Origin of the sequence: Collinsella sp. TM10-22, assembly GCF_003466125.1 — a bacterium.
GTDB lineage: Bacteria > Actinomycetota > Coriobacteriia > Coriobacteriales > Coriobacteriaceae > Collinsella.
On record NZ_QSOC01000001.1, the window covers coordinates 226975 to 284645 of the forward strand.

Sequence of the window (57671 nt, forward strand, 5' to 3'; positions counted from 1 at the left end):
CTTGATGGAGCCGTCCTCGGCGCGCTCGTATACGGGCGGCTCGTTCCAGTCCTCGACCATGCGGCGCTGAATGCCGCGACGCGGCTTTTCGACCTCGGCCAGCGTGCGCTCGCGCCAGTGCTCGTCGCGGGCATAGCGATCGGGGAAGATCTGGTAGACCATACCGCGCTCGTACCACTCGGGTCGAACTTCGCGGTGCTTGTAGACGGTGATCTGGAACGACGGCACTTCGGCGTAGTCGTAGGTTACGCCCTCGCCGCCGGTGCGTCCCTGCGGTGCGCCCAAGCGGACCTCGGGCTGGCCCTCGATATTGCATATAAAGCTGTACCAGATAAGACAGGGCTCGGTGCACTCTAGCTCGGCGGTAAAGATGCCGTCGCCCTCGTGCGTCATGGGATACAGAGTTTCCCCGATCTCGTCGACCCAGGTACGCAGGGTAAGCGTTGCCTGGTTGGGGTCGGCATCCTCCAAAATTACCGACAGCGAAACGGAAGTTCCAGTGGTCACAGCGCCAAACGGAGTGCGAAACTGCGGCAGACGGCTGTTGTGTATCAATCTCATAGTACGGTCCAGTTCAATAGAATCACGGCCTGCGGGCCATGGGCTTTACGCACAGGATGTAAGTATATCTGTTGTACACAGGGTGTATAAACAACATCCGTTTACCATCGGCGAACGGTTGTCCTAGAAAATCGTTTTACCACTTTCTACAGAGAAGGGGCGCCCGGTTGGAGCGCCCCTTGCTTAGGGTTTGATGAGGTTTTGGATCGTCTGCGGGCTAGCGGCGCTTGCGGGCAGCCGTGGCCTTGCGGACGGACGTCTTCTTGGACGGGGCCTTTTCCTCTGCCGGAGCGGCGGGGGAGACTGGGGTCTCCTTGGCAGGCTCGGGCTTAGCCTCTGCCTTCGGGGCAGCCTTGGTCTTAGCCTTGACCTCGGCGGCCTTCGGTGCCGGCTCGGGCTTTACCTCGGGCTTGGGCTCCTCTTTGACGGCGGCGGGCTTAGCCTCTGCCTTGGTAGCTGCGGCCTTAGTCGTGGTCTTTTTGGTCGTCGTCGTGCTGCGCTTGCGCGTGGTGGTCTTGGCAGCTGTTGCCTTCTTGGCGGTCGTGGTAGTCTTCTTGGCAGCGGCGGTCGTGCGCTTGCGCGTGGTCGTTGTCTTGGCAGCCGTCGTTTTAGACGCAGCAGCCTTGGTCGTCGTAGCTTTCTTGGCGGTCGTCCTGCGGGTCGTAGTTTTCTTAGCTGCGGGCTTTGCAGCTGGCTTCTCCTCGGCCTTTGCCTCAGGAGCAGCCTCAGCCTTCGCCTCAGGCTCGGCCTTTGCGGGCTCAGCCTCAACCGGCTTGACCTCGGCCTTGGGCTCGGGCTCGGCCACAACCTCGGGCTCAGCCGCAGCCTCCACAACAGCTGCCGGTCTCTCGATCTCCGGATGCATAAAGAAATACAGGTCCAGATACTTGTCGGCCGAGCGCGTCCAGCTAAAGTCCTGGCTCATGGCCTGCGTGATCAGCTGGTTCCAAGCGTCGCGGTTATCCCAGAACAGGCGCGCTGCGCGGAAGACCGCGTCGCCCATCTCATCTCCGTTAAAGTTTCTAAACGAGAAGCCCGTGCCCTCGCCGGTAAACTCGTTGTACGGCCGCACGGTGTCCTTCAGGCCACCGGTCTCGCGCACGATAGGCAGGGTGCCGTAGCGCATGGCGATGATCTGCGACAGACCGCAGGGTTCAAACTTCGAAGGCATCAGGAACATGTCGGCGGCGGCGTACATGCGCTGCGACAGCGCCGGGTCAAACTCGATACGCGCGGCCATGGTGCCGCGGTACTTGTCCTGGAAATAGCGCAGGCCGTCCTCGTAGTCGCGGTCACCAGTGCCCAGCACGGCCACCTGAACGCCGCCGGCCAGAATGCGGTCGAGCGCGTACATGACCAGGTCCATGCCCTTTTGGCGCGTCAGGCGCGTGACCATCACCATGAGCGGGCGGTCGTCGCGCACCTCGAGCCCCAGCTCTTCCTGCAGCTTGGCCTTGCACACGGCCTTGCCGGTGCGGTCCTCCACGGTGTAGTTGGCGGCAATGCGCTTGTCAGTCGCCGGGTCAAAGCCCGCCACATCAATGCCATTCAGGATGCCCTGCAGCGCGTAGGAGCGCTCGCGCAGCACACCGTCCAGGCCCTCGCCAAACTCGGGCGTCTGGATCTCGGCCGCATAGGTGGGGCTCACCGTGGTGATGGCGTCGGCATAGCGCAGCGCGCCCAGCATGTAGTTGACGCTGCAGGCGTCGCAACGCAGCTGCGAGGCGGCGGCGGGAATATGCGCCACACCCAGGATGTCCTCCATCACGGTGTCGCTAAACTGGCCCTGGAACGCCACGTTGTGGATCGAGAACACGGTCTTGACGCGGTCGTACAGCGGCAAGCCCTGGTAGAACTCGCGCAAAAACACGGGCGCCAGTGCCGTCTGCCAGTCGTTGCAGTGCAGGATGTCGCACTCAAAGCCGGCCGGCAGGTGCTGCAGACTCTCGGTGATGGCCTTGGAGAAGAACGCAAAACGCTCGCCGTCGTCAAAGAAGCCGTACGGATAGTCGCGCGCAAAGTAGCGTTCGTTGTCGATGAACATATAGGTGACGCCGTCGTGCTCGAGCTTCTCGAGACCGCAGTACTCGTTGCGCCAGCCCAGGCTCACGTAAAAGTCGGAGAAGTGCTCCATCTGCGCCTTGTATTCGTCCTTGATGGTGGCGTACTTGGGCACCATCACGATAACTTCGGCGCCGGCGCGCACAAGCGCCGCGGGCAGCGAGCCCGCCACGTCACCCAGGCCACCGGTCTTAACAAACGGTGCGCACTCGGCCGAGGCAAACACGATCTGCATCTTTTTGCTGGTTTGTGCCATTTTGTCTCCTATGTTGCAATTCGAGAATAGCCGCCTGGCGCTAACCGGGCGGCTATTCTACATGTTACGAGCGATGTTGCGGTACCAACGTTAACGTACGATGGTGGTGTCGGAAGTTAACGGAGCCTTGCCCAGCACCAGGATGTTCTCGGGTGTGCCGCGAAGCTCGGTGTTGGTGGGAACCACGTTGTTCTTGTCCAGAATGGCATTCTCGACGCGGGCGCCGCTCTTGATGATGCAGCTCTGGTTGATGATCGAGTTGGTGACCGACGCACCTTCCTCGACCACGACGCCGCGCGACAGGATCGAATTGCGCACGGTGCCCTTGATGATGCAGCCGGCCGAGATGATCGAGTTGCACGCGTGACTGCCGGTCGCATAACGCGAAGGCGGCACGTCGTGAGCCTTGGTCAGGATCGGGCGCTCGGGATCGAAGAGCTGATCGGCCACGGTCTGGTCGAGCAGGTCCATGCTGCGGCGATACAGCGACTTCTCGCTAAACACGCCCACGACCTCGCCCTTGTACTCGTAGCTGCACACGTCGATGTTGCCAAAGTCGCCCTGGAGTGCCTCGAGCAGGTCCAGATAGTCGGCGGCCTGGTAGTGGTCGATAATCTCGAGCAGCGTCTCGCGGTTGACGATGCAGCAGTCCATAGACGCGTTGTCGCCGTACACGACGCCGGCGCTCACGCCCGTCAGGCGGCCGTTTTCGTTAATCTCGAGCTTGGTCTCGTCATCAACGTTGCGCGTGGCCTTGCAGTACACAACGGTCATCTGGGCACCGGAGTTCTCGTGCGCCTCGATGATGGTGTTGAGGTCCATGTTAAAGATGATGTTGGTGCCCATCATCACAACATAGGGCTTGTCCGAGCGCTGGAACAGCGTCTTGTTGGAGATGATGTCGCGCAGCAGGAAGCGCATGCCGCCCTTGGTGGTGCCATACGCGTTGCCGGGCACCATGAACAGGCCGCCCTTCTTGCGATCCAGGCCCCAGTCCTTGCCCGAACCCACGTGGTCGATCAGCGAGCGGTAGTTGCCCGGCATGACGACGCCGACGGTCTTAATGCCGGCATTCATCATGTTGGACAGCGGAAAGTCGATCAGGCGGTAGCGGCCCAAAAACGGAACGGACGCGATGGGGCGGTCCTTGAGCAGCACGCTGCCGTAGGTCGAAGAGTAGTTAGCGGTGATATAGCCGATGGCCTTGCGATTGATCATCGGATCATTCCCCCTTCCCGATAACGACGTCATTTCCAACGACGGCCGTATCCTTGGTGGTATCGACAGAGCCGAGCTTCACGCCCTCTTCGACCGTGGAGTTCTCGCCCAAAATAGCGCGGCAGATGTGCGCGCCGCTCTTAACGTGCGCACCCGGCAGCAACACGGAGTCCTCGACCACAGCGCGCTCCTCGATGATGACATCGGTCGAAAGGATCGAGTGGCGAGCGGTGCCGTAGATCTTGCAGCCGTTGGAGACCAGGCAGTCGTCGAGGCGGCCGTCCGGGCCAATGTAGTGCGGCGGACGCGTGGTGATGTTGGACATGATGGGGAAGTTCTTGTCAAACAGATCGAACTCGGGGTTGTTACCCAGCAGGTCCATCGAGGTCTCGTGGAAGCTGGCGATGGTGCCGACGTCCTTCCAAAAACCGTGGAACTCGTAGCTGTACAGGCGCTTGTTCTCGCCGAGCAGTTTGGGGATGATGTCCTTGCCAAAGTCGTGGCTCGAGCGCTGATCCAGAGCGTCCTCCTCGAGCGCCTCGATCAGCACGTCGGCCGAGAAGATGTAGATGCCCATGGACGCGAGGTTCGAATCGGGCTTCTCGGGCTTCTCGGTAAACTTGGTGATGCGGCCGTCCTCGGGGTCGGTGGTCAGGATGCCAAAGCGGCTGGCCTCCTCCCACGGCACGGGCATAACGCTCACCGTGAGGTCGGCATTGTTCTCAATGTGCGTCTTGAGCATCTTGCGGTAGTCCATGCGATACAGGTGATCGCCCGAAAGAATCAGGACGTACTTGGGGTCGTTGGTTTTGATGTAGTCGAGGTTCTGCGTAATGGCGTCGGCCGTGCCCGCATACCAGGCGCCGCCGGTCTGCGTCTCGTACGGCGGCAGGATCGACACGCCACCGTCGCGGCTGTCCAGATCCCACGCCTCGCCAGAGCCCACATAGGCATGCAGCAGGTAGGGGCGATACTGCGTCAGAACGCCCACCGTGTCGATGCCCGAGTTGGAGCAGTTGGACAGAGAGAAGTCGATAATGCGAAACTTACCACCAAAGCTAACCGCCGGCTTGGCGATCTTTTGGGTAAGTGCCCCCAATCGGCTGCCCTGTCCTCCCGCGAGGAGCATCGCGATGCATTCTTTCTTACTCATCGATCTCTCCTTCTGTCATCGATGTTCCTAAACCCATGAGCGACGGGCGCGGCGCTCGGTCGCGCTCGTCGAGTAATGCCGTGCGGCAAAGGGGACTCGCGCGCCTTTACGCGTGCCAGATCTCGTCGCGGTACTCACGAATGGTACGGTCGCTCGAGAACCAGCCGCTCGAGGCGGTGTTGAGCAGGGCCTTGCGGTTCCAGGTCTCCTGGTCACCGTAGCTGCCGGTGAGCTTTTCCCACGCATCCACGTAGCTGCGGAAGTCGGCCATGACCAGGTCGGGATCGTTGTTGTTCATGAGCTCGTTGTAGATGCTCTCGAAGTTGCCCGAAAGACCCGCAAAGGTGTTGTCCTTGAGCTCGTCCATCACGCGGCCCAGACGCTCGCGATCGTTGTTGAGCGTATCCCAAGCAAAGTAGCTGTTCGATGCCCACAGCTGCTCGACCTCGGGGGCGGTCAGGCCAAAGATGGCCTCGTTCTCGCGGCCGGCCAGGTCGGCGATCTCGATGTTGGCGCCGTCGAGGGTGCCCAGCGTAATGGCGCCGTTCATCATGAGCTTCATATTGGACGTGCCCGAGGCCTCCTTGCCGGCCGTGGAGATCTGCTCCGAGATCTCGGCGGCGGGGTAGATGAGCTGGGCGTTGCTCACACGGAAGTTGGGGATAAAGCAGACCTTCATGACCTCGTTGACGCGTGCATCATTGTTGATGACGTCGGCCACGGAGTTAATGAGGCGGATGGTCTCCTTGGCAAAGGTGTAGCTCGAGGCTGCCTTGCCGCTAAAGATGAAGGTCGTCGGCGTCACGTGGAAGTTGGGATCGGCGATGCGACGGTTGTAGATGTCCATCACCTTCATGATGTTCATGAGCTGGCGCTTGTAGGCATGGAAGCGCTTTACCTGGACGTCGAAGACGGTGTTGGGGTCAATGACCAGACCGGTCTCGGCCTTAACGTAGGCGGCCAGACGCTCCTTGTTGGCGCGCTTGGAGGCACCCACGGCCTTCAGGAACTCGGTGTCGTTCTGGAACTCTTTTAGTTTCTCCAGCTCAAAGGCGTCCTTGAGCCAGCCATCGCCAATCGCCTCGGTCACGAGCTTGGCATAGGTGGGGTTGGCCTCGGCAAAGAAGCGACGGTGCGAGATGCCGTTGGTCTTGTTGTTGAACTTCTCGGGCGTCAGGGCATAGAAGTCCTTGAGCACGATGTTCTTGATGATGTCGGAGTGGATCTTGGCCACGCCGTTGACGCTATGGCTGCAGATCACGGACAGGTTGGCCATGCGAATCTCGCCGTCCCACAGAATGGCGGTCTGGCGCAGACGCTCCTGCCAGCCCTCCTGCGTGGTGTCGAACGACTCGTGCCAACGACGGCTGATCTCGTCGATGATCTGGTACACGCGGGGGAGGAGCTTGGAGAACGTGCCGATGGGCCACTTCTCCAGAGCCTCGGGCAGGATGGTGTGGTTGGTGTAGCTCACGACCTGCGTCACGATGTTCCATGCGTCGTCCCACTCGAGCTTCTTCTCGTCGATGAGGATGCGCATGAGCTCGGGGCCGCACATGGCGGGGTGCGTGTCGTTGGTGTGGATGGCCACAAACTGCGGCAACAGCTCCCAGTTCGCGCCGTGCTCCTTCTCAAAGGTGTCGAGCAGGCTGTAGATGCCGGCCGAAACAAACAGGTACTCCTGCTTCAGGCGCAGCAGACGGCCGTGCTCGCCGGCGTCGTTGGGGTAGAGGATAGCGCTGATGGCCTCGGCCTCGGCGCGCTCAGCATCGGCCAGGGCATAGTCGCCACGGTTGAAGGCCTCCAGGTCAAAGTGCTCTTCGACCGGCTCGGCGGCCCAGACGCGCAGCTTGTTGACGGTCTCGCCGGCATAGCCCACAACGGGGATGTCATAGGGAACGGCCAGGATGTCCTGCGTATCCACCGTGCGGTAGAACGTGCGGCCGTCCTCCTCAAAGCCCTCAACGCGGCCACCAAACTTGATGGTCACGGCCTTGTCCTGACGACGGACCTCCCAGGGATAGCCGTGGGTGAGCCACTCGTCAGTGGTCTCGACCTGGCTGCCGTTAACAATCTCCTGCTTAAACAGGCCGTAGCGGTAGCGCATGCCGTTGCCGTAGCCGGCAATGCCCTCGGCTGCCATGGAATCCAGGAAGCACGCGGCCAGACGGCCCAGGCCACCGTTGCCCAGTGCCGGATCGGGCTCCTGGTTCTCGATGACGGACAGGTCAAAGCCCATGTCGTCGAGCGCCTCGGCGACCATGTCGCGCACGCCAAAGTTGAGCAGGTAGTTGTCGAGCAGGCGGCCGATCAAAAACTCGATCGAGAAGTAGTACACACGCTTCTTGCCCTCGGCGGTGACGCGGGCGTCGCTCTTGGTGGCGACAGTGCGCGCCTTCTCGGCCACGAGCTTGGCCAGGGCGTTAAAGCGGTCCAGGTCGCTGGCGGCCTCGACGCTCTTGCCGCTGATGCTCATGACGGCATCGCGATAGAGCTCGGTAAACTCCTGCTTGTTGTCGAAGATCTTATTCATACGTTCCTTTCCCCCGGGGACGGTTCCCCCGGAACGGCTATGACTTACATCCTACGCCCCGACGGGGCGGGTAATTACAGAGGAAACGGCTTTGTTACGCGTCCTTGCCAGATGCCTTAACGGCGCCTGTCTTGGCCTTGGGAGCAGCCTTTTTGGCAGTTGCCTTCTTGGCCGTGGCGGACTTGGTCGAAGCCTTGGCAGCGGGCTTAGCAGCCTTTGCCTTAGCCAGAGCCTTCTTAGCAGCCGCGGCCTTGGGCTTTACCGAGGACGTGCGCTTCTTGGGCGCAGCCTTGGGAGCCTCCACCACCGGCGGCTTGTAGCTGCTGGGGCCGCGGCGCTTAAGCACCACGCCTGCCAGGCCGGGAACCTTAATCTCAATGGAGTCCATCTGCCCATTCCAGGGATAGGGCTCACTCGAGCAGGTGTAGGGCTCCACGCCGGCATAGCCGCTGCCGCCAAACTCGGGACGGTCGGAGTCAAAGATGACCTCCCAGTCACCCTCGCGCGGCACGCCCACGCGGAAGCTCTCGTAGCTCGCCGGGTCAAAGTTGATCAGGATCACCAGGTCGTCATCGATGTCCTCGCCCTGACGCACAAAGCTCACGATGGACTGCTTGGAGTTGTCGGCGTCGATCCAGGTAAAGCCGTCGTCGGTGTAGCCGCGCTCGTACAGAGCGGGCTCGGCGGTGTACAGGTGGTTGAGCGCCTTGATAAACGCCTGATGATGACGGTGGGTCTCATACTCCTCGGTCAAGAACCACTGGATGGACTCGTAGTAGCGCCACTCGATAAACTGGCCGATCTCGTTGCCCATAAAGTTGAGCTTGGCACCGGGGTGCGTCATCTGGTAGAAGGCAAGCGTGCGCAGGCCGGCAAACTGGCGCCACCAGTCGCCCGGCATGCGGCCGATAAGCGAGCTCTTGCCGTGCACGACCTCGTCGTGGCTCAGCGGGCAAATGAAGTTCTCGGTAAAGGCATACATGATGGAGAACGTGAGCAGGCCGTGGTTGCCGGGGCGCCACGGAAAATCGGTCTGCATGTAGTGCAGGGTGTCGTTCATCCAGCCCATGTCCCACTTGTAATGGAAGCCCAGGCCGCCGTCCTGCGGCGGATAGGTTACGAGCGGCCACGCGGTGGACTCCTCGGCCATCATCATCACGTCGGGGTAGTGTGCCTCCACGGCGGAGTTGACCTGACGGATAAACGCGCTGGCGTCCAGGTCCTCCTCGGTACCGTACTTGTTGAACTTCTTTTGGCCGGGATCGTCAATGCCAAAGTTGAGGTACAGCATGCTGGACACGCCGTCCATGCGAATGCCATCCACGTGGAAGTTCTCGACCCAATACAGCACGTTAGAGACCAGGAAGGAGCGGACCTCGCCACGGGCGAAGTCGAACTTATGCGTGCCCCAGTTGGGGTGAATCTCGTGCTCAAACAGCATGTGGCCGTTAAAGGTGGCAAGGCCGTGGGAGTCGGCGCAAAAACCGCCGGGCACCCAGTCCATGATCACGCCAATGCCCGCCTCGTGGCACGCATCTATAAAGTGCATGAGCTGCTGCGGGTTGCCGTAGCGCGACGTGGCGGCGTAGTAACCGGTTGTCTGGTAGCCCCAGGAGCCATCGAAGGGATGCTCCATAAGCGGCATGACCTCGATATGCGTGTAGCCCATGTCGCGCACGTAATCCACGAGCTCCACCGACAGGTCGTCGTAGGTGTAGAACTCACCGCGCTGCGCGGGGAAGGGATCCATGGGACCGGGGTAGTTGCCGTACTCATCGGGCTCGCCCTGCGGCGCGTCACCGTGGCGCTTCCACGAGCCAATATGCACCTCGTAGATGTTCAGCGGCTGCGACATGTGGTTGTGGCCGGCGCGGCGCTTGAGCCACGCGGCGTCGTTCCACTTATAGCCGTCGAGGGCCCACAGCACGCTTGCCGTTCCCGGAGGGCACTCGGCCTTAAAAGCGTACGGATCGGCCTTGTAGAGCTTCTCGCCCTCGTTGGTCTCGATAAGGTATTTATAGAGCTGGCCCTGCTCGGCGCCAGGAATAAAGCCTTCCCAAATGGTGCTCGTATGCACGGGCACCAGCGGGTTGGCTTCCTCATCCCAGTCGTTAAATTCGCCAATGACATGGACTCTCTTTACGTCGGGCGCCCAAACGCAAAAGCGCCAGCCGCGCGTACGGTTCTGCGTGTCGGGGTGCGCGCCCATCTTTTCCCAGCTGCGCTCCCACGTACCGATGCCAAACAGATAGACATCGTCCTTAGAGAGCTCCGGTGCGTGCGGGGCGGCTTTACGGGTAGCGGGCTTTTTGGTTGCTGGCTTTAGCTTTGTATCGCTCACGTTTGATCCCATCATGACGCGGCAGCATGTTGCCTTGGTGACTAGATGCGAAAGGTCCAAGGCTGCACGAATCGAAGGGACGGCGATAGTTCTATGATTCATTCCACCTCGCGTGCTCGGTGGAACTTTCGGCACGAAATACGATAACACCTGTTCGTTACTTTTATGGAGAAAAGTGGATTTGCGGCGATGTTTAATCGGCGAGCGCCATGTTTAGACCACTGACAGAATTGCAGTGGTAAAACTCTTGACAGTTTTACCAATTAGGGTTTCAAGATTGTTAGTTTGACGTTTGGTAAAACGTTTTTAGCAGGTTGTTTACCATTTGACATTGAAAGGTATGTTTATGTCCCTGACCGCCGCTCACAATGTCGCTTTTATTTTCGATTGCGACGGCACACTGGTTAATAGCACCCCCGTTTGGGCCTATGCCCAGCCCGAGTTATTGCACCGCCACGGTGTTGACGTGACGGTCGACGATTTTGCCCAGTTTGAGCATTTGTCGCTCGAGGACGAGTGCCAGGCCTACCACGACACCTGGGGCATTGGAGCGAATGGCGTGGGGCTATATCGCGAGCTGAGCAATATTCTGATTGATGGGTACTCCAAGGTGCCGCCGCGCGACGGCCTGCTTGCATTTTTGGAGCAGGCGAAGGCGGCCGGTATTGCCATGTGTGTTGCCACGTCCACGCCGGCCGAACTGGTGCAGTCTGCGCTCGCTGGTGCTGGGCTCGATGCCTACATGGAGTTTGTGACCACCACGGGTGAGGCGGGACGGTCCAAGCAATTCCCTGACGTATACGAGCTGGCGCTGCGCCGCCTCGAGGAGCGCCATGGGCGCAAGTTTGAGCGCGCATGGGTGTTTGAGGACGCCGTCTTTGGCCTAAAGAGTTCTGGCGCCGCCGGCTTTAAGCGTGTGGGCATCTATGACCCGCATGGCCGTATGGAGCGCGACGAGGTTCGCGACAACTGCGATATCTTTATTGATAGCTATGAGGACCTGGACCTGGCCCGCGTGCTTGCGTTTAAGGGATAGGCGAGGGCTGTGGCTTGCAAGGTATTAGTTGTCTGCGGCTCGCCCGTGGTGGCGAGCGCTGATCTGTTGCGTAGGCTAGCAGGGGAGTGCGACCATGTTGTCGCCGTGGACCGCGGACTCGACGCGCTGCTGAGCGCCGGTCTGGGCTGCGACGTTTATGCGGGGGATGCCGACACGGTAAGCGATGAGGGACGCGCTCTGGTCGATGCAGCCGAGGACTTTGAAGTGGAGCGCCACGACCCCTACAAGGACTATACCGATCTGGCGCTGGCGCTTGATTCCGTCCGCTGTCGCTGGCCGGGTGCCGAGGTGGTTGCGACCTGCGCCACGGGCGGCCGCCCCGACATGGCGCTTTCCGTACTGGGCCTGCTCGCGGGCTACGATGACGGCCCAGTTTGGATTGCCGAGGACAAGGTGGTCGCCCGCATCCTTCGCGCAGGTGAGTCGTGGACCATCGAGGGCTTCGAGGATAAGACGTTCTCTATCATCGCTATAGCCCCTGGGACAGTGGTAAGCGAACACGGCCTAGAGTGGGAACTAGACCACAGCCCCTTGGGTTTGTTGGCCGACACGGGCATTAGTAACATAGTAAGAACCACAGCCACCATAACCGTCCACCAAGGAGCCGCGATCGGATTCCTACTGCGGTAGGGATTTTTGGGACTGGCCATAAAATTGCGCGCTGGCCGATGGCCAGGGTGAAATTTTAGGACCTGTCCCAAAAATCCCGTAAGTCACCCCAACAACCCGAAAAAAAGTCCTTGCATCCCCGCAAACATTCCCCTATAGTACTACCTCGTCACGGGGGCGTAGCTCAGCTGGGAGAGCGCTTGACTGGCAGTCAAGAGGTCAGGGGTTCGATCCCCCTCGTCTCCACCATCGTGAATGTAAAGGCCTTCGGAATTCCGAAGGCCTTTTTTCATGCCAAAATACCTCGCGCCACAAACCCCAACTACGCCAACAAAAAGTTGCACAATTTATTTCCCATGTCTGTACATAGTTTGTTAGCCAAACGCAATTACCAGTGTAGCTCGCTGCTCCAGTTGGGCTTCAGGAACGCTCCCAATTATTGCCAACGCCCCAATAACCTGCACCAACGTGAACAACATCCCAAAACAACCCCCTTAAGCACGCTAAATGAACGATATGTTGTCCACCACAAGCCAAATCAGTTTCGCTACCAGCTTGTGCTAGGATACCTAACGTAACATGAGTTCAACTGTGCTCTCGGCTTCAGTAAGCCACAAAGCGCAGGGTCGATCAGCATCCGGCCGTAACGGCGGTGTTAGAAAAACCACGAGCTCCAATATCGATTGCCATGCACGTTTTGCACTTGCTTTTGCGTCTATTTATAAGTTCGCATTAGAAGGTGCAATAAGTTGTTGCGGCAAACCACAGCAGTCCTTCAGCTGTTTGCGTGCGGTCCAGTTTTGTACCTGCTTGACTGGTTCGCACGCAGCCAGCTGGAGATGCGGTCATTTTGCGATACACGTCCGCGTCTCTAGCAACTGCATATGTACATACCGTTCACGGTGGGGCAGAGCCACGTGCTTGTCTGACTGGGCTCAGGGTTTGAATATGGAGCGCCTTCGCGCACAAGCGCCCTGGCGTAGCCATACCCAAACCCCGTGAGCCACACGTAAGACAGCAAGGGGGTGGTGCTCGTGTGGTATGTGATTCAGGTCATTAACGGTCGCGAAGACGTAATGCGCGAGCGCATTGAGCGCATGGTGCCGGCTGGCGCCATGCAGGAGCTCTTTTATCCCCAATTTCAAACCGAGATCAAAGTACACGGCGAATGGGCCAATACGACCAAGCCGCTCTTTCCCGGTTATCTTATCTGCGATACGGCAGATCCCCGCACCGTGCAACAGTATCTGCTGCGCATGGACGACTTTGCCCGGGTACTTGCCCAGGACGGTCAATTTGTGCCGCTGGCAAAAGAAGAGGTCCAGCTTATTGGCGGCTTTACGCATAGGGGAGACCGCGTAGTGCCCATGAGCGAAGCCTTAAAAGACGGCGACCAGGTCGTAGTGACGGCAGGTCCTCTGCTGGGCCACGAAGGCCTTATCAAAACCATTAATAGACGCAAGAGCACTGCTTATCTGGAGCTCGATCTGTGCGGCCGACGCGTAACCACCCGCGTTGGTCTCGCCGTGCTTTCAAGCGAGCAGCGCGTCATGCGAAACCTTAAAAAAGCGATCGCTTAGCTGCTGGCGACTGCATAACGGAACAGGGAGGACCCTTGGGGGCGGGGACGTAGGTTTGAAGGAATTTGTGACAGATAAAACTGAATATAGCTGTGCCACAACTGTTGGAGCGAAGCCAGTTGCTTTGGAGATTAAGCCGAGCGGTACGTTGGCCTATCGATTTCTAAAACGACTATTCGATTTTGTATTTAGCCTTTGCGTAAGCGCTTTACTCTTTATCCCCATTGCGGTTGTGTGCGCGTTCATCTGTCTTGAGTCTTCTGGCAGTCCTGTTTACGCGCAAGAGCGTGTGGGCAAAGGCGGAAGGACCATTAAGATTCTAAAGCTCCGCAGCATGGTCGCCGACGCCGGCAACGTGCAGAAGTATCTGAGTCCTGAGCAGCTGCATCAGTGGGAAGTCGAGCGTAAGGTCGATGATGACCCTCGTATCACCAAAGTCGGCCAGTTCATTCGCAAGTGCTCGATCGACGAAATGCCGCAGTTTCTTAACGTGTTGAACGGCGACCTTTCCGTCATTGGCCCGCGCCCCATTACGAGAGACGAACTTGATCAGCACTTTTCCGATGAGGAAAAGGCTGAGCTGCTCTCGGTTCAGCCCGGTATCACTGGTTTATGGCAAGCGACTGAACGAAACGAAGCGACTTTTGAGAGTGGCCTTCGTCAACAAATCGAACTCCATTACGTGAAGAATCGCTGTCTGCGTATGGATTGGAAATGCTTTACCGGCACTTTTGGTGCGATGTTTGGTAAGAGGAAAACGGGTAGATAAATGAAGGCTTTGCTTATATCCTTTTCAGAACTCCCCACGCTACAACGTCATTTGTATGTTCTAAGCGCAGGGTTGGCTAAACTTGGTATCGAAACAACCACGCTCGGTTCGAACAATCTTAAGATTGATGCCAAGCTTCAATCAAACAACATTTTGATTCGAACCCCATCGTCTCCTAAGCCCAGTCCCCAGTCTTTGTTTGCGATGAACAGGGAACTAAATAAAATTGCCCAAATGGCCATTGAAATAGAGCCAGACGTTATTCACTTTATAAATAAGCATACGTGGAACTACTTTCTAATTCGGATGCTTAAGAAAAAGTTGCCCCAAACCAAATTGATTCATACATTTCACGATCCAGTTGGACATGAAGGGGATTCCGTTCAGAAGGGTGTCGTTTTATACCACAAACTTGTCGAAAGACTTCTTGACGCGATTGTGGTGCATTCCGATATCGCAAAGGACCAAACACTAAAAGCGCTCAAACCAAAGTGTCCTGTTTTTCAGGTTCCCTTGGGTGAAAAACCTTGGAAACCGTTTAACTCTGTGCCGTTTGGTAGCAAAGAAGTTTTGATTTTCGGACGTCTGAATCCTTACAAGGGACTTAATCATTATCCGAAGATTCTCGACGAGTTATATAACCTTGACCCTGGCATTCACGTGACGATTGCTGGAAAGGCATCTGATGGAATCGAATCGAACCTATTAGCTGAAATCAGCTCTAAGCCTAATTGCACGCTGGTTAACCGTTTTATTGAAGATAACGATATAGACGGCTATTTCGAGCGTGCTGACATAGTGCTTGTGCCCTATACCTCCATCACTCAGTCGGGTGTAATCCTTGATGCCTACAGCAGGTCTCGCCCTGTGGTCGCTTTCGATATTCCCGGCATGGCGCAATATGTACCTGAGCCCGAAAACCTAGTTCGAGCATTCGACTGCGTGGCATTTTCTCGCCGCGTTGCCGAACTGCTTTCTGACGGTGCTTCTTGTGAGCAGGCGGCATTGAGCGCATGGAACTATGGAAAGAGCCGTTTCTCGCCTTCGAAGATGGCTGAAGCGACAAAAAATGTCTACTCGGAGATAACTGACTTCTAATGATCATCACTCGCACACCATTTCGTATGTCGTTCTTCGGCGGCGGCACCGACATGCCCGAGTTCTTCAACGAGCACGGCGGCTCGGTCATCTCGACCACGTTCGACAAGTACTGCTACGTCACGGCACGCCACCTGCCGCGCTTCTTCGATTACTCCACTGAGCTCGTCTACTCCAGGATTGAGCGCGTCTCCGACCCCTCCGAGCTCGAGCACCCCGCCGTTCGCAACGCCATGCAGATGCTCGACATGCGTGAGATGCGCATCGCCTACGAAGCGGACCTTCCCGCCCGGTCGGGCCTTGGCACCTCCTCGTCCTTCGCCGTTGGCATGCTCAACGCCTTCCACTGCATGAAGGGCACCTACGCCTCCAAGGACCGCCTGGCCAGGGAGGCGATAAAGCTGGAGCGGGAGCTGTGCGCCGAGGCCGGCGGCTGGCAGGACCAGATCGCCGCGGCGTTCGGCGGCCTCAATCGCATCGACTTTGCCGACGGTGACTTCTCGGTCCGCCCGATCGTCATCTCGCCTGAGCGCAAGCGCGAGCTCAACTCCAACCTTATGATGTTCTTCACCGGCTTCACCCGCTTCTCCTCGGACATGCAGAAGGCCAACCGCGTGGTCGACAAGACCGCCCAGCTCAAGGAGATGCTGGCGCTGGTCGACGTGGCCGAGGGCGTGCTCACCGACAAGTCAGCGGACCTCTCCGAGTTCGGTCGCCTGCTCGACACCACCTGGCGCCTCAAGCGCGGCACCGGATCGCAGGTCTCCACTGGCTCCATCGACGCCCTGTACGAGCGCGGCCTCAAGGCCGGCGCACCGGGCGGCAAGCTGCTGGGCGCCGGCGGGGGAGGGTTCCTCGTCTTCTACGTCGAGCCCGACGTGCAGGATTCCGTGCGAAACGCCATGTCCGACCTGCTCTACATACCGTTCGAGTTCGAGGACGGCGGCACCTCCGTCGTCTACTACGGGCCCGAGGACTACGACCTGGAGGGATCCCGCTAATGGATACCAAGTGCCCCCAGACGGGCGACGAGTGCCTGTCCACCTTCTTCGGCAACTACCCCGAGATGCTTGCCTGCGAGGCGGAGGTCCGCGCGGCCCGCGACCTGATCGCCGAATCCTTCCGCGAGGGCAATAAGCTGCTCGTCTGCGGCAACGGCGGCTCCGCCGCCGACTCCGAGCACACGGTCGGCGAGCTCATGAAGAGCTTCCGCTTCAAGCGCCCCGTCGACGGGGCCTTCTCCGAGGCCTACCGCGAGGCCAACGGCTCCGAGGCCCCCTCATGGCTCGAGGGGTCGCTTCCCGCCATCTCGCTCGTCTCGCAGACGGCGCTCTCCACCGCGTTCGGCAACGACGAGGCGGCCGTGGGCGTCTTCGCCCAGCAGGTCTACGGCTACGGCGAGCCCGGCGACGTGCTTCTCGCCATCTCGACGTCGGGCAACTCCGCCAACGTCGTGGAGGCCGCCAAGGTCGCCCGCGCCAAGGGCATGCGCGTGCTCTCGCTGACCGGCTCCAAAGAGTCCAAGCTCACCGGCCTCTCGGACGTCTGCGTCCGCGTGCCCCGCGACGAGGTGTTCCGCGTCCAGGAGCTGCACCTGCCCACCTACCATGTCCTCTGCGCCGCGGTGGAGGCCGACATGTTCGGGGGTGCGGAGTAGATGCGCCCCTATCGCGAGGCCATCGTGCTGGCGGGCGGCTTCGGCACCAGGCTCGCCCACGTCGTGCCCGACGTCTGCAAGCCCATGGCGCCCGTCGCCGGCAGGCCGTTCCTGCGCTTCATCATGGACCAGCTCGCCGCGGCGGGATTCGACCGCGCGGTCGTGGCCGACGGCTACCGTCGCGAGCAGATCGAGGATTTCTTCGGTTCCGCGTATCGCGGCATGGCAATTGAGTACAGCCCCGAGGACACGCCGCTGTTCACCGGCGGCGCCGTGAAGAGGGCGCTCGGCAGGTGCCAGTCGGACTGGGTCTTCGTCCTGAACGGGGACACTTGGCTCGACTTTGACTTCGCCGCCTTGGAGGCTGTGGTCTCCGATGCCCCAGAGGATGCTTCGGCTGTGATCGCCGTCAAGCGCATGCATGACTTCGAGCGCTACGGCACGGTCGACGTGGACGCCGACGGCACGCTGACCGCCTTCCACGAGAAGCGCCCGTGCGAGGAGGGCCTCATCAATGCGGGCGTTTACCTTCTGCGCAGGCACGCCCTCGATAACATGCCCGACAAGTTCTCCCTGGAGAGCGACTACTTTGAGTGCGTCGTCGGCAACGGGTCGCTTTGCGCCGTCGAGTGCACCGGCGGCTTTATCGATATCGGTGTACCTGAGGACTACAAGCTCGCTCAGACGATGCTCGCGCCTCTTGCCAAATCTTGGAAGCTCGCCATGTTCGACCGCGACGGCACGATCAACGTGGACATCGGGCACCTGCACGAGCCCGAAAAGCTGGAACTGATCCCCTCCACGGTTGATATCATGCGCGGCTACACCGACGACCCCGACTATAAGGTCGTCGTGGTGACCAACCAGGCCGGTATCGCCAAGGGCCTCTACACCGAGGCCGACATGCGGCGCCTGCACCGATATATGGAAGATGAGCTGGAGAAGCTCGGCGTGCACGTGGACGCATGGTACTTCTGTCCGCATCACCCTGACTACACGGGTCCATGCGATTGTCGTAAGCCCGCGCCGGGGATGCTTTTGGCAGCGATGCGCGATTTTGACGCTATGCCCATCGACTGCGTGATGTATGGGGACGCAGCGAAAGATAAAGAAGCCGCCGCTGCGGGTAACGTTGTTTTTCATTACGTGAAAGGTAATAACTATGGAGAATAGTAAAGCTTTTACCGGTAAGACCCTCATGATCACGGGCGGCACCGGATCGTTCGGCAACACCGTTCTCAAGCACTTCATGAACACCGACCTGGCCGAGATCCGCATCTTCTCGCGCGACGAGAAGAAGCAGGACGACATGCGCCACCGCCTGCAGGAGAAGTCGCCTGAGCTCGCCTCCAAGGTCCACTTCTTCATCGGCGACGTGAGGAACGCCCAGAGCGTGCGCGACGCCATGCACGGGGTGGACTACATCTTCCACGCGGCCGCCTTGAAGCAGGTTCCCTCCTGCGAGTTCTTCCCCATGGAGGCCGTGCGAACCAACGTCATCGGCACTGACAACGTGCTCCACGCCGCCATCGACGAGGGCGTGGACCGCGTCGTGTGCCTGTCCACCGACAAGGCCGCATACCCCATCAACGCCATGGGCAAGTCCAAGGCCATGATGGAGTCCATCATCTACGCCAACGCCCGCAACGGCGCCGGCCGCACCACCATCTGCTGCACCCGCTACGGCAACGTCATGTGCTCGCGCGGCTCGGTCATCCCGCTGTTCATCGACCGCATCCGCAAGAGCGAGCCGCTCACCGTCACCGACCCCAACATGACCCGCTTCCTCATGAACCTGGACGAGGCGGTCGACCTGGTGCAGTTCGCCTTCGAGCACGCAAACCCCGGCGACCTGTTCATCCAGAAGGCGCCCGCGTCCACGATCGGCGACCTCGCCGAGGCCGTGCAGGAGGTCTTCGGCCGCGTGGGCACCCAGGTGATCGGCACCCGCCACGGCGAGAAGCTCTACGAGACCCTCATGACCCGCGAGGAGCGCCTGAGGTCCGAGGACATGGGCGGCTACTACCGCGTGGCCTGCGACTCGCGTGACCTGAACTACGACAAGTTTTTCGTTGAGGGCGAGGTTCACACCCAGGCGGATGACGCTTATACGAGTCATAATACCGTGCGTCTCGATCTGCAGGGCACCATCGATAAGATTAAGACCGCTGAGTATGTGCAGCTTGCGCTTGAGGGTCGTGAATACGAGGCGGTGCAATAATCTTGCGATTTCTTGTACTTGGTGCCTCCGGAATGGCGGGCCATCTTATTTCTCTGTATCTAAAAGAATCCGGCCATTCCGTTACGGGGTTCTCTCGACATTGCCTTCAGTTTCTAGATTCTCAGATTATCGGCGACGCAACGGATGTTAATACCCTTAGGCAGGTAGTGCGAAATGGCTACGATGTAGTCATTAACTGTATTGGTGTATTAAACAAAGCCGCCGATACTAACCCCAACGCCTCCTGGCTGAATGGCGAGCTCCCACATCTTCTTGCTGACATGACTGCCGACTTACCAACGCGCGTGTTTCATATGAGTACTGACTGCGTGTTTGCGGGCAACACGGGCCCCTATACAGAGCAGAGCAAACCTGATGGGGAGAGTGCCTACGACCGGACTAAGGCGGCAGGTGAGCTTGATGACTGCAAGAACCTGACGTTCCGAAATTCTATTGTCGGTCCCGATATCAATCCCAATGGCATAGGACTTCTCAACTGGTTTATGCAGCAAAGCGGGCCTGTTAAGGGATTCACGGGGGCTATTTGGACCGGGCTTACTACTCTCGAGCTCGCCAAAGCAATGGAATATGAGGCGAGCGAAGAGGCATATGGCTTGGTGAACATGGTACCCGATGGTTCCATCAATAAATTTGAACTTCTTCAACTCTTTAATCGAGATCTTCGGGGCGGATCTATTGAGATATTGCCCGATTCTGATCTACAGCTAGATAAGACGCTAGTGCGCACCAACAACAAGCCGACGTATCGTCCTAAACCTTATCCGGAACAGGTATGCGAGATGGCCGATTGGATAAAGGCTCACAAGGAACTCTACCCCCACTACGAGGTGATCTAGATATGAGTAAACTTAAACTTATGGTGGTCATGGGCACTCGTCCGGAAATCATCAAGCTATCCGAAGTCGTGCGTAAGGCTGATGAATACTTTGACCTGTCCATTGTGCACACTGGCCAGAACTATGATTATGAACTGAACAAGGTTTTCTTCGACGACTTAGGCATTCGCGAGCCTGACCATTACCTTGGTGTTGTCGGAGATGACCTCGGCCAGACCATGGGTAATGTGATTTCTAAATCTTATAAGCTATTTTCCGAAGAGCGCCCCGATGCAATTCTTGTGCTGGGCGACACAAACTCATGCCTTTGCGTGATTTCCGCAAAGCGCCTGAAGATTCCCGTCTTCCACATGGAAGCAGGTAACCGCTGTAAGGACGAGAACCTGCCTGAAGAGGTCATTCGTCGCGTGGTGGACGTGACGAGCGACGTTAATCTGTGCTACTCCGAGCACGCCCGCCGCTACATCTTGGACACTGGCGTAAAGCCCGAGAATACTTACGTGGTGGGAAGTCCCATGGCGGAGGTACTCGATCGTTGTTTGACGGATATTGAATCATCGGCAGTGCTCGACGACCTTGGCCTGGAGCCCGGAAAATATATATTGCTTTCTGCCCATCGTGAGGAAAATATCGACATCGAGGACAACTTCTTCAGTTTGATGAATGCAGTCAACGCAATGGCTGAGAAGTACGACGTCCCGGTGCTATATAGCTGCCATCCGCGGAGTGCCAAGATGATTGAGCGTCGTGGTTTCAAGTTTGACAGGCGAGTTATTCAGCACAAGCCCCTCGGGTTCTTTGATTATAACCAGCTTCAGCGAAATGCTCTGTGCGTTGTTTCCGACTCGGGAACGCTTCCTGAGGAAGCATCTTATTTCAAGTTCCCGGCGGTATCGGTGCGAACCTCCACTGAGCGCCCCGAGGCCATGGACGCTGGCGTGTTCTGCGTGGGTTCCATCACCTCCGAGCAGGTGCTGCAGGCAGTGGACCTAGCCGTAGCCATGCACGCTAACGGCGATGACGGCGTTGAAGTGCCGGCCTACGCTGATCGTAACGTGTCTGCTAAGGTCATCAAGCTCGTGCAGAGCTACACGGGCATCGTGAACAAGATGGTGTGGAGGAAGCTGTAAATGCCCTCTTCTTCTAATGAGTATCCCAAGGTTCTTGTTGTGATGACAGCCCCGTTTAACACCGGCGGCAGCAGTAGGACTCTCGATTCTTATTTTCATTTTTGGGACAAAAAATGTGTTGCTCAGATATATTCAAGAAACTGTGAACCCACTAAAGGTCACTGTTCTACTTTCTACCAGATTTCTGATGAGCGTCTTGTCAAACGTTGGCTTGGTCACAAAGACGATGTTGGAAAGACCTACGTCGATGAAGACCTTATTGAGGCAGATAGGCTAGTAGATGAGTTTGCGGGTTCAGCGAGTAAACTTGGTTATGCGATTGGCGCAAAGCACACGCCCATGGTAGAACTATTAAGGGGATTGCTTTGGCAAAAGCGCTTTTGGTGCACGTCTGATTTCATACAATGGATTGATAATTTCAAACCAGACTGCGTGTTGTATAATTTTTCAAATCATCTATTTACACAGGAAATAGCTCTGTTTGTTGCTGACAGGTTTGGAATCCCAATCATTCCTATCATTGGAGACGACTACTACTTCAATGACAAGCGGTCTATTTCACCGGCGTATCATCTATTTAGGAAGAAGTTCAAACACCTTACAGAACGCGTGATGGCACACAGCGTAAATGCTATCTATTGTAGCGATAAGTGCATGAGAAAATATGGAGGACACTTTGAACTGGGAGGCTCCCCAATTTATGTCAGTTCCTCCATTATACGGCGTGATTTTAGACCTATAAGAAAGAAATCCCCTTTATTTCTATACTGCGGAAGTGTAAGACTCGGCAGGAATCTAGCTTTGGTGGAAATCGCCGATGCCCTTAAAGCGATTGATCCGACTTTTTCACTAAGCGTATATTCTTCAGAGACCGATGAGGATGTCTGCGCCCCTCTTATTTCACATCCAAATATTAATTTCGGCGGACGAATAGGCTATGAATCTGTGGTTAAAATGATTGCCGACTGCGATGTGTTTGTCATTGCGGAAGGCTTCAGGGATAAGGACCTCCTATTTACTCGATATTCGCTTTCTACAAAAGCTGCAGATGGCCTAGCAAGTGGCGCTGCTGTGCTTACATATGGCCCGTCAGATGCCGGAGTGGTCGAATATATGGCTGATACAAAAGGGTCGGCTGTTTGTTCAGAAAAAACCAATTTAGTAGCGGTAATTAAACGCCTTGTTGAGGATACTCAGTTCCAGTATGAGCTCTATGAAAATGCGGAAATTACTTCTAGGAATAATCACTCAATCTTAAGTAGCACTCACTCTTTTAAGCAAGTCGTAAATGATGCCATCCATTCTTATAAGAAAGGCAACCATTAAATGCTTTCTTGCTATTGGTTTGTTATTGCAGCTCCCGTTGCAGCGTATGCTCTGGCGTGGGCTGCAAATAAAAATAAGCCGACACGAGATAAATTCGCAATAGCTGTATTCTTTCTTACCTATATCGGCTGTGTCTGTTTAAGAGATTTGAGCGTTGGGGTGGACACAATTAACTATGTCCGCTATTTCCGATCCGGACCTGTTCTTGGGTGGGATCATGGATATTACTACGGCAAAAGTGAGCCTGGCTTTCATTTATTGTGCGCAATTATCTCGTTGATTGGAAATGAACGTTTGTTTTTAATCATCTGCGGCTTACTTGCAGTACTTCCGATTGCAATTCTATATTTTAAAGAATCGGAAAGCGCTCCTTTGTGCTGCTCATTTTTTCTAATCTCTCTTCTCTTTGAGTTTCTTTTTTCTGGCGTAAGGCAGGGCGTGGCAGTTGGAATAGGTGTTATTTCGTTTTATTTCGTAAAGAAGAAAAAACTAATACCCTTTCTTTTTACCGTTGGTCTTGCCACATCCATTCATTCTTCGGCAATCGTATTAGTGATCCTGTATCCATTGTTCTATGCCAAAATAACTCAAAAATGGATTCCCGTTGCTTTACTTATAATTGGTGCTGCCTATGCATTTAAAGATACGATTTTCAACACAATCCTCCTTCCGATGTTTGGTGGAGATTATCTAAGCGGCTATGAGTATTTAACTGGGGCTTCAGATCAGGGCGCTCTGTCCGCTCTGTTTCTGCTTTTTGCAATTTATTCTTGCATAATGTTAGATTCCGATAGAGCGGACGCAGTTACGCTTGGATTTAGAAATATACTATTGCTCGCGGCTTTAGTTCATATATTTACAGCTTTACATCCAGTTGTTTGCAGATTGAACTATTACTTCATTCCCTTTATTCCGCTTGCCCTATCAAGAGTCAACAATCGGGTACGGGCTTTATTTAAGCCGATTGAACAAATAGCTTCATTTGTGTTGCCCGTTTATTTCGTTACTTATTTCCTATTCGCTAAAGGCGATTCGTTGCATATCGCCCCCTATCTGACGTTTTTCATGTAAGGAATGATATGAAGGTAGTCCAATTAAATTGCGTTTATGGAAATGGTAGTACGGGAAAAATAGTTGAGGCGATCCATCATCACCTCCAAAGTGAAGGTGATGAGTCCTATGTTCTGTACGGATATGGTCCGGATAGTTGCGAATCACACGCTATCCGTGTCGTTCCTCCGGCAATTCGAAAAGCGCAGTCGCTTCGCTCCCGTATCACTGGATATCCGTACGGTGGCGCCATATGGGGTACAGCGTCCACAATTAGCTTTCTTAACAAGATTAAGCCCGATGTGGTTCACATCCATTGTTACAACGCATATATAGCCAATATCTATCGTATTTTGAGCTACCTTAAAAGAGAGCATATCCCAACCGTTATTACTAATCATGCCGAGTTTATGTATACAGGCGGATGTACGTACTCTCTCCAATGCAACAAGTGGCTGAACGGTTGCGGAGGATGCAACAAGATAGGGAATGAGCATCCCGTATCATGGTTCTTTGACCGGACTCATTCGGAATGGGAGCGTCTTTGCAAGGCATATGAAGGCTTTGACGATCTTACTATTTGCTGCGTTTCCGATTGGGTGCGTGATCGTGCTGCTCGGTCCCCATTCTTTCAGGGCCATCAGGTCCTAACCGTTTTAAATGGGCTTGATTCGAGTGTTTTTAAGTATCGCTTTAATGAAGAATTAAGAAATAGACTGTCAAATAATGGGCGGCGCAAGGTTGTACTTCATGTTACGCCTGACTTTTCAAATCCTATTAAGGGTGGGCAGCATGTATTAGAGATGGCAAAGCGAATGCCTGATGTTTCCTTTGTTGTTGTTGGCAACCGTGGTGGAGTTATCACGGAACTTGGCAACATTCTATTTGCTGGTAGAGCAGACGATCAGATTGCTCTCGCAGAGTATTACTCAGCTGCTGACGTGTGTCTTCTTACGAGCAAGGCGGAGACATATAGCATGGTGACTGCTGAAAGCCTATGCTGTGGAACGCCTGTTGTTGGGTTCAGAGCCGGCGGCCCTGAGACCATTGCCATTCCCGAATTCAGTGTTTTTGTTCCTCAACAAAACGATAGTGCGCTCGAGAAACAATTGCTTCAGTTTGCAACTGCCTCCTTTTGCAAAGAAGATATCTCGGTAACCGCACGGAAAAAATACAGCGATGTTCGCATGTGTTCAAACTATCGACAAATTTACTTGGAGAGCTGTAATGGGTGTTAGTGAGCCTGTGAAAAAAGTTGGCATTGTGACCATTGTTGGTCGTTCAAATTATGGCAATCGGTTACAGAATTACGCGCTCGTTAAAGTGTGGCAAGAATTTGGCTATATAGCTGAAACGATTAAACTACCTAATAGGCGTACTCCTCAGAGGGTGGCAAAAGATTTGGTGCTTAAACTGCTTGGTAAGCCCACTTCTGATCCTGAGTCAAGCAGCAATCAAAATCGACTTGCCAACTTTGATAAATTTGATCTCCTGGTCAATCTGAAGAATGTAAGCACTTTGGAAGAGATCCATCCCGATGAGTTCTCGTATTTTTCCGTCGGAAGTGATCAAGTATGGAATCCAGGGGTGTTTAGCGGACGTGAAGAACTTTTCTTTCTCAAATTCGCCGAGCCAAATCAAAAAATTGCATTGGCGCCAAGCATGGCCTGTGAGTCTCTTTCTTCGGAACAAGCAAAATCATTGTTGGATGGTTTAAGCGGTTTTTCTCACCTATCAGTCCGTGAGCAGCGTGGAGCTGAATTAATTAAGCAACACACAGGGCTAGATGCTAGGGTTATATGCGATCCAACACTTGTTCTCTCAGCTGATGAATGGAGGCTCGTCGCGAGCGGACAACTAACGCCAAAAAAGCCCTATGTCTTTACTTATTTACTGGGAGGCATGAGCTCCGAAGCTGCCGAAGTACTGAATAATGTAACCGAATATGGACGTCTTACCGTTGTGGCTCTTTCTGATAGACAGAATCCCGATGAGATTGACGCTGGCCCCTCCGAATTCATCGATTTAATTGATAACGCTGTTCACGTTGTAACCGACTCATTCCATGCGGCGGTGTTTAGTTCTATCCTCGAAAGTCCTTTGACAATTGTTCATCGACCCGGTGGCGCAAGTATGTTTTCACGACTTGAACAACTCTCACAAATGCTTGATATCTCAGAGAAAGTTTACGGCTCACCTTCATACGATATTTCTCTAGCAGGTAATTACGAGGGCGTGCCAGAGAGGATAAATCGCGCGAGAGAAAAGTTCCTCGAATATCTGAGGGGCTGTCTAAATGGCTAGTCAACGAAAGGCAGGTGCAATCCTTGGCTATTTAAATATTATCGTAAAAAACCTGGTCAATTTGGTTTATACACCCATGCTGCTTTCCTTTGTGGGTCAGGCAGATTATGGTGTTTATCAAACAGCGAATTCATTTGTATTTTCGCTCACACTTCTGACTTTCGGCTTCTCTGAAGCGTATGTTCGTTTCTACACACAAAAACGCGCAAATGGTACGGCAGACGATATCCGAGCGCTTAATGGAATGTATCTAGTTTTGTATGTAGGCATCTGCGCTGTCGCCTTAACACTCGGACTGTTGTTTGCGGCAAACGTTGATTACTATTTTGCAGACAGTTTTACAACAGCCCAAGTGGGACTTGCCGGCAAGCTTATGGCTATCATGGCAGTCAATGTAACATGCACATTGTTTTCAACAGTTTTCGATGCATACATCGTTGCTCATGAACAGTTTAAGTATCAGCAAACTCGACAGATGTTCACAACTTTGGCAACTCCAGGCATCGCTTTGCTACTTTTGAATATAGGCTTGGGAGCGGTGGGAGTTGCTCTTGCTCAGCTAACGGTTGTTGCGCTCCTTCTATTTCTTAATGCTCGATTTGCATATGTAAAACTTGGGATGCGTTTTAGTTTAAAACGTATTGATGTGGGGCTTTTTCGTGCTATAGCAACGTTCAGCGCATGGATTTTTATAAATCAAATATGTGACCTTGTTAACCAAAGTGTACCAAACATGATGTTGGGTGCGCTCACGAGCGCTGTTACTGTCTCGGTGTTCGCTGTATCAATTCAAATTCGTCAGGTGTTCTGTTCGCTCTCAACTACAATGTCGAACGTCTTTGTACCTAAGATCAACCGCATCGTAGCAGAATCCGACGACAATAATGTGCTCACTGCGCTCATGACTCGTGTGGGACGCTATCAGATAATCCTATTCTGTTGGGTCTACTGTGGATTCGTGCTCGTTGGACGATTCTTTGTTACTAAGTGGGCAGGTGAAGGGTTTATCGACGCATATTATCTGATTTGCGCAATGACTCTCCCGGTTGGCGTCCCTCTTTGCCAGAACACAGGTATCGAGATTCAGCGCGCAAAGAACAGACACAAAGCGCGAAGCGTCGTCTATCTCTTTATGGCGTTATTAAACGTTGCCTTCACCTGGATCGCCTCTCCTTATCTCGGATATTGGGCTCCCGCCATCGCCTACATTGCAAGCATCGCCCTGGGCAATGGCCTTTTTATGAACTGGTATTATCAGAACCGCATCGGGCTTGACATGATCTTCTTCTGGAAGCGTAACCTGCCCGTGGTGCTAGCGTCTGCGGCGGTTCTTGCCGCCTGCAAGGGGCTGAGCATTTTTCTTCCTGTCACGAGCTGGCTGCTATTCCTCGCTTGGGGAGCCGCGTACACCGTATTGTTCGCGGCCGCAATGTGGCATTTTGTTCTTGATTCCGATGAAAAGGCGGGGGTTGCCGCCAGATTGCCTTTTTTTCGTTAGGGGCCATTTATGCCTAATCCTGTTATTTGTACGATCTCTGACGCCTGCTGCGGCTGTGGTGCCTGCTCCGCTGCCTGCCCTAAGGGTTGCATTTCCATGGAGCGAAACGGTCTTGGCTTTTCCTTTTCTATTGTGGATCCCGAGGCCTGCATCGCCTGCGGTGCTTGCGAGCGCGCCTGTCCCGCGATAGGGGAGCGGTCTGTCGACCAACTGCAATTAGTCTCATGGGCGAAGTCCGACTCATCAGAGCTGCTGGATCGGTCCTCATCCGGCGGCATGTTCGGGCTCCTTGCTCGCAACGTGCTTTCAGAAGGTGGTGTCGTCTGCGGTGCGGCCTTCGATGATGGATGTCGCATGGTCCACCATGTGCTCGTTGACAACGAAGCCGGTCTCGATGCCCTTATGCGTTCCAAATATGTGCAGAGCTCTATCGGGAAAGAGGTGTACAGGGGAGTTCGTAACGCAATTCGTTCCGGCCGACGCGTCCTCTTTGCCGGTACCGCTTGCCAGGTCGCGGGCATGAGGGGATATCTTGGAAAGCTCGGTGAGAGTGACCTTTTCCTGTCCGTCGACGTCATCTGCCACGGCGTTCCCTCTCCAGAGCTCTGGTCGCGTTGGATCGACTACCGTGGCGAGGCCTTCGGGTCTGACGTCCGCGACGTCAATATGCGGAATAAGACAACCGGATGGTTATCTTATTCCACTGCGTACAAGCACGTAGCGGAGAAAGATAACGCCGGGGGTATCGAATCACAGGTGTACGGAGAGGACTGGTACATGAAGGCTTTCCTGTCAAACGCCAGCCTTCGCTCGTCCTGCCTTGCATGTCCAGCAAAACGCTCGAGTGGCTCGGATATCACACTCGGTGACTTTTGGGGTTTCCAGAATACTCATCCCGAGGTTGACTGCTCCAAGGGCGTTTCGGCCGTCCTGTGTAATACCGAAAAGGGTGAGCGCGCTTTTAAGGCAATTTCGAGGCTTACCGTGAACGGTCCGACGACCCTAGACGAGGTCATTGTCGGTAATCCCAGTCTTATTAGCTCAGTGTGCCCACATCCGAAACGGGACGAGTTCTTGAATGACGTGGCCTCCGGATCCTCCATCCCGGACCTTATGGCTAAGTGGAAATTCCGCCAGTCTCTTCGACAGCGCGTTCGCGGCAAACTTAGCGCTTTTAAACGTCGTTTGAAGAAGCTCCAAATTTTGGATTAACATCCTGTTCGCAATCTTTACCCATTAGATTTTGGCTTCATTTGGCATTCATCCATCTTAGACAATCGCTGGATTTTGGTGACTACTCTGATTGGAACATTGATTAGCAATATCGTGAACTCTGCTAAAGGCTTACGACAGCGACATCAGTTTCTTGTTGAATTCAGTATTGCCTTCATCTGGAATCTGGTTGGCATTCTTCTTCCGACAATAGCCTGTGGCATATTGCTTCAAATCTCTGGGCTACAGTCTTTCTGCGAGTATTTATTGAGCGATCTGAGCAAGGCGGCTTTCAGCTTTTCTTCTGCTTCACTTCTTTGTGTTGAGCTAATTCATGGCAATTGTTCAGAAATTCACTCGGGTATTAAATGGGGCGTTGGAATTCTTCTATTAATGCTTTCGCTTTTGCTGTCTTGTGGGCTGGCAGTCAACCAGATACTTTTTGAGTCGTCCTATCTTAAGGATCAGGCTAGCATGTCTCCTTTCATTAATTCACTGGTCGCACTATCCGTCTCAGCATATTTGGCAGCTATGTCTTGTGCCGGCAGCGACATGGGCTATGAGCCAGATGAATTTGTGGAAGATGAAGCGAGCGATAACGGGTACATTATTAGTGCCGATGATTTGGAATCATTAATTCGTGATGTATGGAGCCTCGGTCGCAGCGAGAATGGCGATAAAGATTGAACGCACTAGAGTTCTTAATTTCATTATTGACGGGTCTATGTACGCTTTTGTCGGTGCTTGCGGCCTATAGGGCTGTACATTCCACACCCAAATTCAAAATGAGCGCAAAAGCTCTTCCGCAGTTAAATGATTGCTATCATTCCAATGACGACTCTCATATCTTTTCCGATCCAGATGTAATCAAAACGATTGAGATTATCCGCGACTCTGTTTCACGTCTGAATGCGGAGCTTGCTGAATCAAGCAACAAGAACGATTGGTATTCGTCATTGATGGATTCCGAGTTCAAATCCGCTCTGCTAAGTACGGTTTCCAAGTGTCTGCGAATTCCCACTAACGAGTTATCAAAACAGATAATCGAAACCCTATTTGTAAGTACTTCCAGCTTTTTACGCGCGGCAAAACTTCTTTATCTTAATAAAGATGTGCAGAGCGCCATTGCGGAATACGCTGAAATTTGCTCCATTGCTAAATGTAGGGTCGATTTTTGCAACGCTTATGTTGAGACCGATTCAGCAGTCAATAATGAAAGCACATATAACCGCGACAGCAACTTTGCTAATAGGCAAATTTCCGACAGAAACATTTTAGTGGGGTAAAAATGAACGATAATCCTATCCAGGACATACCGTTATTGGATTTGTTGACGCAAAATTTGAAATCTAACGATATGAAGAAATATATCAACTCTTTGGATGCAACCAAAGACGATGACCCTGCCATACAGGAACTGAAGAAGTCCTACGAGGCGTATATTTCGAATGAATCGTTATCTACGGGGGATGTTGTCTCTTGGAAACCTGGTATGCGCAATCGTACGCTGCCAAACTACAGACAGCCTGCCATTGTGATTGAAAAGTTGCAGTACCCGATTTTTGATGAATCGCAAAACGCTGGAAGTCAGTACTTCCATGAGCCCCTTGATTTACGAGTGGGCTTTTTGGATGACAATAATCAGTTCGTTATCTATTTTTATGATTCTCGTCGATTTGAAAAATACCGCGGCTCTCTTTCTGAACTCGAGCGTTATCTAGCATTGCTGAAAAACAAGGAAACGCATGAGGAACAGGAGAAGACTGACGACTAAACTGCATATAAACTTCTATGAATTATTATTTTGCTGCTGATCGAGGCGTTGCTATCACCAAAGAGGGGATTTCGACTATTCCAAACAAACTTAGGCACTAGAATATAGAGGGAACGCCGCAAAGCCGCGCAGGCAATACGTCGGCCGCTTCATCTAAGCTAGGTCGAATTAGCTCTGCAAGAATAATTAAGCCAAGCGCCTTTCCGGAATTAGAACGACAATTTTTGCTTAGATTGGAAGACTAAGCACTGGGCCTAAAGCCTGACGTCAGAGATACCACCTCCAGCAAACAAATCGCATAGCAAGGGCTGCGGATAGTGAGGGAGCTGGGAATAGAGATCCCAGCTCCCTCACGTTCTAGCCCAAGTTTCGAATCAAAGAATCATGACTGTTAAAGATGGACAGCAGCGCCAATTGCAGCAATAAAAAAACAGGGGCGGACATTCGGGTAGATATCTTTTGCCGAACGAAGCGCCATGTTTGCAGAAGGTGTCCGTGACACTTTGTCACATCACCTTTCTTTCGATTAGCAATCTTCCAGCAATTAAGATCTGAAAGGCGCAAATGACTGCAAGACTGTCGTACGCTGGCGGAGGCAAAGGCGCACTGGTGCGGGCTCAAAATATGGCAGGCGACCAACCAGCAAAAGACTACATCCCCGTTCACCGATTGGCAAAACGATTTACACCTAATTGTTGGCACAGCTCAGAGGCATTTTCTTTGTTTACGGCCTGATCTCGCTAAACTAATAGCTGCTGCTACCAGGGCATTTTCTGGTGCACATTCTATTGGCTCTGCGAAGATCGGAGCGGGTATGTCTGCTGCCGAGTCCTACACCAGCCTTCATTACATTGCGATTGTTGCCATGGCCTGCCTATGCGTTTTGCTGGGCGGGCCTTCTTATGCCGCGGGCGCGGAGAGCCTCATCATCGCGGGCGCGACGTACTCCGAGCCGGGCGTGTCGGGCCCCGGCTGGGCCTGGACCGATGCCGACCACCTGGAGCTCAACGGCTACGCGGGCGAGGCCATCGGCGCCGAGGGCGACCTTGTGCTGACGCTTGCCGGGCAGAACTCCGTGACGGAGTCGCATGCGCCCGATGCGGACATCACGCTGTGCGGCATGGAGGTGTGGGGCAACCTGACGCTTCGCGGCTCCGGGACCCTGACCGCGACGGGCTCGCAGTGCGGGATCCACGTTTCGCAGGCGCTCGTGGTGGACGAATGCACCGTCGATGCCCGGGCGAACGGGGCCGATATTTCTGACGAGGCGGTGGCGGGCGTGATTGCCCGCGACATGGCCGTGCGCGGCGGCGGGCGCGTTATCGCCGCGGGCGCTGGGTCTGGAGCGGGCGTGCGCGCTTATGGTGTGTATCTGCAGGACTCAGGTCTTGGTGATGGCGCAGCAGGCTGTCGGCTTTCCGTCGATGCCTCGTGGCTCGATGCGACCGGAACCGATGGCGGCGTCGCGTGCACGGGCGGCTCGCTTGTGTCCGCGCGGCTTGTGACGCCTGTCGGTGGGGCTTTTGGTGCTGGTGGCGTGGTGGATGCTGCCGGTGCGGTGGCACCGCATGTGGTGGTTGAACCCGAGGACGCCACGGCGCCGGCGGGGGAGACTGACGGGGGCGACGTGCCTGACGATAGCACGGACAAGTCTCCCGGTGATGCTAACCCCGCTGCTGGAGAGCCCACTACGGGACCCACGGCAAATCCCGCGCCGAAGCCCGCGGCCGCGACAACCAAGACAACAACGACAGTAACCAAGACCGCGGTCGCCAAAGTCCCCAAACCCAAGGCTGCCACCGCAACAACTGCGGCACTCCCAAAGACCGGCGACAGCCATTGGATAGCCGTGTCCACATTGCTGTTCGTGCTGGGAACAATGCTCCTGGTCGCCGCATATCGCTGCTAAAGCACCCATTTCGATAGGCTATGTAGAAGGCTATATTCTTAACGACACATTAGTAGAATAGTTTATTACGACAATTGCTCAGGATTTTTCTAACATGAACCACGAATTGGACCATACAGTTGACGCTGCCAAGAAAGAATTAGACGCCGGCCTTCTTGAGCTGTTCGAGCGTTGCAGCTATCTGTACAACGAGGCATTTTATGCCAATACGGAACTAGCAATCCTTCGCGAACTGTCTAAAGCATCTTCTGACTATGAGAATGAAGTAATTTGCGCTGGCTGCTTCTTCAGCTTTACACAACTTGCATTAACCGAATCATGTTTCATGAATTGCGCACGGTTATTTGATGCCAAAAGCGAAGTCAGTATTAGGAACTTGATAGAAGACGTCAAGTCTCATTCTGCTGAAATCGACGCACTTGCAATCTCTATATTCGGTGATCGACCAAACTTTGACAGGCTTAATCCAATCGTTCACCCATTGGCAGAGGACGAGGAGCGTTTTTACCCCAAGGAAGTTGAGTCTCAACGCTCATATGAAAAACTGTTCGGAAACCATTACAGAATGGTTACTGTGTGTATAACCACTCATGACCTTTCCAATTTATGGAAAAAACGACTCAACAGTCTCCGTAAACTAACTGACATGCTTCGCGATCAGCGAAATAAGGTTTTCGCCCATAGCGACATGGAAGCACTGAAATATGATGAGCTTGTTAGGCGACTTCCTTTAACTTACGGCGAAATTCAAAAACTAATCGACTTCGCACTCGATCTGACAATCGAATTATTTGCCAAAATTACTGGTATTGAAAAAGATCGATTGCCCAAAAACTACAACGATATACAAGGCCTCCTAAAATATGCGGAGGTTGGCATGGAGGCTGTTGAGCAGCATTTGGGTAATCTATAGGATTCAAGCGCCTGCAAGTAGTTAAGCATGCGGGCGCTTGAATCTGAGTAGCAGGCAAGCACTTGAATCTGAGTACGATCCTTGACATAAAGCCCGACCATCGCACAATGACAGTTTTTCATGCCAAAAAGACACTGAAGTGTGAGATAGCTCAAAACTCAACAAATCAAATAATCAGCAGTTCAGGTCTTATGGGAATAATTCAATTCGCATCACGTTGCATCTAAGCGGCTGTTTATACTTGGATATAAACACTAAGGAGGCAGCAATGCTTTGGAGCTATGTTCAGCTAGATGACGGCACTCAGTTTGCCTACTCAGAAACACGAGACGATGGGACCGTTCGCGTAGCCGTCGAGCGCCCGGTTGATTTTGGTTTTGACCATGCAGAATGCTTTCTACCTGCGGTCAAATGGTTTAACGTCGAAGGATTTTCTACTGACGATCTGGATTTTTTGACCGAGTTCGTTAGATCAAACGCTCCGTTTATCTTCGAGCTTGCAGAACGGCAAAAAGCTGGACCGGCGGTGGCATAATGCCTCGAATTCTTGTTTTTGGACAGTATGTTCTGTTCTTTTGGATTGCGGAAAACGGAGAACCCGTTCACATCCATGTAGGGGTAAAGAGGGCGGCAGCTAATTCGACTAAGTTTTGGCTCACTAAAAATGGCGGATGCACAGTTGCGAACAACGAGAGCAAGATTCCGGCTAAGGATCTCAGGGATCTTTCAAAACTAATCACCATGAACCATCGGTACATTTGTGACAAGTGGCGCGAAACCTTTGGTGATGATTCCCTGACATTCTATTGCTAAACCGCAATTGAGCCATGATTACGCTTGTCGACATATCCGCTGTCGGCTCTCGCGTGTTACCTCGCCACGACGTCCGCGAGGCGTATCTATTTAAAGGAGGCGGACATGCCTTGGAACTACGTTCAAGTTGATGACGGTGCTGATTGTGCTGGCCAGGAAGATCCTTCAGTTGCGCACGAGACAGATTCCGCTTCGGCTATTTCACTTGACGGCATTATGTCAATCGACCATGCAGTTGAGGCAACCAAAGCGTCCATGCCCAACGCGCTCAGTCTTTTGGAAAACTCATGATTGCCGATGTCGACGGGCGGGCGATTCCTGTTGCGCCGCTTGTGCTCGATGATGCCGGATCGCTCGAAGCCATGGCCGGCGCCGTCATGCGCCTTCACAGTAAGCTGCTAACAATCGGACGCTGCTATAAAACCGATGCCGCGGGCGACAGGGCTACGCTCGAGCTCGGACGCATCGAGTCCGTGCTTGCGGGCGCGTTCTGCACGATATTCGGCCAATCGCCAGCCGATCGTTTCACGGACATCTTTGACCAGGTTGCCTACGTGGCCGAGCACATGGTCAAGGACCACATCTTCGAGGACGGCAACAAACGAACCAGCCTTGTCTTTGCGTTGTCCGTCCTAAGGTTCGCCGGCACTCCGGTCGTGCTGTCCGACAGCCCGGAACCCAAAGACAACCAGTACTACGCCTGGATCCAGGACCTCGTTGCTAGACGCCGCACGCTCGACGATCTAGCCAACGAGCTGAGGTGCCATTGCATCGTGATCTCCGACGATGCTTCGCACGTATAGAATCAAAGCATCCACACGCCTGTCATTATCTTGATTGGAAGCCACATGGAGATCCCCAACACCCTGTGCAGCAATGTATACGACTTTGCGTTTTGCCCCGAGCCCTGTTACGAGCGCTTGGCCGACCTCGCCGATCCCGAGGACTGGGGTCCCTGCAACCGCATTCTCAAGAACTACCTGTCGTTTTCGTTTAGCCGCGCGGTATTTTTGACCGAGCGCGACGTGGACCAGACCGCGCCGTCCAACCTGCCGCTGGTGTTCGACGACGACCGCTGCCTGTTTAACACCGGCCTGTACACACGCCGTTACGAGACCATCTACGGCTTGTTTGAGCCCAACACCAAGCCCGATGCGCGCCAGCGCTGGTTTTTGAAGGGCTTCTTTAAGGAGAGCGACCCCATGCTGGTCTCGTTTGAGTACCTGCCATGCCGCGTGCGTTTTGCCGAGGACCCCTCCGAGCTGGTCTTTGACTACCGCCTGCCCATCCGCTCCAACATCGACCACATTCTGGGCGACGAGGAGAACCTCACGCGCATTCCCGCCAGCCTGATGGGGGAGGGCAACTCGCTGCTGCTGCGTCGCGCCTTTGAGGGCACCGTCGTCGAGGCCGCCCGCCGCGCCGCCGCCAACTACACGCTCGCGGTGCCGCAGTTCTACGGCGGCCGAATTCAGCTGCTTCTACCGCTGTGCCTAACTGGCGACAAGCCCGAGCTGGCGCTGACCATCCAACGCGAGGACGGTTTCTACGCAGCGCGCACCTGCCTCACGCTCGACATGGCCTACAACAACGCACGACTTATCTGCCGCCCAGAGACCTCGTGGATCAAGCGATAAAGGGTGGTTTAGCTGGGGGGTTTGTCGGCTGCCCTGATTGCTGTGGCGCGGTTTGCGCCCGCGAATTTAAAATCGGAAGCAAAAAGTTCTTGGTAAACCACGCACGGCTATGTTAGTATCTCTTTTGCCGAAAGGCGACGGGCGATTGGCTCAGGGGTAGAGCATATCCTTCACACGGATGGGGTCACAAGTTCGAATCTTGTATCGCCCACCATCTAAAGTACAGGTCAGAGGTGTTAAGCCTCTGGCCTTTTTCTTTTTGACACCAAGGGTGATTCCAAAACGAATCGTAGTCGTATAAGGCGTCATTTTTTTCGCACCCTTTTTGCTGACGCCATTGCATGTTTTGTATAAAACGCATGCGTATTTTCATTGAATTCCCCATGTGATCCGCGCGCAAATGTGGAGACAGGGACCACATGCCCAAAGCTCCTTCCAGCGGTTTTCTATCACACGACGGTTTTTCGGCGGAACTCGGCATGCTTTTGTCAGCATTTGGTTTGCTTCCCGTACTTACCCGCATGATGCCCCGGTAGATAATCGGCCATGCCCGCAATCCGCACGGCCTACGGTCGAAACCAGGGGAGGCCACATGGACGAAATCGTCTGCGCAAACACCGCATTCCGCTACTGGCGCTGCCCACCGCAGGTGCATGACCTCTACCCGCGCCTACCCAGCTCCGATGACGGCTGGCGGGCCCTATCCCAAGCCCCTTTCGTAACCGATGTCCTCAAGACCCCGATTATCGCCGTTGCTTCGCCAGGTTGTTGTAATCACCACTCAGGATTGCGCTCCACTATTCGCTGGGAAGGGGCTTCGGATACCGGCACAACAACCGACACTCATTTAGGCTTTAGCGTCACCAATCCGCTTAACACGTTATTTACTATGACACGATTTGTGTCCCAAATAGATCTCGTACTGGCTATGTACGAACTTTGCGGCTGGTTTTCTGTTTTCGAGCCGACCCCCGCTGTCGAAATGCAGTTGAAAATCGCGTTAAAGGAGAATCGCAATTCCAGCACGCAGGATTTGTTCGAACTTGGAGAGGGCGAAGACGAGGTTCCTTGGAAACGAGTTTATGCCCGCGCAACCGTTAAGGACCCAGATAATGATAGCCAAACGAGCAAGCGTGAAGATGGAAGAGAGGTTACGAAACTCAAAGGTACTTCTCTCTGGATGAGAAAGCCGCTCATCGAACTGAGCGACCTGCATCGTTTCGCCGACAAGGTCAAAAGTCAAATGTGGGGAAAGCAGTTTTATGATGCCGCTCAACAGGTTATCGGCATTGCTGCATCACCACTCGAGGTCGCGGGGATCCTGCTTCTAAGCCGTTCTCGACGTCTAGGTGGTTCAGGATTCAGATACGTGTACCTCAACGATTTAACCCCTCTATCCGTGGCAGCCCAAAGCATTGCAGGTCAAAAGGTCTGCTACGGCGATATCGTGATCGTAAATCCGATTCTTATGAAAGGGGCAATTATCGAAATCCAAGGTGAAGTCATTCATGGCTCAGGTGCAATACTTGACCACGATGCGGAACGCATGACTGCGTTGCAGAGCATGGGATTCGATGTATTCCTGGTGACTCACGATATGCTCAACGATTCAAAGCAGCTAGACACCATCGTCAGAAGTGTCTGCGACCGTTTAGGGATTCGCTATAAAGCCAAAACTGAGGCAATGAAGTGCGCCGAGACGAGACTGCGAGCAAATGTTTTGTGCAACTGGTTGGAAATCGGAAATTAGCCGGCGACAAGGCGCTAGAACTACCTAGTTTGCCTGTTAGTGAATTAATGTCATTTCAAAACTATGCCGGATTACGGGGCTGGACCCGGGCCGGCCGTCCATGCCCTGCATTTCACGGAATGCGCAGGTCGTCTACCTGCGGTTTTGATTTTACCGATTGCGGCATGCCCGGGGGTTCCCGGCCTGGCCCCGTAAACCGGCATGGTTTTGAAATCGCCGGGTCGGCGGGAGCGCGATTGGCCCCGGTAATGGGCCTGGCGCCGGCAAGACGGCCGTTGGGCGGATGGCGGCACGCGCCGCGACTGAGAAATTTTCCAAAATTGCCCTTGCATCGGCGGGGGAGTTCCCGTATAGTACTTCTTCGCACGGGGGCGTAGCTCAGCTGGGAGAGCGCTTGACTGGCAGTCAAGAGGTCAGGGGTTCGATCCCCCTCGTCTCCACCCGAGCATTGAATGAGGCTCCAACGCAAGTTGGGGCCTTTTTTCATATAGGCACACAAGGTCAAAGGCGGCACCATGATCCTCCTGGTCGACAAGATCGAAAAAAGCTTCGGCGCGCGCGTCCTCTTTAGCGGCGCGTCCTTCCAGATCAACCCCGGCGAGCGCTTCGCGCTCGTGGGCCCCAACGGCGCCGGCAAAACCACCATGCTCAAGATCATCATGGGCATCGACAGCCCCGACGCCGGCCAGGTCCAGTACGCCAAGGACTGCCAGGTGGGCTACCTCGAGCAGGAAACCAACCTGGAGCAAAAGGACACCACCATCCTTGCCGAGGTCATGGCCGCCGCCAAGGAAATCCGCCGCATGGGCGAGCGCGCCAACGAGCTGCAGGCCCAGATCGCCGAGCTCTCCGAGCAGGGCAAGGACGTCGACGCGCTCCTTAACGAGTACGGTCAAGTCCAGGACCGCTTTGAGCACCTGGGCGGCTACGAGCTCGAGAGCAACGCCCGTAAGATCCTGTCCGGCCTGGGCTTTAAGGTCACCGACTTTGAGCGCCCGTGCTCTGAGTTCTCGGGCGGCTGGCAGATGCGCATTGCGCTTGCCAAGCTCTTCCTGCGCCACCCCGACCTGCTGCTTCTGGACGAGCCCACCAACCACTTGGACCTCGAAAGCGTCCAGTGGCTGCGCGGCTTTATCGCCAACTACGACGGCGCCGTCCTCATCGTCAGCCACGATCGCGCCTTCATGGACGCCTGCGTCGACCACGTCGCCGCTCTCGAAAACCGTCGCGTGACCACCTACACCGGCAACTACAGCAGCTACCTCAAGCAGCGCGAGGACAACCTGGAGCAGATGCGCGCCAAGCGCGCCGCCCAGGAGCGCGACATCGCCCACATGCAGGTCTTCGTCGACAAGTTCCGCTACAAGCCCACCAAGGCAGCCCAGGCTCAGGAGCGCATCCGAAAGATCGAGCAGATCAAAAAGGAGCTCGTCATCCTGCCCGAGGGCCACAAGCACATCGACTTTAAGTTCCCCGATCCGCCGCGCTCCGGCGACATGGTCGTGGGCCTGGAGGGCGTCTCCAAGTCCTACGGCAAAAAGCACATCTACAGCGACATCGACCTCAAGCTCTACCGCGGCGAGCATGTGGCGCTCGTCGGCCCCAACGGCGCCGGCAAGTCTACCCTCATGAAGATCCTCGCCGGTCTGGAGCCGCCAACTACCGGCACGCGTGATCTGGGCACCAACGTGGGCGTGGCCTACTACGCCCAGCACGCACTCGAGGGCATGACCGAGTCCAATACCGTCCTGCAAGAGATCGACACCGTCACGCCCAAATGGACCGTGCCGCAGCAGCGCAGCCTGCTGGGCGCCTTCCTGTTTAGCGACAACGATTCCATCGAGAAGCAGGTCCGCGTCCTCTCCGGCGGCGAAAAGGCGCGTCTGGCACTGGCCAAGATGCTTGTGGCCCCCGAGGCACTTCTGTGCCTGGACGAGCCCACCAACCACCTGGACATCGACTCGGTGGACATGCTCGAGAACGCCCTGCAGAACTTCCCCGGCACCATCGTGCTGATCAGCCACGACGAGCACCTGGTACGCGCTGTGGCCAACCGCATCATTGACATCCGCGATGGCAAGGTCACGGTCTACGACGGCGACTACGACTACTACCTCTACAAGCGCGAGGACCTCGCGGCCCGCGCCGCCGCCGAGGCGGCAGGGGAGGGTGCATCGGCCGCGACCAAGTCCGCTAAGGTCACCGCGGCCCAGCCCGACGCCCCCGCCACCGCTTCCAAGCCTGCCGAAGGCAAAAAGACCAAGGAGCAAAAGCGCGCCGAGGCCCAGGCCCGCGCTGCGCTCAACAAAAAGCTCAAGGGCGTGCGCAACCAGCTCAAGAAGATCGAGGCGGAGCTCGACAAAAAGCGCGCCCGCTATGACGAGCTTATGGAATTGATGGCAAGCGAAGAGCTTTATGCCGATCAGGTCAAGTTCAATGCCGCGCTGGGAGAATATAACGGCCTTAAGCAAGAGCTACCCAAGCTGGAGGACGAATGGCTGGAACTTTCCACCCAGATCGAAGAGGAGACCGCGCGTGAACTCTCGTAAGGCCGCTGCCGTGGCGATGAGCATCATCGCCATCGCCTGTCGCATCTGCGGCATCTTCATGAGCGCGATGACCGTGCTGCTGTGCTTTAGCGGCCTCACCGCCAAGCTGCAGATCGTTGGCTTTGTCGTTGAGCTTTCGCGCGCGCTGCCAAGCGCCATCGCCGGCTACGGCGTCATTACCTCGCCCTTTGGCGGCGTGTTCCGCCTGGATTACGCCATCGTGGCCGTCATCCTGTTTGTGGCCGACTACCTGCTCACGCGCGCCTCGCGCCGCGTCCGCTAGGGGAGCACCATGTCCAGCAGCTACATCATGAACCTGCTCGCCAGCGCCGTCGCCGTCATCGTGGGTATCGTGATCCACGAGAGTGCGCACGCCGCCGCGGCCTGGGCGCTCGGCGACAAGACGGCCCGCTCCCGTGGCCGCGTCTCGCTCAACCCGCTCAACCACATCGACCCGTTTGGCACCATTCTCCTGCCGCTGCTTATGCTTGCCGCCGGCGGTCCTGTATTCGCCTTTGCCAAACCCGTGCCCGTCTACCTCAACAACCTCAAGCACCCCAAACGCGACGAGGTCCTGGTGAGTGCGGCCGGCCCCGCATCGAACATCGCCCTCGCGTGCCTTGCCGCGGTCCTCATGCACGCGGCATACGGCAACCTATACACCAGCATGTCCTTTGCCGTTGCATCACAGATCATGAACTTCGGCGCCACGTTTATCGTGGTCAACCTGTCACTCGCGTTCTTCAACCTCATCCCGATCCCGCCGCTCGACGGCTCGTCGATCATTGTGCCGTTCCTTAAAGGCAAGGCTCTTAACAACTATTATCGTCTGCAGCAATACGCAATGCCCATCCTCATCCTAGTGCTGTACCTGCTGCCCATGTGGACCGGCATCGACGTGATCGGCCGCTATTTCGACGTTACCGTGTATCCGCTCGCTGAGCAGCTGCTCAACTTCGCAATCGCCGGCATCTAAGGTAAACTTACAGGTCGACCGTGCATAACGGTCGTAACATGCACCCAAACCGCGCCGCGAAGGCGCCGTCAAAGGAGGTCGAAGATGTCGTATCGCGTGTCGACGCAGGTCTACAGCGGACCGTTCGACCTGCTGCTGCAGCTGGTTACCCGCCAAAAAGTTGATATCGGCGCCATCTCGATCAGCGAGGTGGCCGAGCAATACCTTGCCGAGGCCGAGCGCATCGAGGCGCTGGACCTAGACGTGGCGAGCGACTTTTTGCTGGTCGCGGCAACCCTTTTGGACATCAAAGCAGCCTCGCTGGTGCCTCAGGAAACCCCGTGCAAAGCCGATGACGACGATGACGAGCTCGACGAAGACCTCGAGGAGCTCAGCACGCTCGACGGCGACGCCCTTCGCGAGGTCCTGATCCAGCGCCTGATTGCCTACAAGCAGTTTAAGGGCGCGGCGGCGGCCCTCGGTGCCCGCATGCAGGCCGAAAGCCGCATGCACCCGCGTGTGGCCGGTCCCGACCCGGAGTTTTTGGGCCTCATGCCCGACTACCTGGCTGGCATCACCCTGCGCGGCCTGGCCGTCATCTGTGCCGACCTGGACGGCAAGCGCCAGACCTTCCTGCTGGAGGCCGAGCATGTGGCGCCGCATCGCGTGCCGCTCGACCTGACCGTGGCCTCTGTCGACCGCTTTACCATGGCGCACCAAACCTGCACCTTCCGCGAGCTACTGGACGGCGACGCCACCACAGAGCAGCTCGTTGTCACCTTCCTGGCCATGCTCGAGCTCGCCAAACGCGGCTCGCTTACGCTGAGTCAGGACGAAATCTTTGGGACCATCTGCATCAACCGAGTCGAGGGAGCCGAGGCATACGTGCCCGGCGAGGGCCCCGAGCTCACCGAATAGGAGCCGCAATCATGTCAACCCTTTCCACGCTAGAGGCAAACAGCCTCAAAGGCGCCCTCGAGGCGCTGCTGCTGGTCTCGAGCGACCCCGTGAGCGCGCCCGCGCTGGCAGGCGCGCTGGATATCGCTCCCGGCGAATGCGTGTCGCTGTTGGCCGAGCTCAAGGTAGAGTATGAGGAGGCCAACCGCGGCTTTCAGCTGCGCGAGGTCGCCGGCGGTTGGCGCCTGTTTACGCACCCCGCCTACCACGACGTAGTCGAGGCCTATGTGTTGAGCTGGGACACGCAAAAGCTGTCGCAAGCAGCGCTCGAAACCCTGGCCGTCATCGCCTACCACCAGCCCGTGACGCGCGAGGTGGTCAAAGGCATCCGCGGCGTCAATTCCGACGGCGTCATCGCGTCGCTCGTGGACAAGGGCCTGGTGCGCGAGCTCGGCCGCGATCCCCAGCGCGGTCAAGCCATTATCTACGGCACGACCAACGCCTTCTTGGAAAAGTTCGGTCTGCGCTCCACCCGCGACCTGCCCGACCTGGAGCAGTTTGCCCCCGACGAACAGTCGCGTCAGTTTATCCGCGAGCGCCTGAGCGGCCGCAGTATTCAGTCCACGCTCGAAGAGCAGGCTGAGGACCTGGACGAAGAGCGCGAACTGCTCGATACCGATGTTGAAGATGTTGAGGCAGTCGAGGACTTGGAGACCCTGGTCGTCGACGAGACCTCGGAGGATTTGCATGACGAGGACTAACGAAGTAGGGGAGACGCGCGCCGGCGCTGCGGTGCCCAACGCGGATACGCACGAGTCCGACGCCCAGCCCGTCTATCCGCACACCATGCGCCTGCAGCGCTTTTTGGCGCGCGCGGGCGTGGCGAGCCGCCGTGGCTCGGAGGACCTGATGACCGCCGGCCGCGTGACCGTCAACGGCGAGGTCGCGACCGAACTGGGCACCAAGGTCGACGTCGACCGCGACCATATCGAGGTCGACGGCATGCCCGTCAAGCTCAACCAGGGCGCCGTGTACCTGATGCTCTACAAGCCGACCGGCTACCTCACCACCATGAGCGACCCGCAGGAGCGTCCCTGTGTGGCGGACCTGGTCCCCCGCGACCGCTTTCCGGGGCTCTTCCCGGTGGGCCGCCTGGACCGCGACACCACGGGCCTTTTGCTCTTTACCACCGACGGCGACCTGTCGCAGGACTTGTTGCACCCCAGCAAGCACGTCTACAAGACCTACCAGGCACTCGTGGACGGGCAGCTGACCGACCGCGATCTCACGCCGCTGCGTCGCGGCATAGAGCTCGACGACGGCCTGTGCCAGCCGGCAATCTGCCGCGTCATCACCGCACGCGAGGCCGAGGCCGTGGCGCCACAGGGCGTCAAGCCCGGCACCACCGCCGTCGAGGTCATCATCCGCGAGGGTCGCAAAAACCAGGTTAAGCGCATGCTGAGCAAGATTCACCATCCGGTAATCCGTCTGCATCGCTGCAACTTTGCCGGCCTTGAGCTCGAGGGCGTGGCCAAGGGCTCGTGGCGCGAGCTCACCGACCGCGAGGTGCAGATCCTCAAAGGCGGCGGCATCCCGCCCAAGCATGCCAGCGCCATGCGCGGCGGCAAGCCCCAAGACACGCCCGCCAGCCGCACGCGTCACCACGGCAGCCACGGCTCCGCACCCAAGCGCAACACCTACCGCGAGCGCTATACGGGCTAGGCAACCCGCCGCGCCCCAACGCCCGCGAACCATACCAGCACATCAACCACCGAAAGGAAGCACTGCATGATCGTCGCCATCGACGGCCCCGCCGGTTCCGGCAAGTCCACCATCGCCAAGGAGATCGCCCGCCAGCTGGGCTTTAACAAGCTCGACACGGGCGCCATGTATCGCGCCGTCACCTTCGCCGCGCTCGACCGCGGCATCGACCTGGACGACGAGGCGGCAATCGACGCCCTCGCCGAGCAGATCGAGATCCGCTTTACCAACGGCACCGGAGAGGACACGCGCCTGACCGTTGACGGCCAGGACGCTTCGACCGCCATCCGCACCCCGCAGGTCGACACCAACGTGTCCAAGGTCTCGGCCTATCCGGGCGTGCGCGCCGCCATGCTCATCCACCAGCGCCGCGCCGCCGAGGACCGCGATATCGTCGCCGAGGGTCGCGACATCGGAACCGTCGTGTTCCCCAACGCCCAGGTCAAGATCTTCCTGACTGCCGACCCGCGTGAGCGCGCCCGCCGCCGCGTGCTGCAGCGTCACCAAAACGACGCCCAGCCGCTCACGCCCGCGCAGCTCGAGGCCGAGGTCGACGAGACCCTCGACGCCCTTAAGCAGCGCGACAAGCTCGACAGCAGCCGCGAGGTCGCCCCGCTCGTGCCCGCCGAGGACGCCGTGCACGTCGACTCCACCGCCCACACCATCGACGAGGTCGTGACCATTATCGAGGACCTCATCAACCAAAGGAGGTAGCCCATGCGCCTGTTTAAGCAGACGCCCGAGGATTACTACAACGCCCCCTACGCCGAGTTCCCGGCGCTCATCCGCGGCACCGTCGTCGTGGTCATGGCCATCCTGTGGGCCTTCTCCAAGCTCATGTGGCGTTGGAAGGTCGAGGATGCCGACCTGCTGTTTGAGCGCCAGGACGACCGCGGCAGCGTGGTCATCTGCAACCACACCTCGATGGCCGAGCTCTTGGCCGTGGAGACGGCGCTGTTCTTTGGGGGCCGCCGCATTCGTCCCATCTTTAAATCCGAGTTCGCCAAGAGCAAGATTGTGCGCTGGGCCTTTAGCCGCGTTGGCGGCATCCCCGTGGAGCGTGGTACTGCCGATATGAAGTGCCTGCGCTCCGCCCAGCATGCGCTGCAGCGCGGCGAGGACGTCCTGATCTTCCCCGAGGGCACGCGCATCCGCTCGCGCGAGATCAAGCCCGAGGTCCACGGCGGTTTTGCGCTCATCGCTCAGATGGGCAAGGCGCCCGTCAACCCGCTCGCCATCTGTGGCTGGTCCGACATCACGCCTGCGGGCAAAATGCTCATGCGTCCCAAGAAGTGCTGGATCCGCGCCGGCAAGGCCGTCTCGCTTTCTGACGCGCCGGCCGGGCTTAAACGCACTGAGCGCTTGGCCTGGTTTGAATCCGAAGCCATGAACCGTGTCTATAAGATGCGCGACGAGCTGTGCGCTGAGCATCCGGGCAGGTTCTAGCCATGAGCGACAACGTGACAAAAACTGCCGCGACTACGTCCGACCAGGACAACGCGCCCACTATCGAGATCGCAGCCCACGCCGGCACTTGCTATGGCGTACAGCGTGCGCTCGATATGGCGCTAGCCGCCGCGCCGCAGGCAGGGGAGAGCACCCAGGTCCATACCTTGGGTCCGCTCATCCATAACCCCATCGTGGTACGCGAGCTCGCCGAGGCAGGCGTCGGTCTTGCCGACACCTTGGACGACGCCACATCGGGCACCGTGATCATCCGCGCCCACGGCGTGGTGCCGCAGGTCATCGATGCCGCTCGCGAGCGTGGCCTTAACGTCGTCGACGCCACGTGCCCCTACGTGAAGAAGGTCCATGTGGCCGCCGAGCGCCTGGTACGCGAGGGCTACCGCGTGGTAGTCGTGGGCGAGCCGGGCCACCCCGAAGTCGAGGGCATCCTGGGCCACGCCGGCAATGATGCGCAGGTCGTGAGCTGTGCCGCCGACGCCGATGCCCTGCCGCTCAAGGGCAAGGTAGGCCTCGTCGTGCAGACCACCCAGACCGCGCAGAACCTCGCCGAGGTCGTGGCCGCTATCACGCCGCGCGTGCAGGAACTGCGTGTGATCAACACCATCTGCGCCGCCACGAGTGAGCGTCAACAGGCAGCAGCCACGCTTGCCAACCGCTGCGACTGCATGGTCGTGGTGGGCGGCAAGAACTCGGGCAACACCCGCCGCCTGGCACAGATTTGCGCGGACGCCTGCGAGCGCACGTATCACATCGAGGAAGCTTCCGAGCTCCAGGCCGCGTGGTTTACCGACGCTCACCACATCGGCATCACCGCCGGAGCCTCCACCCCGCAAGAACACATCGAACGCGCCGTCACGCGCATCAAGGAGCTTTGCCGCTAACCATGGACCAGACCGTACCCGCATACACCGCCGAGGTGGCCGATTACGGGCGCAGCCGCGACCCCGAGCCGGGTGAGGGCGCGCTCGTAAAGAATGTGCGTCCCGAATCGCCCGCGTGGGATGTGGGTATCGAGCCGGGCATGCGCGTGCTCACGGTCAACGGCGAGCAGCTGACCGATATGATCGTGTGGCTCTGGGAGGCCGACGACGACACTGTCGAGCTGGAGGTATTCGATCCACGCGACGGCACCGTCACGCCCGTGGAGCTCGACCGCTTTCCCGGCGAGGACTGGGGCCTGGAGTTCGATGGCCCCATCTTTGATGGCATGCGTACCTGCGTCAACGCCTGCGTGTTTTGCTTTATGACCATGCTGCCCAAGGGTGGCCGCTCCACGCTTTATATTCGCGATGACGACTATCGTCTGAGCTTTTTGCAGGGCAATTTTGTCACGCTCACGAACCTCTCCGACGAAGATGTTCAAAACGTCATCCAACGCAACATGAGCCCCATGAACGTGTCGGTCCATGCCGTGAGCCCAGATATCCGCCGCCGCATGATGGGCCGAAACGCCCAACGCGGCATGGACGTGCTCGAGGCCATCATGGCCGCCGGCATCGAAATCCACGCGCAGATCGTGCTGTGCCCTGGCATGAACGACGGCGAGGAGCTGCAGAAGACCCTGCGCTACTGCGAGGAACATGAGCAGATCACCAGCCTGGGCATTGTGCCGCTCGGTTTTACCAAGCACCAAAACCGCTTTAGCTGGTCATACAGCGACAAGCCCGAGCTGGCGCGCGAGACCATCGACATGATCCGGCCATTCCAGGAACGTGCCTTCGAGCGCTTTGGTCGCCACACCTTCCAGATGAGCGACGAGTTCTATCTGGACGCCGGCATCGAGCCGCCCGAGGCCGATTTCTACGACGGCTACCCGCAGTATTACGACGGCATCGGCATGATCCGCTCGTATCTGGACGAGACCGACGACGTGATGGCTACCGATGCCGAGCGACTGGCCCGCGTCCGCGAGGCCGTCACCGCCCGCAACCAGCGCCTGCTGTGCCTCTCGGGCGCCAGCGCACGCGACACGGTCGCGCGTTTTGTGGAGTCGCCGCAGGGCCTTGCCGGCTCTGTCACGGCTATCAAGAACCGCTACTTTGGCGGCAACGTGGACGTGACCGGGCTTATTGTCGCCTGCGACATCTTGGAGCAGCTGCCACAGGGCCTCTCGGGGGTTATGCTCTTTGTGCCTAAGCTCATGTTCAACGCTGACGGCATGACGCTTGACGAGTATCATCGTGACGATTTACTCGCAAGTCTTACCAGTCGCGGCGCCGAGGTTCATGTGGTGTCGACCATGCCGCATGAGCTGCTCGATACCCTGGAGCACATCCTTGGCATTGTGCCTGCCGACTCTACTAATTCCGCTGACCCTACCCATTAAAGGAGAGCAGATGAAACCTATCGTCGCCGTCGTCGGACGCCCCAACGTGGGCAAGTCCACGCTCGTTAACCGCCTGGCCCAGACCTCGGACGCCATCGTCCACGAGTCCCGCGGCGTCACGCGCGACCGCTCGTATCACACGGCCGATTGGAACGGCCGTGAGTTCACTATCGTCGACACGGGCGGTATCGAGCCGCTCAAGAGCGACGATGTCTTTGCAACGTCCATCCGCGACCAGGCGCTCGCCGCCGCCGAGGAAGCCGCCGTCATCCTGTTTGTGGTCGACGGCCGCACCGGTGTCACCGAGGAGGACGAGTCGGTCGCCCGCATGCTCAAGCGCTGCGACAAGCCGGTCTTTCTGCTGGTGAACAAGCTCGACAACCCCGATCGCGAGAACGACAGCATCTGGGAGTTCTATTCGCTCGGCATCGGCGAGCCCACGCCGCTCTCGGCCCTGCATGGCCATGGCACGGGCGACCTGCTCGACGATATCGTGGCCCTGCTTCCGGAAGAAGAGGACGAGGTCGCCGACGAGTTCCCCGATGCGCTGAACGTGGCCATCATCGGCCGCCCCAACGCCGGTAAGTCCTCGCTGTTCAACCGTATCCTGGGTGCCGACCGCTCCATCGTCTCGAACATCGCCGGCACCACGCGCGACGCCATCGACACGGTCGTCGAGCGCAACGGCAGGCACTACCGCATGGTCGATACCGCGGGCATCCGTAAGAAGAGCACCGTGTACGAAAACATCGAGTACTACTCCATGGTCCGTGGCCTGCGCGCCATCGACCGCGCCGACGTGGCGCTGCTCGTCGTCGACGCCTCCGTGGGCGTCACCGAGCAGGACCAGAAGGTCATGGGCTTGGCCATCGAACGCGGCTGCGCCATCGTGGTGCTGCTCAACAAGTGGGACCTGCTCGACGACGACCGCAAGCGCGAGGCCTGCATGGAGACCGTCGACCGCCGTCTAGGCGTCATGGCTCCCTGGGCCCAGTACCTGCGCATCTCTGCCCTGACCGGCCGCAGCGTGGAGAAGATCTGGGCAATGGTCGACGCAGCCGAAAAGACACGCTCGCAGAAGATCAGCACCTCGCGCCTCAACACGTTCCTCACCGACCTGCGCGAGTTCGGCCATACCGTGGTGGACGGCAAGCGCCGTCTGCGTATGCACTACGTGACCCAGACGGGCGTCAACCCGCCGACGTTCACGTATTTCGTCAACCACAGCGACCTGGTCAACGACACCTACCAGCGCTATGTAGAGAACCGCATGCGCTCGACCTTCGACTTTGCCGGCACGCCCATTCGACTCTTCTTTAGGAAGAAGGAGCAAAAGGATGCTTAATCCGATTCTGCTGACCGCCATCTGCGCCGTGGTCTCGTTCTTTATCGGAGCGATTCCGTTTGGCCTGATCCTGGGCCGCGTGTTCAACCACACGGACATCCGTAAGGCGGGCTCCGGCAACATCGGCACCACCAACGCCCTGCGCGTGGCCGGTCCCAAGGTGGCCGCGCTCACCCTGCTGCTCGACTGCCTTAAGGGCGCCATCTGCGTCCTTATCGCCCGTCCGCTCATCGCGAGCGTGGGCTATGGCTTTCCTCCGAACATTATGGCGCCCGGTGCCCCTGGCGACTGGATGCTCGGCGTCATTTGCCTGGCAGCCGTGTGGGGACACATCTTCTCGCCCTACCTCAACTTCCATGGCGGCAAGGGTATCGCAGTTGGTCTGGGCGTCATCCTCGCCTGGTACTGGCCCATTGGCCTGTCGCTGCTAGGCATGTTTATCGTGGCCGTCGCCATCACCAAGTATGTGTCGGTGGGCTCGCTCGCCGCTGCCATCGGACTTCCCATCGCTGCCTGCGCGGTCTTTCCGTACAGCAGCCTGGGCCTCAAGTTTTGCATGGCGATGATCGGCATCACCGTAGTGTGGGCCCATCGCTCGAATATCCAAAAGCTCATGGCCGGTAAGGAGTCCAAGCTCTCGTTTACCAAGCGCGTCACCGAGCCCGACGATAAGTAGGAGAGAGTCATGAATGTTGCGCTGATTGGCTCCGGCTCCTGGGGAACCGCCGTCGCCGGCCTTGCTGCCGCGCGAGCCGAGCGCGTGACCATGTGGGCCCACAGCGAGCAGACGGCCGCCGGCATCAATGGCGAGCACCGCAACCCCCGGTATCTGGTGGGCTACGAGCTGCCCAAAAACGTTGTCGCCACGACGGAGCTGGCGCAGGCGCTCGACGGCGCCGAGGCCATCATCTTTGCCGTTCCTTCGACGCACCTTCGCAGCGTGTGCCACCAGGCCGCGCCCTTTATCGCCGCCGATACCCCGGTTCTGTGCCTCACCAAGGGCATTGAGCCCGAGTCCGGCCTACTCATGAGCGAGGTCATCGCCAGCGAGATCGACAACGAGGCGCGTGTCGCGGCGCTTTCGGGCCCCAACCATGCTGAGGAAATCTGCCGCGGCGGGCTTTCGGCCGCCGTCATCGCCAGCGAGGACCAGCAGGTGGGGGAGACCTTTAAGGACCTGCTCCTGTCCACTGCCTTCCGAATCTATCTGTCGCAAGACATGACCGGTGTAGAGGTCTGCGGCGCTATGAAAAATGTCATCGCCATCGTGTGCGGCATCTCCGCCGGCACCGGTGCGGGCGACAATACGCTCGCCCTTATCATGACGCGCGGCCTGGCCGAGATCAGCCGACTGGCGCACGCACGCGGCGGTCAGGCCATAACCTGCATGGGGCTCGCCGGCATGGGCGACCTCATCGCCACCTGCACCTCGGAGCACTCGCGCAACCGCACCTTTGGCTACGAGTTTGCCCACGGCGTGTCACTCGACGAGTATCAGGAGCGTACGCATATGGTGGTTGAGGGCGCCGTCGCGGCCCGCAGCGTCAGCGAACTTGCCCGTTCACTGGGCGTAGACATTCCGCTTACCTTTGCCGTGGAGCAAACGCTCTACAACGGTGTTACCTTGGATAGGGCGCTCGAAATTCTTACCGATCGCGTCCCCTCTCAAGAGTTCTACGGACTCACCGACTAGCGCAGAAAGGCTTCTACCATGGGTTCCATCAAAATCGCTCCATCCGTCCTCTCGGCCGACATGGCCAACCTGAAGGGCGAGCTCGACAAGATCGCCGGTGCCGACTACGTGCACTTTGACGTTATGGACGGTCACTTTACCGGCAACCTCACCTTTGGCGTTGACATCCTCAAAGCTGTCAAGCGTTCTACCAACGTGCCGGTCGATGCGCACCTCATGGTGTCGAACCCCGACGAGACGGTCGATTGGTACGCCGACGCCGGTGCCGACATGATCACCGTGCACTACGAGGCCTCCACGCACCTGCACCGCACGCTCACGCACCTGCAGCAGCGCGGCGTTAAAGCCGGCGTGGTGCTCAACCCCGCCACGCCCATCTGCGTACTCGAGAGCATCATCGACGTCGTCGACATGGTGCTGCTCATGAGCGTGAACCCCGGCTTTGGCGGCCAGAGCTTTATTCCCGGTACCATTGCCAAACTGCACGAGCTCAAGGCCATGTGCGAGCGTCACGGCGTTTCGCCCCTCATCGAGGTCGACGGCGGCATCTCTTCCAAGAACATCGCCGATGTCGTCAATGCCGGCGCCAACGTGCTCGTGGCCGGTTCTGCCGTATTTAAGTCCGAAGATCCCGCTGCCGAGGTTGCGCTGCTGCAGAAGCTGGGCAACGAGGCCGCACAGGAGGCATAATCCCTTATGACCGCAGGTCAAAACCGCATACCCGTGAATCTTGACTATGCCGCCTCGACGCCTATGCGCGCCGAGGCGCTCCTTGCGCAGCGCGAGTACGACGACAGCGAGCTTGCCGGCGTCAACCCCAACTCGCTGCATTCGCTTGGGCGCAAGGCCGCTGCGCGCCTAGAAGTGGCACGTCGCGAGATTGCCCGCAGCTTTGGCGCGCGCGTCCGCCCGTCCGAGATCATTTTGACCAACGGCGGCACCGAGGCAAACCAGCTGGCGCTCCTCGGACTTGCCGAGGGCGCTCGTCAGCGCGATCGCAAGCGCGACCGTGTCATCGTTTCGGCCATCGAGCACGATTCGATTCTGGACAACCTGCCGTTGCTGCGCGCCGCCGGCTTTTTCGTCGACCTGGTGCAGCCCTGCCGTGCGGGCTACATTGAGCCCGCCGCGCTTGTCCAACTGCTAGGCGACGACGTGGCGCTCGTGAGCGTTATGGTCGCCAACAACGAAACCGGCGTGGTGCAGCCCATCCGCGAGCTTGCCGCCGCCGCACATGCTGCCGGCGCCTTGTTTCATACCGATGCCATCCAGGGCTACTTACATATTCCGCTCGATGTCACCGAGCTGGGAGTTGACGCTATGACCGTTGCAGCGCACAAGATTGGCGGCCCCGTGGCATCCGGCGCGCTCTACCTTAAGAGCCGCACGCCGCTGCGCCCGCGCATCTTTGGCGGCGGACAGGAGGCCGGTCGTCGTGCCGGCACGCAGGACCTGCGCACGCAGCTGGCTTTTGCCGCTGCCGCTTCCGCGCTGTTGCCGAATGTTGCCCAGGAGCGCACAACGCTGCAGGCCTTATCCGATAAGCTCTACGCCACGCTTACGACCCATCCTCGCATTCACGCCACGATGGGCGACTACGCGCATGCCGATCGTCTGCCCGGCATGGTATCGATCTACGTCGACGGCATGGACTCAGAGGAACTCATCGTCAAGCTCGATGCCGCCGGCTTTGAGGTTTCGGCCGGATCGGCTTGCTCGAGCGGCAGCATGGACCCGAGCCACGTGCTCAGCGCCATGGGCATTGGTCGCGAGCAGGCGCTGGGCGCACTGCGCATCTCCTTCGATGACCGCATGAACCCGGCTGACCTGGACGACTTTGCCCAAGCGCTGCTGTCGATTGTGGGTCCCGCATGATCGTCGCCGACCTTGAGCGCGCTCTGCTGACGCGCTATCCCAAGACGGACGCCGAGGGCTGGGATCATGTAGGGCTCTCCGTGGGCGACCCTGCCGCCGAGATTACCGGCGTGGCCTGCGCGCTCGATGCGACCGAAGCTAATGTTCGCCGCGCACAAGATGCTGGTGCCAACGTGCTGCTGACGCATCATCCTATCTACATCAAGGCGCCTGAGGCGTTTTGTCCGTCGGATTCCGCACGCCCCCAGTGCAGCGCGGCGCTCTATGAGGCGGCCTGTTGCGGCGTGAGCATCATATCGCTCCACACCAACCTGGACCGCTCGCACGAAGCACGCGTCTGCCTAAGTACGCTGTTGGACGCCGCGCCCGCAAGCTCGCTGGAGCACGTGGACGACCCCGAAGCGACTGGCCTGGGCGCGCTTGCAACGCTCAACGACCCCTGCAGCCTGCGCGACCTTGCCACTCGCGCCGCCACGGTGTTTGGCAGCGACCCACGCGTGTGGGGCGAGGCCGATAGCCCGTGCCGAACCGTCGCCATTTTGGGCGGCTCCCTGGGCGATTTTGGTGAGCTTGCCATCGCCGCAGGCGCAGATGTTATTGTGACCGGAGAGGCCGGCTACCACGTGGCGCAAGACCTTGCCTTGCGCGGGCTGCCGGTGATCTTGCTCGGCCACGACCGCTCTGAGGAGCCGTTCGTTGATATATTGATGAACTCTGCAGTTGACGCCGGGGTCGACCCCCGTCATGCGATTAAAATACTGAACCCTTGCCAATGGTGGACTGTGACAAAAGGAGAGAACTTATGAGCGCCGGCGCTACGCTACTCAAGCTGCAACAGATCGATTTGGAGCTCGCCCGCAACAAGAGCGAACTTTCCAATATGCCGGAGCTCAAGGAGCTCGCTTCCAAGCGCAAGACCTATGTGAAGCTCAAGGCCGAGATGACCAAGCTCTACGCCCAGCGCAAAGACCTGGACATTGAGATCGACGACCTCAACACCACCGAGATTCAGACCAACAACGCCATCGAGGCCGCCAAGAAGCGTCACGTCGACGGCTCCGACTACCGCGAGGTTCAGGACCTGGAGAATGAGCTCGCCACCCTGGCCAAGCGTCTGGACAAGATCGAGCACACCCGCAAGGACGTCGTTGTCGCCCATAAGGAGGCGCTCGACCGCGAGGTCCGCGCGCAGGCGATCATCGCCAAGTTCGAGGAGGGCGTGAAGGCCGATACCAAGGCCGCCCGCGCCAAGGCTGCCGACCTGCAGGCTCAGATCGACGCCGCCACGAAGGAGCGCACCGCGCTTGCCGCTACGCTACCGGCCGACGTGCTCACCGACTACGAGCGCCTGCTCAAGCAGTTCCGCGGGCTGGCCGTCGAGACCATCCAGGGCAACATCCCCACGGTCTGCCACACCGCGCTGCAGGCATCGTCCATGAGCGACCTCAACCATGACGGTAGCGAGATTACGCACTGCCCGTACTGCCACCGCCTCCTGGTACTCCCGAGCAAGGAAGCCTAGCGATGACATCGGCACCCAACAATTCAATGCAACTTGAGGGAAAAACGATCCTGCTGGGCATTACCGGCGGGATTGCCGCCTATAAGTCGTGCAATATCGTGCGTCTGCTGCAAAAGCGCGGCGCACGCGTCAAGGTCGTTATGAGCGAGCATGCCACGGAGTTCGTGGGGCCGCTTACCTTCCGCGCGCTCACCAATGAGCCGGTCGCGGTTGGACTATTCGACGACCCGTCTGACCCAATCCACCATATTTCGCTGGCGCAGGAGCCCGATCTGGTGGTCGTGGCGCCCGCGACGGCCAATATCATCGCCAAGATGGCCAACGGCATCGCCGACGACCTCATCTCCACCACGCTGCTGGCAACGCCGCGACCCGTCGTGATCGCGCCGGCCATGAACAACGGCATGTGGAAGGCACCGGCTACACAGGCCAATATGGCCACGCTGCGCGACCGTGGCGTGCGCGTGGTGGGTCCGGGCAGCGGCTACCTTGCCTGCGGCGACGTAGACACGGGCCGCATGAGCGAGCCCGAGGACATCGTCGAGGCTGTCAGTGAGGTGCTCAACCCCGCACCTCAGGATCTGGCAGGTAAGCGCATCGTGATTACCGCCGGCTCCACGCACGAGCCGATCGACCCCGTGCGCTTCATTGGCAACCGCTCTTCGGGCAAGATGGGTATCGCCCTGGCAGGGGAGGCTGCTCGCCGCGGTGCTGCGGTCACGCTCGTGTTGGGACCGACATCGCTCGATGTGCCCCACGGCGTGGAGTGCGTGCGCGTGCAGACCGCCGCAGAGATGCTCCAAGCTGCCCTGAACGCCTTCCAGACGGCCGATGCGGCAATTTGTGCGGCCGCCGTCGCCGACTACACCCCCGCGGCCCCTGCCGACCATAAGCTCAAAAAGGCCAACGAGCGCCTGGATCGAATCGAACTGGTCGAGACGGTCGATATCTTGGCCGAACTCTCGCGCCAAAAGGGAGAGCGGTGCGTGATCGGCTTTGCGGCCGAGACCGATAACGTTGTCGAGTACGCCGAGCGCAAATTGGTCCGCAAGGGTTGCGATGTAATTGTCGCCAACGATGTCTCGCGCGCCGATTCGGGCTTTGGAACCGACACGAACAAGGCCTGGATTGTGAGCACAACGGGCACGCAAGAACTTCCCGTGCTAACAAAACCCCAGCTCGCAGATACAATTTTGGACTTGCTTCAAAATTTGTAAAAAAGTTCTTGCACTAGTCTAAAGTTTCGGGTTAATATACTTCCTGTTGCGAGCGAGAGCAGAGCAACAAACATAAGCTTCGGGACGTGGCGCAGCTTGGTAGCGCACTTGACTGGGGGTCAAGGGGTCGCTGGTTCGAATCCAGTCGTCCCGACCAGAAGTTTGCAGGTCAGGCACCTAGTGCCTGACCTTTTTTATCAAGAACCAACGTGGTAAGCAGCGAAGAATCAGCAGCTTTCTTGATCGATACTTTCGCTCAACAAAAACTTGTACGCCAGCCTCCAAAAACGATATTTTTCGACATGTTTGGAGGCTGACATACACAAAAACGGTACATTCACGTTGCGACAGCGCCTTCCTCATGTCTGGACTCTCTATGCTTACGCTGGATAGACATCGCCAGAACGGGTATAGTATCGAAAGTTTTATCGTTAACCAGCGGGGGAGTCCTGTGGGCATCAAAAAGAAGATCAAAAAGGAGCTTATCGGCACTTCCGATTACCCGTCGAATAAGATCTTTACGATCTCCAATTTCATCACCTTTACGCGCCTGATCCTCACCCTGGTATTTCTGTACCTGTTTGTGACGGATAACAACCGCGTCATCGCCATCGTTATCTACGCCGTTGCCGCCTCCACCGACTGGATGGACGGTCAGATCGCCCGCATGACTAAGACGGTCTCGTGGCTCGGCAAGGTCATGGATCCCATCTGCGACCGTGCGCTGCTGTTCACCGGCGTACTTGGCCTGGTGGTCCGCGGAGAGCTGCCCATCTGGGTCTGCGTGCTCATTATAGGCCGCGACATCTATCTGGGCATTGGCACGCTTATCGTGCGTCATTATCACCGTCGCCCCATCGATGTCGTCTTTCCCGGAAAGATTGCCACCGCGCTGCTCATGACCGGCTTCTCGCTCATGCTGCTCGGGTTCCCCGTTGTTGACGGCCTGCGCCTTTTACCTTCAACCCTCACGGCCTTCCCGGGCCTCAACGGAAGCTCGGTGCCCCTCGGCATCTTCTTTGTGTATGGTGGTGTGATCTTCTCCATGCTCACCGCTGTCATCTACTCCATTAAGGGCAGTGTGGCCATTAAACAGGCTCTCGCGCATCCCGAGGACGAGGACATCGACTTTCTTAACCCCGAAATCGAAGACTGATTCGTTGGGGTATGATTACGTACGGTTCATTATTTGCGGCACGTCCGCGATAAGTTAGGGGTTGTCATGGACAACATGTTTAACAATATGCCTCAGAATGATAAGACTGCTGACGCTACCTGCGTATTCCGCGTGCCTTCAAGCGACGTCACCGTTCCCGACCTCATGGCCAACGTGCGCATCACCGCCCCCGTTCTGTCCATCGTCAAGGGTCCGCAGACTGGTGCCGCCTTTGAACTCGAGGACGACGTGACCACCATCGGCCGCGATCCCGCGAATGGCATCTTCCTCAACGACATGACTGTCTCGCGCAGCCACGCACGCATTATTCGTGAGGGCCTGGGCGCCCGTATTGAGGATCTGGGCTCGCTCAACGGCACCTGGGTCGACGGTGCCATTGTCAACGCGGCTCCGCTGCACGACGGCTCTTCCGTTCAGATCGGTACGTTTACGCTCATCTACCACGAGAGCACGCCGGAGCGCATCGAAACCGGTGAGTAGGGCATGGCCGAACGCAACTATCTGAGTATCGGCCAAGTCGTCAACCTACTTCGAGGCGCATACCCCGATCTTTCGAACTCAAAAATTAGATTTCTAGAAGATGAGGGGCTCATTACCCCTCATCGTACGCCTAAGGGATACCGTCAGTACTCCAAGGAGGACGTTGACCGCCTGGAGGTCATCCTGCACCTGCAGAAGACCCGCTATATGCCGCTCAACGTGATTAAGCAGCGCTTGGAAAACGCCACGGACCTGTCAACGCTCGCCTACGAGGTGGGCTTGCTGTCCGATGTTCCGCTTAAGACAGAGCCCAAGGAGACCAAACAAAAGCTGCATCCCATCGAGACCATTCCCGATATGCTGGGCGTCGAGATCTCGTTTATCCGCTCGCTCGCCGAGAACGACCTCATTCGCATCATCAAAAGTCCGCAGAACCGTGAACTCGTCGATGGTCGCGATTTTCCGATCATCCGCTACTGCTCCGAGCTGTCACGCTTCCATATCGAGCCGCGCAACCTGCGTCAGTACGTGTCTTCCGCCAACCGCGAATCCTCGATGTTTGAGCAAGTGCTCGTAAGCATGCTCGGCATGGATACCTCCGATGACGAGCGCGACGCCAAGCTCGAGCGTGCGTTTAAGAAGCTTCACGACCTGACGGAAGGCGTGCACACCGCGTTGCTCAAGAACCGCGTTTTTGAGTCGCTCAACGCCGTGGTCGAGGATGCCGACATCGATGCACTCGATGAGGAAATCGCTCGCTCCGAGTCCACCAAGGCCAAAAACGAAGAAGCTGCCGCGCCGGCTTCACACGAGGATTCTCTCGTAAAGCCGCTCAAGGTCGTCGCCCCCTCGCAATCCGACACTGTCACCGCGGGCAAATAACAGCTACCGCTTATCCGGCAACCCATTGAAAGGTCATGCAATGTACGACTTCGAATCTCAAATCGTCGACATCCCCGACTATCCCGAGCCCGGAGTCATCTTTAAAGACATCACGCCGCTCTTTGGCAATCCCGAGGCACTGAAGGCCATGGTGGATGCGCTGGCCGAGCATTTTGCCGACATGGGCATTACTAAGGTCGTTGGCCCCGAGGCCCGTGGCTTTATGGTTGGCGTACCG

General features: G+C 57.2%; 56 protein-coding genes and 4 tRNA genes (2 of these 60 only partly in view). 54 read left to right on the forward strand and 6 right to left on the reverse strand.

What is annotated here, in order from left to right; all coding sequences use genetic code 11:
• The 6 genes from DXD94_RS01035 to glgB all read right to left on the reverse strand — a co-directional run.
• On the reverse strand, window positions 1-561 hold the beginning of the coding sequence (locus DXD94_RS01035; protein ID WP_117762939.1) for a 4-alpha-glucanotransferase. Its footprint begins 2736 nt before the window's first position; only the first 561 of its 3297 coding nucleotides appear in the window; the start codon lies at window positions 559-561; its stop codon lies beyond the left edge, outside the window.
• A 217-nt stretch (window positions 562-778) separates the two neighbouring features.
• Entirely contained in the window at window positions 779-2878 is a 2100-nt protein-coding gene (gene glgA / locus DXD94_RS01040; RefSeq protein WP_199568321.1) for a glycogen synthase GlgA, read from the reverse strand.
• Between the two features lie 90 nt (window positions 2879-2968).
• Window positions 2969-4096, reverse strand: coding sequence for a glucose-1-phosphate adenylyltransferase subunit GlgD (gene glgD / locus DXD94_RS01045; RefSeq protein ID WP_117735092.1), 1128 nt, complete (start codon window positions 4094-4096; stop codon window positions 2969-2971).
• Window positions 4097-4100: 4 nt separating this feature from the next.
• Window positions 4101-5249 carry a glucose-1-phosphate adenylyltransferase gene (locus DXD94_RS01050; protein ID WP_117762940.1) on the reverse strand — a complete coding sequence of 383 codons (1149 nt, stop codon included), beginning with the start codon at window positions 5247-5249 and terminating at the stop codon, window positions 4101-4103.
• 106 nt (window positions 5250-5355) lie between these two features.
• Window positions 5356-7782, reverse strand: coding sequence for a glycogen/starch/alpha-glucan phosphorylase (locus DXD94_RS01055; protein ID WP_117762941.1), 2427 nt, complete (start codon window positions 7780-7782; stop codon window positions 5356-5358).
• A 94-nt stretch (window positions 7783-7876) separates the two neighbouring features.
• The gene (gene glgB / locus DXD94_RS01060; protein WP_117762942.1) at window positions 7877-10138 is read right to left on the reverse strand and encodes a 1,4-alpha-glucan branching protein GlgB; all 2262 of its coding nucleotides are present in this window, start codon (window positions 10136-10138) and stop codon (window positions 7877-7879) included.
• A 331-nt stretch (window positions 10139-10469) separates the two neighbouring features.
• Here glgB and DXD94_RS01065 point away from each other — a divergent pair, with 331 nt between their 5' ends.
• The 54 genes from DXD94_RS01065 to DXD94_RS01335 all read left to right on the forward strand — a co-directional run.
• The gene (locus DXD94_RS01065; RefSeq protein ID WP_117762943.1) at window positions 10470-11159 is read left to right on the forward strand and encodes an HAD family phosphatase; all 690 of its coding nucleotides are present in this window, start codon (window positions 10470-10472) and stop codon (window positions 11157-11159) included.
• 9 nt (window positions 11160-11168) lie between these two features.
• Window positions 11169-11810 (forward strand): thiamine diphosphokinase, encoded by a 642-nt coding sequence (locus tag DXD94_RS01070; RefSeq protein WP_117762944.1) that lies wholly within the window; start codon window positions 11169-11171, stop codon window positions 11808-11810.
• A 152-nt stretch (window positions 11811-11962) separates the two neighbouring features.
• Window positions 11963-12038 (forward strand) — tRNA-Ala (locus tag DXD94_RS01075).
• Window positions 12039-12817: 779 nt separating this feature from the next.
• Window positions 12818-13369, forward strand: a complete 552-nt coding sequence (loaP, locus tag DXD94_RS01080) for an antiterminator LoaP (protein ID WP_233540288.1) — start codon at window positions 12818-12820, stop codon at window positions 13367-13369.
• A 55-nt stretch (window positions 13370-13424) separates the two neighbouring features.
• Window positions 13425-14138, forward strand: coding sequence for a sugar transferase (locus tag DXD94_RS01085; protein WP_158564767.1), 714 nt, complete (start codon window positions 13425-13427; stop codon window positions 14136-14138).
• Window positions 14139-15236 carry a glycosyltransferase family 4 protein gene (locus DXD94_RS01090; RefSeq protein ID WP_117762947.1) on the forward strand — a complete coding sequence of 366 codons (1098 nt, stop codon included), beginning with the start codon at window positions 14139-14141 and terminating at the stop codon, window positions 15234-15236. It abuts the gene before it with no gap.
• A complete protein-coding gene (locus tag DXD94_RS01095) occupies window positions 15236-16237 on the forward strand; it encodes a kinase (protein WP_117762948.1) in 1002 nt (333 codons plus the stop codon). Before DXD94_RS01090 ends, DXD94_RS01095 begins: the two co-directional genes overlap by 1 nt.
• Window positions 16237-16893, forward strand: coding sequence for an SIS domain-containing protein (locus DXD94_RS01100; RefSeq protein ID WP_117762949.1), 657 nt, complete (start codon window positions 16237-16239; stop codon window positions 16891-16893). The genes DXD94_RS01095 and DXD94_RS01100 overlap by 1 nt, the downstream gene beginning before the upstream one ends.
• The gene (locus DXD94_RS01105) at window positions 16894-18066 is read left to right on the forward strand and encodes an HAD-IIIA family hydrolase (RefSeq protein ID WP_117762950.1); all 1173 of its coding nucleotides are present in this window, start codon (window positions 16894-16896) and stop codon (window positions 18064-18066) included.
• Complete coding sequence (locus DXD94_RS01110; protein WP_117762951.1) at window positions 18056-19114, forward strand: polysaccharide biosynthesis protein; 1059 nt, start codon at window positions 18056-18058, stop codon at window positions 19112-19114. The genes DXD94_RS01105 and DXD94_RS01110 overlap by 11 nt, the downstream gene beginning before the upstream one ends.
• A 2-nt stretch (window positions 19115-19116) precedes the next feature.
• Window positions 19117-19971, forward strand: a complete 855-nt coding sequence (locus DXD94_RS01115) for a sugar nucleotide-binding protein (RefSeq protein WP_117762952.1) — start codon at window positions 19117-19119, stop codon at window positions 19969-19971.
• 2 nt (window positions 19972-19973) lie between these two features.
• Window positions 19974-21101, forward strand: a complete 1128-nt coding sequence (wecB, locus tag DXD94_RS01120) for a non-hydrolyzing UDP-N-acetylglucosamine 2-epimerase (protein WP_117762953.1) — start codon at window positions 19974-19976, stop codon at window positions 21099-21101.
• Window positions 21102-22427 (forward strand): glycosyltransferase, encoded by a 1326-nt coding sequence (locus DXD94_RS01125; RefSeq protein WP_117762954.1) that lies wholly within the window; start codon window positions 21102-21104, stop codon window positions 22425-22427.
• Window positions 22428-23498, forward strand: a complete 1071-nt coding sequence (locus tag DXD94_RS01130; RefSeq protein WP_117762955.1) for an EpsG family protein — start codon at window positions 22428-22430, stop codon at window positions 23496-23498. It begins immediately after the preceding gene.
• An 8-nt stretch (window positions 23499-23506) separates the two neighbouring features.
• Window positions 23507-24715: a glycosyltransferase gene (locus DXD94_RS01135; protein ID WP_117762956.1), complete on the forward strand. Its 1209-nt coding sequence runs from the start codon at window positions 23507-23509 to the stop codon at window positions 24713-24715.
• On the forward strand, window positions 24705-25781 hold the full coding sequence (locus DXD94_RS01140; protein WP_158564768.1) for a polysaccharide pyruvyl transferase family protein: 1077 nt from the start codon (window positions 24705-24707) through the stop codon (window positions 25779-25781). The genes DXD94_RS01135 and DXD94_RS01140 overlap by 11 nt, the downstream gene beginning before the upstream one ends.
• Window positions 25774-27279, forward strand: coding sequence for a lipopolysaccharide biosynthesis protein (locus DXD94_RS01145; protein ID WP_117762957.1), 1506 nt, complete (start codon window positions 25774-25776; stop codon window positions 27277-27279). The genes DXD94_RS01140 and DXD94_RS01145 overlap by 8 nt, the downstream gene beginning before the upstream one ends.
• Before the next feature lie 9 nt (window positions 27280-27288).
• Window positions 27289-28491, forward strand: a complete 1203-nt coding sequence (locus DXD94_RS01150) for a Coenzyme F420 hydrogenase/dehydrogenase, beta subunit C-terminal domain (RefSeq protein WP_117762958.1) — start codon at window positions 27289-27291, stop codon at window positions 28489-28491.
• A 78-nt stretch (window positions 28492-28569) separates the two neighbouring features.
• Entirely contained in the window at window positions 28570-29178 is a 609-nt protein-coding gene (locus DXD94_RS09540; protein WP_158564769.1) for a hypothetical protein, read from the forward strand.
• A complete protein-coding gene (locus tag DXD94_RS01160; RefSeq protein ID WP_117762960.1) occupies window positions 29175-29777 on the forward strand; it encodes a hypothetical protein in 603 nt (200 codons plus the stop codon). Before DXD94_RS09540 ends, DXD94_RS01160 begins: the two co-directional genes overlap by 4 nt.
• A 2-nt stretch (window positions 29778-29779) precedes the next feature.
• Complete coding sequence (locus tag DXD94_RS01165; protein WP_117762961.1) at window positions 29780-30265, forward strand: hypothetical protein; 486 nt, start codon at window positions 29780-29782, stop codon at window positions 30263-30265.
• A gap of 814 nt (window positions 30266-31079) precedes the next feature.
• Window positions 31080-32174 (forward strand): hypothetical protein, encoded by a 1095-nt coding sequence (locus tag DXD94_RS01170; protein ID WP_117762962.1) that lies wholly within the window; start codon window positions 31080-31082, stop codon window positions 32172-32174.
• A 94-nt stretch (window positions 32175-32268) separates the two neighbouring features.
• Entirely contained in the window at window positions 32269-33087 is an 819-nt protein-coding gene (locus DXD94_RS01175) for a hypothetical protein (RefSeq protein WP_117762963.1), read from the forward strand.
• 268 nt (window positions 33088-33355) lie between these two features.
• Window positions 33356-33622 carry a hypothetical protein gene (locus DXD94_RS01180; RefSeq protein WP_117762964.1) on the forward strand — a complete coding sequence of 89 codons (267 nt, stop codon included), beginning with the start codon at window positions 33356-33358 and terminating at the stop codon, window positions 33620-33622.
• On the forward strand, window positions 33622-33900 hold the full coding sequence (locus DXD94_RS09955) for a DUF4160 domain-containing protein (RefSeq protein ID WP_117747084.1): 279 nt from the start codon (window positions 33622-33624) through the stop codon (window positions 33898-33900). The genes DXD94_RS01180 and DXD94_RS09955 overlap by 1 nt, the downstream gene beginning before the upstream one ends.
• A 105-nt stretch (window positions 33901-34005) precedes the next feature.
• Window positions 34006-34191, forward strand: coding sequence for a hypothetical protein (locus DXD94_RS01190; RefSeq protein ID WP_117762965.1), 186 nt, complete (start codon window positions 34006-34008; stop codon window positions 34189-34191).
• Window positions 34188-34703: a type II toxin-antitoxin system death-on-curing family toxin gene (locus DXD94_RS01195; RefSeq protein WP_117762966.1), complete on the forward strand. Its 516-nt coding sequence runs from the start codon at window positions 34188-34190 to the stop codon at window positions 34701-34703. Before DXD94_RS01190 ends, DXD94_RS01195 begins: the two co-directional genes overlap by 4 nt.
• 45 nt (window positions 34704-34748) lie before the next feature.
• Window positions 34749-35537, forward strand: a complete 789-nt coding sequence (locus tag DXD94_RS01200) for a DUF3825 domain-containing protein (RefSeq protein WP_117762967.1) — start codon at window positions 34749-34751, stop codon at window positions 35535-35537.
• A gap of 139 nt (window positions 35538-35676) precedes the next feature.
• A tRNA-Val gene (locus tag DXD94_RS01205) sits at window positions 35677-35751 on the forward strand.
• A 378-nt stretch (window positions 35752-36129) separates the two neighbouring features.
• Complete coding sequence (locus DXD94_RS01215; RefSeq protein WP_117762969.1) at window positions 36130-37287, forward strand: hypothetical protein; 1158 nt, start codon at window positions 36130-36132, stop codon at window positions 37285-37287.
• A 367-nt stretch (window positions 37288-37654) separates the two neighbouring features.
• Window positions 37655-37727 (forward strand) — tRNA-Ala (locus tag DXD94_RS01220).
• 75 nt (window positions 37728-37802) lie between these two features.
• Window positions 37803-39836, forward strand: coding sequence for an ABC-F family ATP-binding cassette domain-containing protein (locus tag DXD94_RS01225; protein WP_117762970.1), 2034 nt, complete (start codon window positions 37803-37805; stop codon window positions 39834-39836).
• Window positions 39823-40119, forward strand: a complete 297-nt coding sequence (locus DXD94_RS01230) for a hypothetical protein (protein ID WP_164473297.1) — start codon at window positions 39823-39825, stop codon at window positions 40117-40119. The genes DXD94_RS01225 and DXD94_RS01230 overlap by 14 nt, the downstream gene beginning before the upstream one ends.
• A gap of 9 nt (window positions 40120-40128) precedes the next feature.
• Complete coding sequence (locus DXD94_RS01235) at window positions 40129-40812, forward strand: site-2 protease family protein (RefSeq protein ID WP_117762971.1); 684 nt, start codon at window positions 40129-40131, stop codon at window positions 40810-40812.
• Between the two features lie 84 nt (window positions 40813-40896).
• Window positions 40897-41709: a ScpA family protein gene (locus DXD94_RS01240; protein ID WP_117762972.1), complete on the forward strand. Its 813-nt coding sequence runs from the start codon at window positions 40897-40899 to the stop codon at window positions 41707-41709.
• A gap of 11 nt (window positions 41710-41720) precedes the next feature.
• Window positions 41721-42449: an SMC-Scp complex subunit ScpB gene (gene scpB, locus DXD94_RS01245; protein ID WP_117762973.1), complete on the forward strand. Its 729-nt coding sequence runs from the start codon at window positions 41721-41723 to the stop codon at window positions 42447-42449.
• Complete coding sequence (locus DXD94_RS01250) at window positions 42436-43410, forward strand: pseudouridine synthase (RefSeq protein WP_117762974.1); 975 nt, start codon at window positions 42436-42438, stop codon at window positions 43408-43410. Before scpB ends, DXD94_RS01250 begins: the two co-directional genes overlap by 14 nt.
• 66 nt (window positions 43411-43476) lie before the next feature.
• Window positions 43477-44163 (forward strand): (d)CMP kinase, encoded by a 687-nt coding sequence (gene cmk / locus DXD94_RS01255; RefSeq protein WP_117762975.1) that lies wholly within the window; start codon window positions 43477-43479, stop codon window positions 44161-44163.
• Window positions 44164-44166: 3 nt separating this feature from the next.
• On the forward strand, window positions 44167-44895 hold the full coding sequence (locus tag DXD94_RS01260) for a lysophospholipid acyltransferase family protein (RefSeq protein ID WP_117762976.1): 729 nt from the start codon (window positions 44167-44169) through the stop codon (window positions 44893-44895).
• A gap of 2 nt (window positions 44896-44897) precedes the next feature.
• Entirely contained in the window at window positions 44898-45797 is a 900-nt protein-coding gene (locus tag DXD94_RS01265; protein WP_117762977.1) for a 4-hydroxy-3-methylbut-2-enyl diphosphate reductase, read from the forward strand.
• Between the two features lie 2 nt (window positions 45798-45799).
• Entirely contained in the window at window positions 45800-47242 is a 1443-nt protein-coding gene (locus DXD94_RS01270) for a DUF512 domain-containing protein (RefSeq protein ID WP_117762978.1), read from the forward strand.
• 10 nt (window positions 47243-47252) lie between these two features.
• Window positions 47253-48587, forward strand: a complete 1335-nt coding sequence (gene der, locus DXD94_RS01275) for a ribosome biogenesis GTPase Der (protein WP_117762979.1) — start codon at window positions 47253-47255, stop codon at window positions 48585-48587.
• Window positions 48580-49263: a glycerol-3-phosphate 1-O-acyltransferase PlsY gene (gene plsY / locus DXD94_RS01280; protein ID WP_117735213.1), complete on the forward strand. Its 684-nt coding sequence runs from the start codon at window positions 48580-48582 to the stop codon at window positions 49261-49263. The genes der and plsY overlap by 8 nt, the downstream gene beginning before the upstream one ends.
• 9 nt (window positions 49264-49272) lie before the next feature.
• Window positions 49273-50280 (forward strand): NAD(P)H-dependent glycerol-3-phosphate dehydrogenase, encoded by a 1008-nt coding sequence (locus DXD94_RS01285; protein ID WP_117735212.1) that lies wholly within the window; start codon window positions 49273-49275, stop codon window positions 50278-50280.
• A gap of 18 nt (window positions 50281-50298) precedes the next feature.
• A complete protein-coding gene (gene rpe / locus DXD94_RS01290; protein ID WP_117742770.1) occupies window positions 50299-50970 on the forward strand; it encodes a ribulose-phosphate 3-epimerase in 672 nt (223 codons plus the stop codon).
• A 6-nt stretch (window positions 50971-50976) separates the two neighbouring features.
• A complete protein-coding gene (locus tag DXD94_RS01295) occupies window positions 50977-52155 on the forward strand; it encodes a cysteine desulfurase family protein (protein WP_117762980.1) in 1179 nt (392 codons plus the stop codon).
• Entirely contained in the window at window positions 52152-52961 is an 810-nt protein-coding gene (locus DXD94_RS01300; RefSeq protein ID WP_117735209.1) for a Nif3-like dinuclear metal center hexameric protein, read from the forward strand. Before DXD94_RS01295 ends, DXD94_RS01300 begins: the two co-directional genes overlap by 4 nt.
• A complete protein-coding gene (locus DXD94_RS01305; protein ID WP_117762981.1) occupies window positions 52958-53677 on the forward strand; it encodes a zinc ribbon domain-containing protein in 720 nt (239 codons plus the stop codon). The genes DXD94_RS01300 and DXD94_RS01305 overlap by 4 nt, the downstream gene beginning before the upstream one ends.
• A 2-nt stretch (window positions 53678-53679) precedes the next feature.
• The gene (coaBC, locus tag DXD94_RS01310) at window positions 53680-54894 is read left to right on the forward strand and encodes a bifunctional phosphopantothenoylcysteine decarboxylase/phosphopantothenate--cysteine ligase CoaBC (protein ID WP_233540290.1); all 1215 of its coding nucleotides are present in this window, start codon (window positions 53680-53682) and stop codon (window positions 54892-54894) included.
• 80 nt (window positions 54895-54974) lie between these two features.
• Window positions 54975-55051, forward strand: a tRNA-Pro gene (locus tag DXD94_RS01315).
• Window positions 55052-55345: 294 nt separating this feature from the next.
• A complete protein-coding gene (locus tag DXD94_RS01320; protein WP_117735207.1) occupies window positions 55346-56050 on the forward strand; it encodes a CDP-alcohol phosphatidyltransferase family protein in 705 nt (234 codons plus the stop codon).
• A gap of 66 nt (window positions 56051-56116) precedes the next feature.
• Window positions 56117-56551 carry an FHA domain-containing protein gene (locus tag DXD94_RS01325; RefSeq protein ID WP_199568326.1) on the forward strand — a complete coding sequence of 145 codons (435 nt, stop codon included), beginning with the start codon at window positions 56117-56119 and terminating at the stop codon, window positions 56549-56551.
• A gap of 3 nt (window positions 56552-56554) precedes the next feature.
• The gene (locus tag DXD94_RS01330) at window positions 56555-57433 is read left to right on the forward strand and encodes a MerR family transcriptional regulator (protein WP_117735206.1); all 879 of its coding nucleotides are present in this window, start codon (window positions 56555-56557) and stop codon (window positions 57431-57433) included.
• A gap of 40 nt (window positions 57434-57473) precedes the next feature.
• Window positions 57474-57671 carry the start of an adenine phosphoribosyltransferase gene (locus tag DXD94_RS01335; protein WP_117735205.1) on the forward strand. It continues 333 nt past the right edge of the window, so the window shows 198 of its 531 coding nt (coding positions 1-198); the start codon lies at window positions 57474-57476; its stop codon lies off the right edge, out of view.

Bases quoted from the DNA above. Each gene is read 5' to 3' on its own strand.
- glgA (WP_199568321.1), bottom strand. From the start codon at position 2,878: ATGGCACAAACCAGCAAAAAGATGCAGATCGTGTTTGCCTCGGCCGAG.
- glgD (WP_117735092.1), bottom strand. From the start codon at position 4,096: ATGATCAATCGCAAGGCCATCGGCTATATCACCGCTAACTACTCTTCG.
- DXD94_RS01050 (WP_117762940.1), bottom strand. From the start codon at position 5,249: ATGAGTAAGAAAGAATGCATCGCGATGCTCCTCGCGGGAGGACAGGGC.
- DXD94_RS01055 (WP_117762941.1), bottom strand. From the start codon at position 7,782: ATGAATAAGATCTTCGACAACAAGCAGGAGTTTACCGAGCTCTATCGC.
- glgB (WP_117762942.1), bottom strand. From the start codon at position 10,138: ATGATGGGATCAAACGTGAGCGATACAAAGCTAAAGCCAGCAACCAAA.
- DXD94_RS01065 (WP_117762943.1), top strand. From the start codon at position 10,470: ATGTCCCTGACCGCCGCTCACAATGTCGCTTTTATTTTCGATTGCGAC.
- DXD94_RS01090 (WP_117762947.1), top strand. From the start codon at position 14,139: ATGAAGGCTTTGCTTATATCCTTTTCAGAACTCCCCACGCTACAACGT.
- DXD94_RS01095 (WP_117762948.1), top strand. From the start codon at position 15,236: ATGATCATCACTCGCACACCATTTCGTATGTCGTTCTTCGGCGGCGGC.
- DXD94_RS01100 (WP_117762949.1), top strand. From the start codon at position 16,237: ATGGATACCAAGTGCCCCCAGACGGGCGACGAGTGCCTGTCCACCTTC.
- DXD94_RS01105 (WP_117762950.1), top strand. From the start codon at position 16,894: ATGCGCCCCTATCGCGAGGCCATCGTGCTGGCGGGCGGCTTCGGCACC.
- DXD94_RS01110 (WP_117762951.1), top strand. From the start codon at position 18,056: ATGGAGAATAGTAAAGCTTTTACCGGTAAGACCCTCATGATCACGGGC.
- wecB (WP_117762953.1), top strand. From the start codon at position 19,974: ATGAGTAAACTTAAACTTATGGTGGTCATGGGCACTCGTCCGGAAATC.
- DXD94_RS01125 (WP_117762954.1), top strand. From the start codon at position 21,102: ATGCCCTCTTCTTCTAATGAGTATCCCAAGGTTCTTGTTGTGATGACA.
- DXD94_RS01130 (WP_117762955.1), top strand. From the start codon at position 22,428: ATGCTTTCTTGCTATTGGTTTGTTATTGCAGCTCCCGTTGCAGCGTAT.
- DXD94_RS01135 (WP_117762956.1), top strand. From the start codon at position 23,507: ATGAAGGTAGTCCAATTAAATTGCGTTTATGGAAATGGTAGTACGGGA.
- DXD94_RS01140 (WP_158564768.1), top strand. From the start codon at position 24,705: ATGGGTGTTAGTGAGCCTGTGAAAAAAGTTGGCATTGTGACCATTGTT.
- DXD94_RS01145 (WP_117762957.1), top strand. From the start codon at position 25,774: ATGGCTAGTCAACGAAAGGCAGGTGCAATCCTTGGCTATTTAAATATT.
- DXD94_RS01150 (WP_117762958.1), top strand. From the start codon at position 27,289: ATGCCTAATCCTGTTATTTGTACGATCTCTGACGCCTGCTGCGGCTGT.
- DXD94_RS01165 (WP_117762961.1), top strand. From the start codon at position 29,780: ATGAACGATAATCCTATCCAGGACATACCGTTATTGGATTTGTTGACG.
- DXD94_RS01170 (WP_117762962.1), top strand. From the start codon at position 31,080: ATGTCTGCTGCCGAGTCCTACACCAGCCTTCATTACATTGCGATTGTT.
- DXD94_RS01175 (WP_117762963.1), top strand. From the start codon at position 32,269: ATGAACCACGAATTGGACCATACAGTTGACGCTGCCAAGAAAGAATTA.
- DXD94_RS01180 (WP_117762964.1), top strand. From the start codon at position 33,356: ATGCTTTGGAGCTATGTTCAGCTAGATGACGGCACTCAGTTTGCCTAC.
- DXD94_RS09955 (WP_117747084.1), top strand. From the start codon at position 33,622: ATGCCTCGAATTCTTGTTTTTGGACAGTATGTTCTGTTCTTTTGGATT.
- DXD94_RS01190 (WP_117762965.1), top strand. From the start codon at position 34,006: ATGCCTTGGAACTACGTTCAAGTTGATGACGGTGCTGATTGTGCTGGC.
- DXD94_RS01195 (WP_117762966.1), top strand. From the start codon at position 34,188: ATGATTGCCGATGTCGACGGGCGGGCGATTCCTGTTGCGCCGCTTGTG.
- DXD94_RS01200 (WP_117762967.1), top strand. From the start codon at position 34,749: ATGGAGATCCCCAACACCCTGTGCAGCAATGTATACGACTTTGCGTTT.
- DXD94_RS01215 (WP_117762969.1), top strand. From the start codon at position 36,130: ATGGACGAAATCGTCTGCGCAAACACCGCATTCCGCTACTGGCGCTGC.
- DXD94_RS01225 (WP_117762970.1), top strand. From the start codon at position 37,803: ATGATCCTCCTGGTCGACAAGATCGAAAAAAGCTTCGGCGCGCGCGTC.
- DXD94_RS01235 (WP_117762971.1), top strand. From the start codon at position 40,129: ATGTCCAGCAGCTACATCATGAACCTGCTCGCCAGCGCCGTCGCCGTC.
- DXD94_RS01240 (WP_117762972.1), top strand. From the start codon at position 40,897: ATGTCGTATCGCGTGTCGACGCAGGTCTACAGCGGACCGTTCGACCTG.
- scpB (WP_117762973.1), top strand. From the start codon at position 41,721: ATGTCAACCCTTTCCACGCTAGAGGCAAACAGCCTCAAAGGCGCCCTC.
- DXD94_RS01250 (WP_117762974.1), top strand. From the start codon at position 42,436: ATGACGAGGACTAACGAAGTAGGGGAGACGCGCGCCGGCGCTGCGGTG.
- cmk (WP_117762975.1), top strand. From the start codon at position 43,477: ATGATCGTCGCCATCGACGGCCCCGCCGGTTCCGGCAAGTCCACCATC.
- DXD94_RS01260 (WP_117762976.1), top strand. From the start codon at position 44,167: ATGCGCCTGTTTAAGCAGACGCCCGAGGATTACTACAACGCCCCCTAC.
- DXD94_RS01265 (WP_117762977.1), top strand. From the start codon at position 44,898: ATGAGCGACAACGTGACAAAAACTGCCGCGACTACGTCCGACCAGGAC.
- DXD94_RS01270 (WP_117762978.1), top strand. From the start codon at position 45,800: ATGGACCAGACCGTACCCGCATACACCGCCGAGGTGGCCGATTACGGG.
- der (WP_117762979.1), top strand. From the start codon at position 47,253: ATGAAACCTATCGTCGCCGTCGTCGGACGCCCCAACGTGGGCAAGTCC.
- plsY (WP_117735213.1), top strand. From the start codon at position 48,580: ATGCTTAATCCGATTCTGCTGACCGCCATCTGCGCCGTGGTCTCGTTC.
- DXD94_RS01285 (WP_117735212.1), top strand. From the start codon at position 49,273: ATGAATGTTGCGCTGATTGGCTCCGGCTCCTGGGGAACCGCCGTCGCC.
- rpe (WP_117742770.1), top strand. From the start codon at position 50,299: ATGGGTTCCATCAAAATCGCTCCATCCGTCCTCTCGGCCGACATGGCC.
- DXD94_RS01295 (WP_117762980.1), top strand. From the start codon at position 50,977: ATGACCGCAGGTCAAAACCGCATACCCGTGAATCTTGACTATGCCGCC.
- DXD94_RS01300 (WP_117735209.1), top strand. From the start codon at position 52,152: ATGATCGTCGCCGACCTTGAGCGCGCTCTGCTGACGCGCTATCCCAAG.
- DXD94_RS01305 (WP_117762981.1), top strand. From the start codon at position 52,958: ATGAGCGCCGGCGCTACGCTACTCAAGCTGCAACAGATCGATTTGGAG.
- coaBC (WP_233540290.1), top strand. From the start codon at position 53,680: ATGACATCGGCACCCAACAATTCAATGCAACTTGAGGGAAAAACGATC.
- DXD94_RS01325 (WP_199568326.1), top strand. From the start codon at position 56,117: ATGGACAACATGTTTAACAATATGCCTCAGAATGATAAGACTGCTGAC.
- DXD94_RS01330 (WP_117735206.1), top strand. From the start codon at position 56,555: ATGGCCGAACGCAACTATCTGAGTATCGGCCAAGTCGTCAACCTACTT.